Origin of the sequence: Corynebacterium sp. HMSC05D03, assembly GCF_001807205.1 — a bacterium.
In the GTDB taxonomy this organism is placed as follows: Bacteria; Actinomycetota; Actinomycetes; order Mycobacteriales; family Mycobacteriaceae; genus Corynebacterium; species Corynebacterium aurimucosum.
In genome coordinates this window covers 1-54502 of record NZ_KV788194.1, presented here as the reverse complement: position 1 = coordinate 54502, position 54502 = coordinate 1, and the positions used below count along the sequence as shown (strand labels likewise).

Annotated in this window: 57 protein-coding genes, 4 tRNA genes and 1 riboswitch; of the genes, 26 read left to right on the top strand and 35 right to left on the bottom strand. The window is 62.6% G+C overall.

Translation table 11 applies throughout. From position 1 onward, the window contains the following. Window positions 1-112 precede the first annotated feature (112 nt). From nusG to HMPREF3147_RS11950, 5 genes are all read right to left on the bottom strand, one after another. A complete protein-coding gene (gene nusG, locus HMPREF3147_RS11970; RefSeq protein ID WP_070448006.1) occupies window positions 113-1021 on the bottom strand; it encodes a transcription termination/antitermination protein NusG in 909 nt (302 codons plus the stop codon). 139 nt (window positions 1022-1160) lie between these two features. Beyond that, the gene (secE, locus tag HMPREF3147_RS11965) at window positions 1161-1487 is read right to left on the bottom strand and encodes a preprotein translocase subunit SecE (RefSeq protein WP_070448002.1); all 327 of its coding nucleotides are present in this window, start codon (window positions 1485-1487) and stop codon (window positions 1161-1163) included. Between the two features lie 25 nt (window positions 1488-1512). Continuing rightward, window positions 1513-1588 (bottom strand) — tRNA-Trp (locus tag HMPREF3147_RS11960). 127 nt (window positions 1589-1715) lie between these two features. Beyond that, window positions 1716-1787 (bottom strand) — tRNA-Met (locus HMPREF3147_RS11955). A gap of 34 nt (window positions 1788-1821) precedes the next feature. Then, window positions 1822-1897: transfer RNA gene (locus HMPREF3147_RS11950), tRNA-Thr, on the bottom strand. Between the two features lie 243 nt (window positions 1898-2140). Here HMPREF3147_RS11950 and HMPREF3147_RS11945 point away from each other — a divergent pair. Beyond that, on the top strand, window positions 2141-3262 hold the full coding sequence (locus HMPREF3147_RS11945) for a glutathione S-transferase C-terminal domain-containing protein (RefSeq protein WP_070448000.1): 1122 nt from the start codon (window positions 2141-2143) through the stop codon (window positions 3260-3262). Window positions 3263-3328: 66 nt separating this feature from the next. On the opposite strand, the gene HMPREF3147_RS11940 is transcribed toward HMPREF3147_RS11945, so the two are convergent. Together HMPREF3147_RS11940 and HMPREF3147_RS11935 are read right to left on the bottom strand one after the other, a co-directional pair. Next, window positions 3329-3411: transfer RNA gene (locus tag HMPREF3147_RS11940), tRNA-Tyr, on the bottom strand. 76 nt (window positions 3412-3487) lie between these two features. Further along, on the bottom strand, window positions 3488-4492 hold the full coding sequence (locus HMPREF3147_RS11935; RefSeq protein ID WP_070447998.1) for a polyprenyl synthetase family protein: 1005 nt from the start codon (window positions 4490-4492) through the stop codon (window positions 3488-3490). A gap of 93 nt (window positions 4493-4585) precedes the next feature. Between HMPREF3147_RS11935 and HMPREF3147_RS11930 the strand changes: the two genes are divergently transcribed. Further along, window positions 4586-5824, top strand: a complete 1239-nt coding sequence (locus HMPREF3147_RS11930) for a geranylgeranyl reductase family protein (RefSeq protein ID WP_070447996.1) — start codon at window positions 4586-4588, stop codon at window positions 5822-5824. Between the two features lie 5 nt (window positions 5825-5829). Here HMPREF3147_RS11930 and HMPREF3147_RS11925 read toward each other — a convergent pair whose 3' ends face one another. Genes HMPREF3147_RS11925 through HMPREF3147_RS11895 form a run of 7 tightly spaced genes read right to left on the bottom strand, consistent with a single transcriptional unit; the run spans window position 5830 to window position 13889 of the window. Further along, complete coding sequence (locus tag HMPREF3147_RS11925) at window positions 5830-6519, bottom strand: demethylmenaquinone methyltransferase (RefSeq protein WP_070447994.1); 690 nt, start codon at window positions 6517-6519, stop codon at window positions 5830-5832. Window positions 6520-6530: 11 nt separating this feature from the next. Further along, entirely contained in the window at window positions 6531-7730 is a 1200-nt protein-coding gene (locus HMPREF3147_RS11920; protein WP_070448041.1) for a glycosyltransferase family 4 protein, read from the bottom strand. Between the two features lie 8 nt (window positions 7731-7738). Continuing rightward, the gene (locus HMPREF3147_RS11915; RefSeq protein ID WP_070447993.1) at window positions 7739-8182 is read right to left on the bottom strand and encodes a DUF3592 domain-containing protein; all 444 of its coding nucleotides are present in this window, start codon (window positions 8180-8182) and stop codon (window positions 7739-7741) included. Next, the gene (gene menD, locus HMPREF3147_RS11910; protein ID WP_070447992.1) at window positions 8183-9874 is read right to left on the bottom strand and encodes a 2-succinyl-5-enolpyruvyl-6-hydroxy-3-cyclohexene-1-carboxylic-acid synthase; all 1692 of its coding nucleotides are present in this window, start codon (window positions 9872-9874) and stop codon (window positions 8183-8185) included. After that, window positions 9867-10469, bottom strand: a complete 603-nt coding sequence (locus HMPREF3147_RS11905) for a hypothetical protein (protein ID WP_070447990.1) — start codon at window positions 10467-10469, stop codon at window positions 9867-9869. The genes menD and HMPREF3147_RS11905 overlap by 8 nt, the downstream gene beginning before the upstream one ends. 10 nt (window positions 10470-10479) lie before the next feature. Further along, window positions 10480-12831 carry an ATP-binding cassette domain-containing protein gene (locus tag HMPREF3147_RS11900; protein ID WP_070447987.1) on the bottom strand — a complete coding sequence of 784 codons (2352 nt, stop codon included), beginning with the start codon at window positions 12829-12831 and terminating at the stop codon, window positions 10480-10482. Between the two features lie 47 nt (window positions 12832-12878). Beyond that, window positions 12879-13889, bottom strand: a complete 1011-nt coding sequence (locus HMPREF3147_RS11895) for an o-succinylbenzoate synthase (protein ID WP_070448039.1) — start codon at window positions 13887-13889, stop codon at window positions 12879-12881. 97 nt (window positions 13890-13986) lie between these two features. Between HMPREF3147_RS11895 and dcuC the strand changes: the two genes are divergently transcribed. The 6 genes from dcuC (at window position 13987) to menE (ending at window position 19359) form a co-directional block, all read left to right on the top strand. Continuing rightward, a complete protein-coding gene (dcuC, locus tag HMPREF3147_RS11890; protein WP_070447985.1) occupies window positions 13987-15396 on the top strand; it encodes a C4-dicarboxylate transporter DcuC in 1410 nt (469 codons plus the stop codon). Between the two features lie 63 nt (window positions 15397-15459). Beyond that, entirely contained in the window at window positions 15460-16062 is a 603-nt protein-coding gene (locus HMPREF3147_RS11885; protein WP_070447982.1) for a hypothetical protein, read from the top strand. Between the two features lie 161 nt (window positions 16063-16223). After that, window positions 16224-16685: a DIP1984 family protein gene (locus HMPREF3147_RS11880; RefSeq protein WP_010189741.1), complete on the top strand. Its 462-nt coding sequence runs from the start codon at window positions 16224-16226 to the stop codon at window positions 16683-16685. A gap of 345 nt (window positions 16686-17030) precedes the next feature. After that, window positions 17031-18011: a 1,4-dihydroxy-2-naphthoyl-CoA synthase gene (locus tag HMPREF3147_RS11875; RefSeq protein WP_070447980.1), complete on the top strand. Its 981-nt coding sequence runs from the start codon at window positions 17031-17033 to the stop codon at window positions 18009-18011. A 26-nt stretch (window positions 18012-18037) separates the two neighbouring features. Beyond that, window positions 18038-18199, top strand: coding sequence for a hypothetical protein (locus HMPREF3147_RS12885; RefSeq protein WP_010189743.1), 162 nt, complete (start codon window positions 18038-18040; stop codon window positions 18197-18199). A gap of 11 nt (window positions 18200-18210) precedes the next feature. After that, window positions 18211-19359, top strand: coding sequence for an o-succinylbenzoate--CoA ligase (menE, locus tag HMPREF3147_RS11870; protein WP_070447978.1), 1149 nt, complete (start codon window positions 18211-18213; stop codon window positions 19357-19359). Here the strand turns inward: menE and HMPREF3147_RS11865 are convergent. Then, window positions 19356-20045 carry a metal-dependent transcriptional regulator gene (locus HMPREF3147_RS11865; protein WP_070447976.1) on the bottom strand — a complete coding sequence of 230 codons (690 nt, stop codon included), beginning with the start codon at window positions 20043-20045 and terminating at the stop codon, window positions 19356-19358. The two genes, menE and HMPREF3147_RS11865, sit on opposite strands and share 4 nt — an antisense overlap. Window positions 20046-20152: 107 nt before the next feature. Here HMPREF3147_RS11865 and HMPREF3147_RS11860 point away from each other — a divergent pair, with 107 nt between their 5' ends. Genes HMPREF3147_RS11860 through HMPREF3147_RS11840 form a run of 5 tightly spaced genes read left to right on the top strand, consistent with a single transcriptional unit; the run spans window position 20153 to window position 24381 of the window. Further along, the gene (locus HMPREF3147_RS11860; protein WP_070447974.1) at window positions 20153-21079 is read left to right on the top strand and encodes a metal ABC transporter substrate-binding protein; all 927 of its coding nucleotides are present in this window, start codon (window positions 20153-20155) and stop codon (window positions 21077-21079) included. Beyond that, window positions 21079-21789 carry a metal ABC transporter ATP-binding protein gene (locus HMPREF3147_RS11855; protein WP_070447972.1) on the top strand — a complete coding sequence of 237 codons (711 nt, stop codon included), beginning with the start codon at window positions 21079-21081 and terminating at the stop codon, window positions 21787-21789. Before HMPREF3147_RS11860 ends, HMPREF3147_RS11855 begins: the two co-directional genes overlap by 1 nt. Beyond that, window positions 21786-22640, top strand: coding sequence for a metal ABC transporter permease (locus tag HMPREF3147_RS11850; RefSeq protein WP_070447970.1), 855 nt, complete (start codon window positions 21786-21788; stop codon window positions 22638-22640). The genes HMPREF3147_RS11855 and HMPREF3147_RS11850 overlap by 4 nt, the downstream gene beginning before the upstream one ends. Further along, a complete protein-coding gene (locus HMPREF3147_RS11845; RefSeq protein WP_070447968.1) occupies window positions 22637-23491 on the top strand; it encodes a metal ABC transporter permease in 855 nt (284 codons plus the stop codon). Before HMPREF3147_RS11850 ends, HMPREF3147_RS11845 begins: the two co-directional genes overlap by 4 nt. A 5-nt stretch (window positions 23492-23496) precedes the next feature. After that, the gene (locus HMPREF3147_RS11840; protein WP_070447966.1) at window positions 23497-24381 is read left to right on the top strand and encodes a 1,4-dihydroxy-2-naphthoate polyprenyltransferase; all 885 of its coding nucleotides are present in this window, start codon (window positions 23497-23499) and stop codon (window positions 24379-24381) included. An 8-nt stretch (window positions 24382-24389) separates the two neighbouring features. Here HMPREF3147_RS11840 and HMPREF3147_RS11835 read toward each other — a convergent pair whose 3' ends face one another. Beyond that, entirely contained in the window at window positions 24390-24731 is a 342-nt protein-coding gene (locus HMPREF3147_RS11835) for a DUF4229 domain-containing protein (protein WP_070447964.1), read from the bottom strand. Window positions 24732-24774: 43 nt separating this feature from the next. Here HMPREF3147_RS11835 and HMPREF3147_RS11830 point away from each other — a divergent pair, with 43 nt between their 5' ends. Next, a complete protein-coding gene (locus HMPREF3147_RS11830) occupies window positions 24775-25083 on the top strand; it encodes a hypothetical protein (protein ID WP_070447962.1) in 309 nt (102 codons plus the stop codon). On the opposite strand, the gene HMPREF3147_RS11825 is transcribed toward HMPREF3147_RS11830, so the two are convergent. The 7 genes from HMPREF3147_RS11825 to hemL all read right to left on the bottom strand — a co-directional run bounded on the left by HMPREF3147_RS11825 (window position 25080) and on the right by hemL (window position 31537). After that, window positions 25080-25337 carry a helix-turn-helix domain-containing protein gene (locus HMPREF3147_RS11825; RefSeq protein WP_070447960.1) on the bottom strand — a complete coding sequence of 86 codons (258 nt, stop codon included), beginning with the start codon at window positions 25335-25337 and terminating at the stop codon, window positions 25080-25082. The genes HMPREF3147_RS11830 and HMPREF3147_RS11825 overlap by 4 nt on opposite strands. After that, on the bottom strand, window positions 25338-26369 hold the full coding sequence (gene ccsB / locus HMPREF3147_RS11820) for a c-type cytochrome biogenesis protein CcsB (protein ID WP_070447958.1): 1032 nt from the start codon (window positions 26367-26369) through the stop codon (window positions 25338-25340). It abuts the gene before it with no gap. 141 nt (window positions 26370-26510) lie between these two features. Beyond that, window positions 26511-28142, bottom strand: coding sequence for a cytochrome c biogenesis protein ResB (locus HMPREF3147_RS11815; protein WP_070447956.1), 1632 nt, complete (start codon window positions 28140-28142; stop codon window positions 26511-26513). A gap of 12 nt (window positions 28143-28154) precedes the next feature. Next, the gene (locus tag HMPREF3147_RS11810) at window positions 28155-28940 is read right to left on the bottom strand and encodes a cytochrome c biogenesis CcdA family protein (protein WP_070448036.1); all 786 of its coding nucleotides are present in this window, start codon (window positions 28938-28940) and stop codon (window positions 28155-28157) included. A gap of 17 nt (window positions 28941-28957) precedes the next feature. Beyond that, window positions 28958-29563, bottom strand: coding sequence for a TlpA disulfide reductase family protein (locus tag HMPREF3147_RS11805; protein WP_070447954.1), 606 nt, complete (start codon window positions 29561-29563; stop codon window positions 28958-28960). Continuing rightward, window positions 29563-30171 carry a histidine phosphatase family protein gene (locus HMPREF3147_RS11800; RefSeq protein WP_070447951.1) on the bottom strand — a complete coding sequence of 203 codons (609 nt, stop codon included), beginning with the start codon at window positions 30169-30171 and terminating at the stop codon, window positions 29563-29565. Before HMPREF3147_RS11800 ends, HMPREF3147_RS11805 begins: the two co-directional genes overlap by 1 nt. A gap of 31 nt (window positions 30172-30202) precedes the next feature. Continuing rightward, the gene (gene hemL, locus HMPREF3147_RS11795) at window positions 30203-31537 is read right to left on the bottom strand and encodes a glutamate-1-semialdehyde 2,1-aminomutase (protein WP_070447949.1); all 1335 of its coding nucleotides are present in this window, start codon (window positions 31535-31537) and stop codon (window positions 30203-30205) included. A gap of 203 nt (window positions 31538-31740) precedes the next feature. Here hemL and HMPREF3147_RS11790 point away from each other — a divergent pair, with 203 nt between their 5' ends. From HMPREF3147_RS11790 to HMPREF3147_RS11775, 4 genes are all read left to right on the top strand, one after another. After that, the gene (locus HMPREF3147_RS11790; RefSeq protein ID WP_070447947.1) at window positions 31741-32220 is read left to right on the top strand and encodes a hypothetical protein; all 480 of its coding nucleotides are present in this window, start codon (window positions 31741-31743) and stop codon (window positions 32218-32220) included. 222 nt (window positions 32221-32442) lie between these two features. Further along, window positions 32443-34053 (top strand): permuted SH3 domain-containing protein, encoded by a 1611-nt coding sequence (locus HMPREF3147_RS11785; RefSeq protein WP_070447945.1) that lies wholly within the window; start codon window positions 32443-32445, stop codon window positions 34051-34053. Further along, window positions 34050-34724, top strand: coding sequence for an ABC transporter ATP-binding protein (locus HMPREF3147_RS11780; RefSeq protein ID WP_010189772.1), 675 nt, complete (start codon window positions 34050-34052; stop codon window positions 34722-34724). Before HMPREF3147_RS11785 ends, HMPREF3147_RS11780 begins: the two co-directional genes overlap by 4 nt. Continuing rightward, a complete protein-coding gene (locus HMPREF3147_RS11775) occupies window positions 34721-36016 on the top strand; it encodes an ABC transporter permease (RefSeq protein WP_070447943.1) in 1296 nt (431 codons plus the stop codon). The genes HMPREF3147_RS11780 and HMPREF3147_RS11775 overlap by 4 nt, the downstream gene beginning before the upstream one ends. 34 nt (window positions 36017-36050) lie before the next feature. Here HMPREF3147_RS11775 and HMPREF3147_RS11770 read toward each other — a convergent pair whose 3' ends face one another. Continuing rightward, a complete protein-coding gene (locus HMPREF3147_RS11770; protein ID WP_070447941.1) occupies window positions 36051-36365 on the bottom strand; it encodes a DMT family transporter in 315 nt (104 codons plus the stop codon). 11 nt (window positions 36366-36376) lie between these two features. Then, a riboswitch (guanidine-III (ykkC-III) riboswitch) is annotated at window positions 36377-36447 on the bottom strand. 25 nt (window positions 36448-36472) lie between these two features. Here HMPREF3147_RS11770 and HMPREF3147_RS11765 point away from each other — a divergent pair. After that, window positions 36473-37312 (top strand): NAD(P)-dependent oxidoreductase, encoded by an 840-nt coding sequence (locus HMPREF3147_RS11765; RefSeq protein WP_070447939.1) that lies wholly within the window; start codon window positions 36473-36475, stop codon window positions 37310-37312. A 10-nt stretch (window positions 37313-37322) separates the two neighbouring features. Here HMPREF3147_RS11765 and HMPREF3147_RS11760 read toward each other — a convergent pair whose 3' ends face one another. Then, entirely contained in the window at window positions 37323-37946 is a 624-nt protein-coding gene (locus HMPREF3147_RS11760) for a Fic/DOC family protein (RefSeq protein ID WP_070447937.1), read from the bottom strand. Window positions 37947-38332: 386 nt separating this feature from the next. Here HMPREF3147_RS11760 and HMPREF3147_RS11755 point away from each other — a divergent pair, with 386 nt between their 5' ends. From HMPREF3147_RS11755 to HMPREF3147_RS11735, 5 genes are all read left to right on the top strand, one after another. Further along, on the top strand, window positions 38333-38911 hold the full coding sequence (locus HMPREF3147_RS11755; RefSeq protein ID WP_070447935.1) for an ABC transporter ATP-binding protein: 579 nt from the start codon (window positions 38333-38335) through the stop codon (window positions 38909-38911). Next, complete coding sequence (locus HMPREF3147_RS11750; RefSeq protein WP_070447932.1) at window positions 38911-39927, top strand: ABC transporter permease; 1017 nt, start codon at window positions 38911-38913, stop codon at window positions 39925-39927. The genes HMPREF3147_RS11755 and HMPREF3147_RS11750 overlap by 1 nt, the downstream gene beginning before the upstream one ends. Before the next feature lie 84 nt (window positions 39928-40011). Beyond that, entirely contained in the window at window positions 40012-41523 is a 1512-nt protein-coding gene (locus tag HMPREF3147_RS11745) for an ABC-F family ATP-binding cassette domain-containing protein (protein ID WP_070447930.1), read from the top strand. A 68-nt stretch (window positions 41524-41591) separates the two neighbouring features. Continuing rightward, window positions 41592-41849 carry a type II toxin-antitoxin system Phd/YefM family antitoxin gene (locus HMPREF3147_RS11740; RefSeq protein ID WP_070447928.1) on the top strand — a complete coding sequence of 86 codons (258 nt, stop codon included), beginning with the start codon at window positions 41592-41594 and terminating at the stop codon, window positions 41847-41849. A gap of 5 nt (window positions 41850-41854) precedes the next feature. Next, the gene (locus HMPREF3147_RS11735) at window positions 41855-42109 is read left to right on the top strand and encodes a Txe/YoeB family addiction module toxin (RefSeq protein WP_070447926.1); all 255 of its coding nucleotides are present in this window, start codon (window positions 41855-41857) and stop codon (window positions 42107-42109) included. On the opposite strand, the gene HMPREF3147_RS11730 is transcribed toward HMPREF3147_RS11735, so the two are convergent. The 9 genes from HMPREF3147_RS11730 to HMPREF3147_RS11690 all read right to left on the bottom strand — a co-directional run bounded on the left by HMPREF3147_RS11730 (window position 42110) and on the right by HMPREF3147_RS11690 (window position 51312). Then, a complete protein-coding gene (locus tag HMPREF3147_RS11730) occupies window positions 42110-43492 on the bottom strand; it encodes a protoporphyrinogen oxidase (RefSeq protein ID WP_070447924.1) in 1383 nt (460 codons plus the stop codon). Beyond that, a complete protein-coding gene (gene hemE, locus HMPREF3147_RS11725; RefSeq protein WP_070447922.1) occupies window positions 43493-44533 on the bottom strand; it encodes a uroporphyrinogen decarboxylase in 1041 nt (346 codons plus the stop codon). A 38-nt stretch (window positions 44534-44571) separates the two neighbouring features. Next, on the bottom strand, window positions 44572-45069 hold the full coding sequence (locus tag HMPREF3147_RS11720; protein WP_070447920.1) for a tellurium resistance protein TerC: 498 nt from the start codon (window positions 45067-45069) through the stop codon (window positions 44572-44574). Beyond that, complete coding sequence (locus HMPREF3147_RS11715; RefSeq protein ID WP_070447918.1) at window positions 45066-45764, bottom strand: MFS transporter; 699 nt, start codon at window positions 45762-45764, stop codon at window positions 45066-45068. Before HMPREF3147_RS11715 ends, HMPREF3147_RS11720 begins: the two co-directional genes overlap by 4 nt. A gap of 10 nt (window positions 45765-45774) precedes the next feature. Further along, window positions 45775-46752 (bottom strand): porphobilinogen synthase, encoded by a 978-nt coding sequence (gene hemB / locus HMPREF3147_RS11710; RefSeq protein WP_070447917.1) that lies wholly within the window; start codon window positions 46750-46752, stop codon window positions 45775-45777. A gap of 85 nt (window positions 46753-46837) precedes the next feature. Then, window positions 46838-48520, bottom strand: a complete 1683-nt coding sequence (locus tag HMPREF3147_RS11705) for a bifunctional uroporphyrinogen-III C-methyltransferase/uroporphyrinogen-III synthase (protein WP_070447915.1) — start codon at window positions 48518-48520, stop codon at window positions 46838-46840. A 179-nt stretch (window positions 48521-48699) separates the two neighbouring features. Then, window positions 48700-49590 carry a hydroxymethylbilane synthase gene (hemC, locus tag HMPREF3147_RS11700; RefSeq protein WP_070447912.1) on the bottom strand — a complete coding sequence of 297 codons (891 nt, stop codon included), beginning with the start codon at window positions 49588-49590 and terminating at the stop codon, window positions 48700-48702. Beyond that, a complete protein-coding gene (locus HMPREF3147_RS11695; protein ID WP_070447910.1) occupies window positions 49591-50967 on the bottom strand; it encodes a glutamyl-tRNA reductase in 1377 nt (458 codons plus the stop codon). 105 nt (window positions 50968-51072) lie between these two features. Continuing rightward, on the bottom strand, window positions 51073-51312 hold the full coding sequence (locus HMPREF3147_RS11690) for a glutaredoxin family protein (RefSeq protein ID WP_070447908.1): 240 nt from the start codon (window positions 51310-51312) through the stop codon (window positions 51073-51075). Window positions 51313-51418: 106 nt separating this feature from the next. Between HMPREF3147_RS11690 and HMPREF3147_RS11685 the strand changes: the two genes are divergently transcribed. Then, window positions 51419-52435 (top strand): HAD-IB family hydrolase, encoded by a 1017-nt coding sequence (locus HMPREF3147_RS11685; RefSeq protein ID WP_070447905.1) that lies wholly within the window; start codon window positions 51419-51421, stop codon window positions 52433-52435. On the opposite strand, the gene HMPREF3147_RS11680 is transcribed toward HMPREF3147_RS11685, so the two are convergent. Next, window positions 52432-53010: an LURP-one-related/scramblase family protein gene (locus HMPREF3147_RS11680; RefSeq protein ID WP_070447903.1), complete on the bottom strand. Its 579-nt coding sequence runs from the start codon at window positions 53008-53010 to the stop codon at window positions 52432-52434. The genes HMPREF3147_RS11685 and HMPREF3147_RS11680 overlap by 4 nt on opposite strands. 196 nt (window positions 53011-53206) lie before the next feature. Between HMPREF3147_RS11680 and HMPREF3147_RS11675 the strand changes: the two genes are divergently transcribed. Then, window positions 53207-54427, top strand: coding sequence for an HNH endonuclease signature motif containing protein (locus HMPREF3147_RS11675; RefSeq protein WP_083276502.1), 1221 nt, complete (start codon window positions 53207-53209; stop codon window positions 54425-54427). The last annotated feature ends 75 nt before the right edge of the window (window positions 54428-54502 follow it).

Here is a 54502-nt window from a genome sequence, read left to right as displayed (position 1 = left end):
CCCGTCCGGATGCTCACGCATTGTGGGCCACCGGAGGATGAACGTTTCAAGATGCGCAAAAGCGCACGGCGTTCAAGTCTAGAACACCGTGCGCCCAGCTCAAAATCGCTTTTTAGGAGATGCGCTCGATCTCCGTCGGGGACAGCTCCACCGGGGTCTCGCGGCCGAAGATGGACACCAGGCCCTGCATCTTGCCGGTCTCTGGGTCGATCTCGGAGATGGTGGCGGAGACGGAAGCCAGCGGGCCAGACAGGATGGTGACGGCCTCGCCCACCTCGAAGTCGTGCGCGTAGGCCTTGGCGGCCTCCTTCTCCGGCATGGCCACAACCTGCTCGCCCTCGGAGTCTGCTGCGGAGTCCTCCGGAGAGACCGTCGGATCGTTCGGCATGAGGAACTTAGCAACGTCGCGGATCTTCACCGGGGTCGCGTTGCCCTCATTGCCCACGAAGGAGGTCACGCCCGGGGTATCGCGGACGACGGACCAGGCGGCGTCGTTAAGCTCCATGCGCACCAGCACGTAGCCCGGCAGCAGCTTGCGCTTGACTACCTTCTTCTTGCCGTCCTTCTTTTCAATGGCCTGCTCGACCGGCACAACGACTTCAAAGATGGAATCCTCCACCTCGAGTGTCTGGGCACGCATATCGAGGTTGGTCTTCACCTTGTTCTCATAACCGGAGTAGCACTGGATGATGTACCACTGGCCCGGCTGCTTCTTCAGCTCGCGGGTAAAGGCGCGCAGGCGGGACTTGTACTCGGCGTCTGCGGCAGCGGCGGCGTCTGCCTCAGCGCTTGCCGACACCTCCCCTGCACCCTCGCCTTCAGCCTCATCCGTGACGCCACCGAGAGCAGCCTCAGCGGCCTTGGTAGCAGCTTCCTTTTCGGCAGCTTCCTTCTCCTCAGCGGACAGTTCCTCCTGCGGCTGCTGGGATTCCTCAGTAGCCTCGACCGCTTCGGCGGCCTGTTCCTGGACGTTATCGATCATGGCCTGCTCGAGGGAGGTGCCAGTGTTTTCTTCGCTCATTGTCTGCTACTCCAAATTGGTGTTCATTCTTCCAGTCCCCCACCAGGGTACTCGGCGGGACTAGGGCAAAAAGTATCCCGCCGTTTCCCCTAGTCGAGCTAGCGGGAAGGCGGCGGGATGAAAGTATGAAATTAGTGTACTAAGGCGCGAGGATTGCTTCAACTCCGAGGCCGGTCAGCGTGTCCACGCCCCACACCAGAGCGGTGAGGACGATAAGAAAGGCGAAGGTCACCAGAACGTACTGAAGCATTTCCTTGCCGGTAGGCCACACGACCTTCTTCATCTCAGAGACGACTTCACCCGGGAAGGAGCCGACGGATCCGCCGAAAGAATCTTCCTTCTTATCCTCGACGCGCACGACGCGCTTGTCGGTGTAGGAATCAGTAGAGGTGGTCGCTGCGCCAGAGAGCTGACGCTTGCCGGTTGGGCGCGGAGCCCCGGTGCTCGGCTGCTTTTCCTCGCTCACGGCGATTCCCTCCTTGGAAGTGATGTGGCAGGGGCGACAGGACTCGAACCTGCAACCTACGGTTTTGGAGACCGTTGCGCTACCAATTGCGCCACGCCCCTCTGCGTGCCCTTTTGGGACAACGCACAACCCTACCAGAACGGTGATTCCCCATGGAAACCACGTGCCGTATAAGGCTGGGAGTCGGTAGTGAAAAAGCGCCCATATGCGGGCGCTTTTCTTTCCCGGTAGCGATGGCGAGAATTGAACTCGCGACACAGCGATTATGAGTCGCTTGCTCTACCACTGAGCTACACCGCCATATTCACTTTCTGAAAGCTTCCAGAAACATGAATGGAGCCCCCTGACAGAATCGAACTGTCGACCTTTTCCTTACCATGGAAACGCTCTGCCGACTGAGCTAAGGGGGCACAGCCTCTTAGAGTCACGGAGTTTCTTCCGCTGTGCTCTCGTTGAAGCCTTGAAAAGATTAACCCGAAACGCTTAAACAACACAAATCGCCAGTACGACAATGGTTTTTGCGCACTTTTCAGGCACCTAAACTCGCACACATCACCCTTGCACCACTCTCGCGGTAGACCCCCCTACTCCAGGCGCACCAAACCCAGCTATTGTTGACGTATCAAAGACTTTATGTGCTCTAGGGAGGACACATGAGCTCTGGTACCCAGAAGCAGACACCGAAGGACTGGGCCGGCGACGCCCAGAATGCCTCGACGGACGGCGAATTCAAGCGAGACACCAACTACATCGGCGACCGCATTCTTGCCTCGGTCACCGGTGACGAACCACAGCCTTCCGTGGCTGGTAGCGGCGAGGCCCTCGACTGGCCGGTGCAGCCCCACCGGTATCGCCTCATTGCTGCGCGCGCTTGCCCGTGGGCGCACCGCGCGGTCATCGTTCGGCGTTTGTTGGGACTGGAAAATGTCATCTCCTTAGGCCTGGCGGGCCCCACCCACGACAAGCGCTCCTGGACTTTCGACCTCGACCCCGACGGGCTCGACCCCGTCCTGCGCATCCCCCGGCTGCAGGATGCGTATTTCGCGCGCTTTCCTGCCTATCCGCGGGGCATCACGGTGCCAGCCATTGTGGAAGAGTCCAGCGGCAAGGTTGTCACCAACGACTTCAACTCCATGGTGCGGGACTTCCAGACAGAGTGGACCGACTTCCGACGAGAAGGCGCACCCAACCTGCTGCCGCCGTCCGAGCAACAGGAGGAGATGGAGGAAGTCAACAACGTCATCTTCAGGAAGCTCAACAACGGCGTGTATCGCGCGGGATTCTCCGCATCCCAGGAGGCTTATGAAGAGGCCTATGCGGATGTCTTCGAGGTCCTCGACTGGCTGGAGGAGCGGCTAGCCCACCGCCGCTTCATCATGGGTGAGCACATCACGGAGACCGATATCCGGGCATACACCACCTTGATCCGCTTTGACGTTGTCTACCACGGCCACTTCAAGACCAACCGGAATAAGATCAGCGAGATGCCGAACGTTTATGGCTACTTGCGCGAGCTATTCCAGCTCCCCGGTTTCGGCGATACCACCGACTTCACCGAGATCAAGCAGCACTACTACATCGTCCACCGCGAAATTAATCCCACCCAAGTCGTACCGGCCGGTCCCGACCTTAATGGCTTGGCACAGCCCCACGGCCGCGATCATCTGCAGGGTGCTCCCTTCGCTGAAGGCACCACCCTGCCGGGGCCGTTGCCTGAAACTGAGCGGTTGAAGAACCCCACGGATTTCCAGCGAGAGCTGTTCTCCTTGGATTAGACCCTGAGTCACCCGGAGATCGAAAAATCCCGCAGACTCATCATCGCGTCTGCGGGATTTATTCTGTGCCAGGTAGAAGATTCGAACTTCTGAAGGCGAAAGCCGGCGGATTTACAGTCCGCTCCCTTTGGCCGCTCGGGCAACCTGGCAGGCACTCTTGAGTGCGGTTATGTACTTTACTACGAACTCCCGCCTAACATGCAAATCGCCAGGCAGGAGGGGCTTTTAACCCACGCGCTGAACGGTGTAGTCCGCCAACTGGCGCAGTGCTTCACTAGCCGTGCATTCCGGCAGCAGGGAAAGCTGGTCCTCGACCACGCGCAGGTACGCGTTGACGTCGGCCAACGCCTTGTCACGGCCGCCCGACTGCCACAGCAGCTCGATGGCGCGTTGCACGGAAGCGTCATCCTCCAGCGGGCCTGTCAGCAGGGCGCGCAGCTCATCGCCGACCTCGCCTTCCTCCTCCAGGGCATAGAGCACCGGCAGGGTGAACACGCCCTCGCGCAGGTCCGTGCCCGGGGTCTTCCCGGATTCCTCGGAGTCGGAGAAGATGTCGATGACATCGTCGACGATCTGGAAAATCATGCCTACGGCCGCACCGATTTGGCGCAGCGCCTCGCACTGTTCTGGACCCGCACCCGCGTGGTAGGCACCCAGGTAGCCGGCGGAGGCAATCAGCACCGCGGTCTTTTCCCGGATCACCGCCGTGTAGTGCTCTACGGCGTTGGCTTCGCCAGCACCGATGGTTTCCCGCATCTGGCCGGTGACGAGCTCCTCGAAAGTCTCCGCGAAATGCTCCACCGTGTGGGTATCCAGCTGGCTCATCAGCCGCGAGGCGTGCGCGAGCAGTGCATCGCCCGCCAGAATCGCCACCGAGTTGGTCCACCGGAAGTTCGCGGAATCCACGCCGCGTCGGCGCTCCGCCTCATCCATGACATCGTCGTGGTAGAGCGTAGCCACGTGGACCATTTCCACCACGGTTGCTGCCTTCACCACCTCGGGGGATTGTGAACGTTCACCGAACTCGGAGGCCAACAACGCCATCATCGGGCGGAAACGCTTGCCACCAGCCAGGGACAGGTGGCGCACTTTGTCCTTGATGAAGTCCTGCCCGCGGTCAAGCTCCGTATTCAGCAGGTCCTCTACAGCAGCCATCCCGGCGTTGATACGCTCGGTGAGCTGCGCATCCCCCAAGTCCACGTGCTTGGCGTGAGTTTGGCCGTGTGACATTAAACGTGTTCCTTTAAGCTCAAAAATCCTAGTGTTTACTTACCGTAGCCCATGGCACGGCCCTCAACACACTTGTGGCCACTATCCCGTGCAATGATAGTCCCCATGTCGGAGCAGATCGATTCCACCCTTGTTGACGTCGCCATCGTAGGCGCCGGGCCCGCCGGCGCTGCCGCCGCTATCCACGCCGCACGCGCCGGCCACGAGACGCTGCTTGTCGACGCCTCCCCCTTCCCCCGCGACAAGACCTGCGGCGATGGTCTGACCCCACGTGCCATGCACCAGCTAGAGCTCCTTGGCATCGAAGTCAATGCTTCCTACCGCAACCGCGGGCTCAAGCTACACGGCTTCGGCGGCACCGTAACCGCTCCGTGGCCTAAGACCTACCCCTCTCACGAAGGCACAGCCCTGCCGCGCTATGAATTCGACGCGCTGCTGGTTGAGGCTGCGCAGGCAGCCGGCGCGCAACTGATAACCGGCGCGGCGACACAGCCGCAGCTGGACGGTAACCGGCTGGTCGAGTTCTCCGTCGGCAAGCGCCGCGTGCGCGCCCAGTGGGTCATCGTGGCCGACGGGGTGCGCTCAACATTTGGCAAACAGTTGGGCCGCACCTGGCACCGCGAGGAGGTCTATGGCATTGCTGCACGCGCTTATGCCGATTCACTGCGGGACGGCGAGGAATGGATGCACTCCCACGTTGAGCTCAAGGACCCCGAGGGCGTGGTGCAGCCGGGCTATGGCTGGATCTTTCCGCTGGGCCAGGGGGTCAATATCGGCTTGGGCGCGCTCTCTACGGCCGCCCGCCCGGCCCGCCTCAACACGAAGAAGGCGCTGGATTTCTACGCCGAACAGCAGCGTTCGGAGTGGGGTCTAGGCGAGCTGCGCAACGTCACCTCGGCGATGCTGCCGATGGGTGGTGCGGTGTCTGGAGTTGCCGGCGCCAATTGGATGCTCATCGGTGACGCTGCGGCCTGCGTTAATCCGCTCAACGGCGAGGGCATCGACTATGGCTTGGAAACGGCAGCACTCGCCTTGGAGATGCTCGGCACCAAGGACCTCACCTTGGCGTGGCCAGACCGGCTGCGCGCCGAGTATGGCGAGGCCTTCCTACTTGCCCGCACCGCCGCGCGCCTGCTGACCTACCCGCAGTTCCTGCCGCTGGCCGGCCCAGTGGCCATGCGCGGACCGGTGGGCCGCATGCTCATGCCGGCCGCAGCGCGTCTTATGGGCAACCTCATCACCGACGAGGACAAGGACCTCCTCGCCCGCGCCTGGCGGCTGGCCGGCGGGGCGGTCTCCACGCTGCGGCGCGATACACCTCTCTGGGCCTAAGGTGCCTAGGCGGGCTTAACTGCGGAGTGCAACGCCACGATGCCGAAGGTCAGGTTGCGCCACCCAGCTTGCTTCCAGCCATTGCGATTAATAGCGGCGGCCAGCTCATGCTGCTCCGGCCACGCACGGATGGACTCCGCGAGGTAGATATAGGCCTCCGGGTTGGAGGAGACGACCTTGGCAATCGGCGGTAACAGGCGGGTCAGATACTCCTTGTAGACGGTGCCAAAGACCGGGATGACCGGCTTGGAGAACTCCGCCACCGCTAGGCGCCCGCCGGGCTTGGTCACGCGCGCCATCTCCCGCAGGCCCAGCTCGAAGTCGTGGATATTGCGCAGACCGTAGGAAATGGTCACCGCGTCAAAAGTGTTATCCGCAAAGGGCAAGCGCATTCCATCGCCGGCCACCTTGGGCACATCGCGCTCCGCGCCAGCTGCAAGCATGCCGAGGGAAAAGTCACAGGCCACGCACCACGCGCCGGACTTGGACAGCTCTTCCGTCGAGACGGCCGTTCCGGCAGCCAAGTCAAGGACCTTCTCCCCCGGCTGCAGGTTGAGCCGCTCGCGGGTCAGCCGGCGCCAGCGCGCGTCCTGCCCAAAGGACAGCACCGTGTTGGTGATGTCGTATTTCTTGCCCACCGCGTCAAACATGCGCGCGACATCGAAGGGCTTCTTCTCCAGATCTGCCTTAGACACAAGCGCCTAGTTTAGGCGACGCGCGCTCCCAGAGCGCGAGCGGCCCAACGCGGCAGCTCCGGACGCTGGCCCAGAATGGTCAGCGGGACCTCACGGACATTCTCCAAAACCTCTTCGTAGTAGCCCAGCAGCTGCTCGCACAACGCCGGCCAAGTCTTGGAGGCAATCGACTTCCGGGCGTTCTCCCGCATCTCCTGGTGAATCTCCGGATTGAGAAGCGCGTCGACGGCATTCGGGAGATCCTCGACGAACGTGGGGACATCGAGAAGCAACCCGTTATAGCCCTCCTCAATGAGGTCCACCGGGCCGCCCGCGCGGGGGCCGATGGTGGGCACGCCTGAGGCCTGCGCTTCCTGGATGGCCTGGCAGAAAGTCTCGAACTCGCCGGCGTGCACGAAGACATCAAGGCTTGCATATGCGGCTGCGAGCTCCTCGCCACCCAGCGCCCCAGTGAAGACTGCACCTGGCAGCTGGGCCTCCAGCAGCGGACGCTCTGGGCCATCGCCAACAATGACGAGCTGAATATCCTCACGATCATTGAGCGCGGACAGGCGGTGCACGCCCTTTTCTGCGGCCAGCCGGCCCACAAAGCCGACGATCTTTTTCTTCCCCGTAGAGTCCCAGTTCCGGCGCAGCGCCGCCGAGCGCTTCGAGGGGTGGAAGCGCTCCGAGTCTACGCCGCGGCCCCAGTGGCGCACGTTCTTGATGTGGTGCTTCTCCAAGTCGCTGATGGTCAGTGAGGAGGGCGCGAGAGTCATTTGGCACGCGTTGTGGATGGTGCGCAGCCACTCCCACACCCCATAGGCCAGCGCGGAGGCATGGTACTTGGTGGCGAATCCCGCGACGTCCGTCTGGTACAGCGCCACTGCCGGAATGCGCAGCTGACGTGCGGAGAATGCGCCCGCAGCTCCGAGAACGAAGGGACTGGCCAAGTGAATGATGTCCGGCTTGAACTCGCGCAGCGCCTCGTCCACAGCGGAAGTGGGAACGCCGACCGGGAGCGAATCCACCAGTGGCACCCGCACGGTGGGCACGCGCACGATGGTGAACCCGAGGTAATCAGGGATCTCCTCCTGCCCATCCCGGGCACCAGGAGCGATGACGATGGCCTCGTGGCCGTGCTCGTGGAGGTATTCGAGGACACGCAGCACGGAGTTGGTCACTCCGTTGACGTTAGGCAAGAAGGATTCCGCGACGATGGCTACACGCATGCGCCCCATCATTCCTTTCCTGGGTGCTCAGCTGGTAAAGCACGTGCTAAATTCCGGTTAATTTTCCCGCTTGCCCACCAGCACGCACCGGCAATCAGGGTCGCCACAACTGCAGAGGACAGGGCTGGAATGATCGATAGCGTCCATTCTCGGCCTTCCACCTTGACTAGGTCCGGGTTGTTCTTGGCATAGAGCACCCAGACCTGCTGTCCCTCCCCCAGCCCGGTGGGATAAAGCAGGCCGGTGGGCGGGGTGTGATAGATACCCTCGGAGTCCTGGAAATCCACGAAGGTACGCAAGGTGCCGACATCCGTCACCGTGGCCAGGGCGCGCCCGGGGTTGGCGCCGATGGTGCGGTCATTGAGAAAAGGACCGATGACCATTCCCGCCATGCCCACGAGAGCTGCGGCGTACAGCACCAGGATCAGCTGGCGTACCCGGCGCCGCGGCATTTACTGACCTACCTTGGCATTCAAAGCTTCCTGCAGCGCGCGGCGCGAGGACCTCGTGGTATGCGCCTCCACCACGGTGATGCCGGTGGAGTATTCCTTGAGTTCTGCCAAAACGTCGAGCAGCTCCTGCGCCGAGCTCACCTCGCGGTGCTCAGCACCGCAGGCTTCCGCTAGCTTGGCCACGCCCACCCCATGCGGCGTTCCAAACGCCTTCTCGAAGGAGTCGCGCAGGGGCTCGCGGCCCTGTTCGAGCACCTCGAAGATGCCGCCGCCGTCGTCATTTGAGACGACGATGGTGAGGTTCTCCGGGCGCGGGTTGTCTTCGGGGAGGATGAGCGAAGTGGCGTCGTGGAGGAAGGTGACATCCCCCATGAGCGCCACGGTGCGCGGTGCGCGCGGGGCGTCGGCTTCGCGGGACTGGGTGGCCAGGGCGATACCGATAGCCTGCGCGATGGTGCCGTCGATGCCGGCGGCCCCGCGCGGCGAGTAGGTCTCCACACCGTCGAAGGGCAGGCCGATGAAGGACGCATCCCGCACCGCGTTGGAGGCGCCCAGGACGAGGGTATCTCCGACGGCGAGGGTGTCCCCCACCGCGGCGGCGACGTGGAGGCCGGTAAAGCCGATCTCGGGCTTGGTGGCATCCTCACCGGTGGTCTCCGCCAGAACCTCACGAACACCGTCGGCCGCCATCTGGGCCGCGCCTTCGCAGATCTTCATCCACTCTCGCGTGGGCTCGCCGCTGGTTTTGGCGGTGGTACCCAGCTGCGCGGACTCGCCACGGGGGTTGGTGAAATCTTCCGTGCGCGACAGACAGATGAGATCGATATCGGGATCACTCAGCAGTGCCAGGACACCGCGGTGCAGGGTGGGATGGCCCACGACGATGACCTGCTCCGCCTTGGTGTTGACCACGTAGTCGTTGGCGGAGACTTGGGCGCGGCGGAAGAGGTGGGCCGCGGCCGGGTGCACCGGGTGATAGGGCGCAGGTGCCGTGGGCTCGGCGATGGTGGGGACATCCTCCAGGCCTTCGACTTCCCAGGCCTCATCGCCGGCGATGACGAGCGTGTTGCGGCTGAGATCGACGGCCACCTCGCCGTGATTCGCCCACCGCGGGGTACGAGCGCGGTGCTGCGTGTAATCCGTCGGGCTACCGGGCAGCTCTTCGCCTACCAGCGGGGCATCGAGAGCCACGTTGATGTGCACCTGGCGGTCATTCAAAAAGCGCTCCGCGATAAGCGGGATATCACTCGTGCTCTCCACCTGGGTGGTCTCCGCATACACACCGAAGATGCCAGGCTGCTCAATGGTCTGGGAGGCCCCCGTGCCCACCAAGCGGGCCGGCCGGTCCGCGCTGATGACGGCCAGCGGGGTATGCGAGTAATGCGCCTCCACCATCGCGGGCAGGGCATTAGCCACCGCGGTGCCGGAGGTCATCACGATGCCGACGTGCCGGCGTTGGACGCGTGCCAAACCTAAAGCAGCGAAGGCGGCGGAGCGCTCATCCAGGCGGGTATGCACGCGAATATCGCTGCGCGCGAGAAGCGCCAAAGACAGCGGTGCGTTGCGCGAACCCGGGCAGATAACCACGTCGGTGAGGTGCCGCGAAAGCTGGGCCGCCAGTGCTTCGGCCAGCTGCATCGACTCCGGCTGCGCGGAGGCAGTGGGCTCGGTGTGAGATTCAGTATTAGGCATTGCCTGCACCACCCGTATCGAGCTCTTCCATGCCCGAATCGAATTGCTCGAAGAGGTCATTGATCAACCCTTCCAATTCGGCTCCCCCCTGGTCCACACGGTCCTGGACGTCCGGCGGCAGCTCCGTCGGCAGCTCCGTCGGAATATCGGTGGGGAGGTTATCCCGCGGCGAGCTCTTGGTGGTGGTCACCGTGGTGGGAACCTCGGTGGTCACGGTCTCGGTAACCGGCTCCGGGGCGGGTTTGTCAGCATCCGCTGCCGCACCGCGCCACAGGAAGAACAGCACGCCGGCGAAAACGACGGCGATAGCAGCGATGGCCGCGAAGACATAGGACAGGGCTCCCCCGCCCTTCTTCGGCTGCTCCACCTGGTAGCTGGACGGGACCGGGTCATATTGCGGCTGCTGATAGTTCTGGTCATAGCCCTGCTGATAGGGCTGACCATAGGCCTGCGTGTTTTGGGATCCGGGCTCCGGGAAGTGTTGTTGGGGACGCTGTGGCGGCTGCTGTTGGGGCGCGCCGAACTGGCGGGTTTCGTTCTCACCGGTGACGCGGCCGAACTGCCGCGTCTCGTTGTCGCCGTTGTTGTTGGTCATGGGATTTACCTTATCGTGCACCCGCGCCACTTAGCACCCGCCCGGTGGGCGTTAGTCCCGTGGAAACCTGACCCGGCGTGCCATCCGCCACAATCTTTCCGCCATCCGAACCAGACCCCGGGCCCATCTCAATAACCCGGTCAGCGCCGGCGATGAGGTGACGGTCATGATCTGCCACCACGACAGTATGGGAGGCCTCCACCAGCGAGTGCAGCTCAGCGATGAGCAGGTCGATATCGGCCGGGTGCAACCCGACGGTGGGCTCATCCAGCAGGTAGACGGTATGGCCCCGGCGCGAGTTGCGGGAGCGCTGCAGCTCCGTGGCAAGCTTGATGCGCTGCGCTTCACCGCCGGAAAGCTCCGGAGCGCCCTGGCCCAAGCGCAGGTAACCCAGACCGACCGCCTCCAAGGTTTGCAGCGCGTGGAGGATCGGCGCTTCATCTGCAAAGACCTCCAGGGCCTCTTCCACCGTAAGGTCGAGGATGTCCGCGATGGTCCTGTCCTTCCAGCGGATGGACAAGGTGTCATCGTTATAGCGCTGTCCCTGGCAATCCGGGCACTGGGTATAGGAGCCTGGAAGGAAGACCAGCTCGACTTCAATCTGGCCGGCACCGCCGCAGGTATGGCACTGGCCTTGCTTGACGTTGTAGGAAAAGCGCGAGACCGTCCATTTCTTCTTCTTGGCCTCCGGGGTGGCGGCGAAGAGCTTGCGCACGTTGTCGAAGAGGTTGGTGTACGTCGCCACCGTGGAGCGTGGGGTTCGGCCGATCGGCTTTTGGGTAATGGAGACCACGCGCTTGACCTGCTCCGGGCAGTCCGGGCCCGTGAGCGTGTCCTGAAGCGCGGCCAGCAACGTGGATTTGCCAGAACCCGAGAGCCCGGTAATCGCCGTGAACTGGCCCAGCCCGAAGTCCACGTCAAGGCCATCGGTGGTGTGCGAGTGCACCTGCCGCAGCGGGATTTCCCCGTGAGCCGGGCGCGCATCGGCCTTGGGCGTGGGGCGCGGGCGAGCCAAGGCACGCGCGGTGGGAGTATCGGCGGAGTCTGCTGCCTCTATGTAATCGGCGACAGGGCCCGAGTACACCACCTGGCCGCCGCGCTCACCGGCGAGCGGGCCGACATCTACGATCCAATCGGCCTGCTTGACCAGTTCCATGTCATGCTCCACCAGCAGCACCGAGTTGCCCTCCGCGATGAAGCGACGGCACATATCGAGCACCGCGCCCCTCTCCACCGGATGCAGGCCTGCAGAAGGCTCATCCAGAACATAGGTCACGCCATAGAGTCCGGAGCGCAGCTGCGCGGCCAGGCGCAGGCGCTGCACTTCACCGCCCGAGAGCGTCTCCGTCGGCCGGTCCAAACTGAGGTGCCCCAGGCCGAGTTCCAGGGCCGACTCGAAAGCCGGAAGGAGGGCCTTGAGGAGCAGGTCTTCGGCATCATTCGGCTGCGGCTTTTGGGCTTTGAGGAGTTCGAAGGCTTCGCTCAGCGGAAGGGCATTGAATTCGTCGATAGGCAGCCCGGCGTAGGTGACCTTGAGGGCCTTCGCCGTCAGCCGGCGCCCCTGACAGGTATCGCAGCGGCGGGTCTCCATGAAGCTCAAGACGCGGGCGCGCAGCGTATCCGACTTCGTCTCCGCATAGGTCTTGGTCAGGTAGCTGGCCACGGAGCGCCACGTGCCCTCATAGTTGCGCTGGATCTGATCCGCCCCGCGGCGCGGCTTGACAGTCACCACCGGGCGTTCCTCGGTGAAGAGGATCCACTCGCGGTCCTTCTTCGGCAGCTGCTCCCACGGCGAGTCCAGGTCATAGCCCAGCTCCTGGAGGATGTCGTGGAAGTTCTTGCCCGCCCAGGCTCCCGGCCACGCAGCAATCGCCCCATCCTCGATGCTTAAGGAGGGATCCGGCACCATGGAGGCCTCCGTCGGCTCTTGCACCACGCCGGTGCCCTGGCACTCCGGGCACATGCCCTCCGGGGTATTCGGGGAAAAGGAATCGGAGTACAGGCCCTCCGGGTTGTCACCGCAGCGCGAGTAGAGCAGGCGCACGGAATTGGACATGGCGGAAATCGTGCCCACGGTGGAGCGCGCACTGCTTGCCGACGCCGACTGCTGCAGCGCCACCGTCGGCGGCAGCCCCTCAATTCGGCCGACCTGAGGGTCCACCGCCGAGGCAATAAGACGGCGGGCAAAGGGTGCGACGGACTCCAGGTAGCGGCGCTGGCCTTCGCCATGAATGGTGCCGAAGGCAAGAGAGGACTTGCCGGAACCGGACACCCCGGTCACGGCCACGAGCTGGCCGCGCGGGAGGTCCACGTCCACGTTGCGAAGGTTGTGCAGGTGCGCGTCTCTCACGGAAATCGTCATGACCGCCAGCCTACGCCGACCTCCGGACACGGGCCGTGAGCTGCGCTTTAAAGGTGCGGCCAGCACTGGCGCACGCGCTCGAACCACCAATCGCGGCGCTCGCCCGGCGCGGCGAGCGCGCTGAGACGATCTGGATCGGGGGTAAGGGCTTCGGCGCGCAGGTGACCGTCGACAAGCTCGCGCGGCTCCGTCACATCCTCCAGGAACAGCGACCCCGTGGCCAGGCCTGCGGCGGCCGGGGTGACGTCGATATCCTCGTCGTCATAAATCTGCGGCAGCGCGGCCACAGCGGCCAAGCCCATGGAGATTCCCACCGAGGTATCCAGGGCGGAAGCCACCGTGATGTCCATGTGGCGCTCGCGCAGGTGGGAGGCTACCTCGAGCACCTTGCGCACCCCGCCCAACGGCGCGGGTTTGACCACGGCGACGTCTGCCGCCTGCAGTTCCGCCACGCGGTAAGGGTCGCTGGCCTTGCGGATGGATTCATCCGCCGCCACGCGCACGAAAATCCCGGCGCGCATGAGCTGGGTGCGCACCTCCTTGAGTTCCTCCACGGTCTTGCACGGCTGTTCCATGTAATCCAGCGGCATGAGCTCCTTTGCCGCGGTAACAGCTTCCTCAACGCTCCAGCCACAGTTGGCGTCGACGCGCAGCACCGGTACGCGGCCCTGGGCTTCGATGTGGGCGCGGACGGCGGCCACGCGGGCGATGTCCTCCTCCAGTGTCTGCCCCTTCTCCGCCACCTTGATCTTGAAGGTTCGGCAGCCGGGGTAACGTGCCATGACCTCGGGCACCTGCTCGGCGGGGACCGCGGGGATGGTGCCGTTGATCTCTACCCACTCGCGCACCGGCTCCGGGAAGCCCTCGTAGGCCGCCTCCAATCCGGCGGCCAGCCAGCGCGCGGATTCCTCCGCCCCATACTCCAGGAAGGGGGCGAACTCACCCCAGCCAGCGGGGCCGTCGATAAGCAATGCTTCCCGGGTGGTAATGCCGCGGAACTTCACGGCGAGCGGAAGGGATACCACGTGGGCGCGGTCGAGGACGTCATCAATATGCATGAGGTTCATCGTACATGTGGGGGCTTAGCACGACACCTGTCATAGCCGGTGTTACCTTATAACAGTAAGTGGATATAACCAGAAGAAGGATCCTCAGATGCTTTACCTTCTCATCGCACTGCTGGCCATCGCCGCAGTTGTCTACCTCATCTATAAGAAAGTCCACGCCGCGGCCTCCATCTTTGCCGTTGGCGTAATCCTGCTCATGCTCGCCGCCCTCACCGGGCGCGCGGACTTCCGCACCACCGAAATTGAAGCGACCGGCAATGCCTTCTACGATCAGCTGCTTGTCGTGGATGCACTATTCAAGGCTCGCTTCTCCGGCATCGGTATGGCGATTATGGTGCTCTTCGGCTTCGTGTCCTATATGCGGCACATTGGTGCTGATGCCAAGACGGTCGTGGTGCTGTCTTCACCGCTCAAGCGTTTCAAAGGTTCCTACTGGCTGGTTCCGGTGGGCTTCATCCTGGGCACGCTGCTCTCGCTGGTGATCCCCTCGGCCGCAGCGCTATCCCTATTGCTCGTGGCCACGCTCCTGCCGGCGCTCATCGCTGCGGGTCTGACACCGCTGACCGTGGGCGCCATCGTCGTGACCTCCTCCACCATCGTTCCCACCCCACTGGAGGCCGGCCTCATTCAGGGCGCCGATCTCACCAACATGACGCCGACGGAATTAGTCTACGGCGCCGTCGCCTACGCCACGGTTCCCACCCTGCTCATCACTGCTTTCGTCCACATGTGGTGGCAGCGCCGCTGCGATAAGGTGGACGCCCGCAAGGCCGAAAGCTCCGGTGAGGTCACCGCTGACTCGATGAATGATAAAGCCACTGAGGAAGCCATCGCCCGTGCCGCCTCCCTGCCGGGTTACTACTCCGTTCTTCCACTCATGCCGCTGCTGCTCATCATCGTCTCCGCCATCCTCAAGCGCCTGGATGTTATCCCCTTTGAGGGCGGCATCCTCCCGGTGACGGTGGTCTCCCTGTTCATCGCGATGATCATCGAGTCCATCCGCAAGCGCACCATCACGGGTGCCGTGGATTCCATCTCCAGCTTCTTCAAGGGCATGGGCGAGGGCGCTGCGGGCGTCGTGGCCCTGCTGGTCGCCGCCGCCGTCCTCGTGGAGGGCATCACGCAGATGGGTGTCATCGACATGCTTATCGACGCCGTCGAAGGCTCCTCCGGCGCCGCCGTCCTTATCGTCCTCGTCTTCGTCGCCGCCACCGCCGCGATGGCAGCACTCACCGGCTCCGGCACCGCGCCTTACTTCGCTTTCTCTGAGGTAGTACCCAACCTGGCCTCGCAGACCTCCATCCACGCCCCGCAGATGCTCACCGCCATCTGGGGTACCTCCAACCTCATGCGCCAGGTCTCCCCGGTCAACGCCGCGGTGCTCATTGTTGCCGGCGCCATCAAGGTCAACCCCATCCAGCTGGTCAAGCGCACCTCCGTGCCCATGATCGTGGCGACGGTGCTCAACACGCTGTTTGCGTTCATGTTTATTGGGTAGCACTCCCCGTCTATGGCCTCAGCGCCCCCTTAAACCACCATGCGGGGCGCTAGGCTACAACTCATGCGAAAATTCTCTACTCTCTCTTTTCTCGTTGCCGCCGGAATTGCATTGAGCGCCTGCGGCGATACTTCTGACTCCTCTACACCTGCTAGTGAGGCTTCTGCCGACAGCCAATTAACCTCCGTTGCGGCCTCAGTGACTGCCTCCCCCTCCGAGGCCGCCGAGGACAGCGGCCCCGCGCCGACTCTTAACGATGCCCCGAGCGACACCCCCGCCACGGACGACAACGCCAACCCCAACCCGGGCGGCCACAACATCAACGTCGGGCAAGTCGGCGGTGCATGCGGCTATACCAATCAAGGAGACAAGATCCACGCAGGAGAAAACACCTCCTGTGAGTTCGCCGCCGCTATGTTTGATGAGGCCATCAAGCACACCTTCACCTGGTCGCAGCGCAGCTCCACCGTGAATGGCTCCTACAACACCCACATTTCTGCAGCGAGCCCAGCGACCAAACAAACCTACGACCTGTATTGCGCCATGGGCTCTGACACTCGAACTTTCTACTGCGGCATCGACGGCGACAACTCTGTCTACGCCAGCTTTGAAGAGGCCAATAGCCAGACGTGGACCAACCGGCTTTCTACCGAAGGCCAGCCTTAGCGAGAAACCGAACATGACGTACACAACGATCAAATAAGGCCCCAGATCATCGAAGTTTTGGGGCACTATTTGTTAAAACCGTCACGACCGCACTGCGAAGCCTCCTGTCTGCCGTACAATTACCCAGACAATCAATCCCATTAAGGGTTAAAGGAGGAACCATGCTACTTGCTGAAGCCTTGGCCGAGCGCGCCCAGGCGCAGGAGCGCCTCAACTCGCTGAGTGACCGACTCGCGGCAACCGTCCGCATTCAGGAAGGCGATGAACCGGATGAGAACCCGACGGATCTCCTCCGTGAGCTCGAGGGCGTGACTAAGCGCATCGATGAGCTCGTCATCGCGATCAACGCTACGAACACGGCTACCGCGTTCGACGATGAGATCACGCTGATGGAGGCGCTGGCACTGCGTGATGGACTGCTGCGCAAGCGCCGCATCTACCAGGGATTGGCAGAGCGCGCGGGTGCGCGCCACGACCGCTACTCCCGCTCGGAGATCAAGTTCGTGGCCACCGTGCCCGTGCCGAAGTTGCGCGAGCGCGCCGATGATCTGGCCCGCCAGTACCGCGAGCTCGATACCCGCATCCAGCAGTTGAACTGGAATACGGAACTGATAACTAAATAGCGACTGCCGCTAGTTGTGCCGCACTCGTGCGGCACGTAGTCATGTCGCGCGCGTCAGGCGCGCGACGGTAGCCCACACTCTTCGCAGCGAGCGCAACCCTTACTGGGCAGGGAAGAGCCCAGTGCTTCTCAGGCGCCTTCGTAGCGCAAGAAGGCAGGGAGGTTCGATTCCGTCCCACTGTATGGTGTACCGCGCTGGTACGGAGTACACGTGCACATTGACGGGGATAATCCCGCAGTATTGTTTATTGTTTATCACCGCCGCGCTGGGCGGAGAGTATGGGTGAGGGTTTGGGAATGGGGACTATACTTCCGGCGCACCGCTTTCCAATTAAGCTGGTGTGCCATGAGCGAGCAGAAAAACTACAGCACCGATAATCCTTTCAAGCCGGAACTCTGGCGCCCCGTTGAGGGCTTTGAAGACCTGACGGATATCACCTATCACCGGCTCATCAGTGACGGTCCAAAGCCCCAGCGCAAGGACGGCATCGTCCGCATCGCCTTCGACCGCCCCGAGGTGCGCAATGCGTTTCGTCCGCACACGGTGGATGAGCTTTATCGCGCGCTGGACCACGCGCGTCGCACCCCGGATGTCGGCACGGTATTGCTGACCGGCAACGGGCCTTCCCAGAAGGACGGCGGCTGGGCGTTTTGCTCCGGCGGTGACCAACGCATCCGCGGCCGCTCCGGCTACCGCTATGCCACGGAGCACGCGCATGATGACGCGACTGCCGATGAGTCCACCGTGGACACCGCCCGCGAGAAGGTTGAGGGCGGCCGCCTGCACATCTTGGAGGTCCAGCGCCTCATCCGCACCATGCCCAAGGTGGTCATCGCCGTGGTTAACGGCTGGGCCGCCGGCGGCGGGCACTCCCTGCACGTGGTGTGCGATATGACCATTGCCTCCCGCCAGGAGGCCCGCTTCAAACAGACTGACGCCGACGTCGGCTCCTTCGATGCCGGCTATGGCTCGGCCTACCTGGCCAAGATGGTGGGCCAGAAGTACGCCCGCGAGATCTTCTTCTTAGGCCGCACCTATGACGCACAGCGCATGTATGAGATGGGTGCGGTCAACGAGGTAGTTGACCACGCCAATCTGGAGGACGCCGCCATCCAGATGGGGCGCGAAATCAACATGAAGTCCCCCACCGCCCAGCGCATGCTCAAGTTCGCCTTCAACCTCACCGATGACGGCCTCATGGGCCAGCAAGTCTTCGCTGGAGAAGCCACGCGCCTGGCCTACATGACAGACGAGGCCGTCGAAGGCAAGGAATCCTTCTTGGAAAAACGCGAGCCCAACTGGGATGACTTCCCGTACTACTACTAATCGTCATTCCTCGAGGAGAATCCACAGTGCTGTATTTCGCCATTGCCCTCGCGGCCATCGCGCTCATTGCCGTCATTGCGTCTCGAGTGTGGATGTTGCGCCGCATCCAGCAGGCGCAGAGGGATGGTGAGCGCCCCTTCGATCAGGAAGACGAGCTCATCAACCCTTACGAACACCGCGGGCGGTAACCTAGCTAACCGTGACCATCCTCTCTCCTCTGCCTGTCAATCCACATGACCCCGCCGCCATCCTCCCTGATCTGGAGGCGGCCATCGCAGGACAAGCCGCCTTCCTGCCCATTCCGGCGGAGGACTGCACCCGCGCGCAGCTCCTGCGCAACCACATGCGCGCAGGAGAACCTATTGATCCCTCCATCGCGCTGGTCGTGGCCACCTCCGGGTCCACGGGCACGCCGAAAGGCGCGCAACTCACGGCCGCCAACTTGGTCTCCAGCGCCGATGCCACGCACCGCGCTCTCGGCGGCACCGGTCAGTGGCTGCTAGCCATGCCCGCCGCCCATATCGCGGGAATCCAGGTATTAATCCGCTCGCTCGTCGCGGGTGTGGAGCCGCTCTGCCTTGACCTGTCGGAAGGTTTTTCCATCCCCAATTTCGCCCGCGCCGCGCACGAGCTGGCCGCCACCGGGGATCGCTCATACACGGGCCTGACCCCCATGCAGCTGGCCAAGGCCATGGATTCGCTAGAGGGAATCGAGGCCCTGCGCACCTTTGACGCCATCCTCGTCGGAGGTGCTGCCACCCACCCACAGTTGTTGGAGTCAGCGAAGAAGCTGCGCATCACCATCGTCACCACCTACGGTTCCTCGGAGACTTCCGGTGGCTGCGTCTACAACGGACAGCCACTGGATAGCGCTCGTGTTCGCCTCGGCGACGAGGGGCGCATTTACCTTGGCGGGCCCATGATTGCGCAGGGCTACCGAAACGTGGACTCAGATGCCTTCGTGGCCGATGAGTCCGGCACCTCGTGGTTTGCTACCTCCGACGCCGGCGCGCTTCACGACGGCCACCTCACCGTCACCGGGCGCCTCGACAACATCCTGAACACCGGCGGTTTGAAGCTCCACCCAGAGCAGCTCGAGCAGCACATCCTGCACGTGCCGGGAGTGGACGGCGTGTGCGTGGTCGGCATCCCCCACCCACGCTTGGGACAGATGATCGTCGCTGCCTATACCGGATGGGCGGATGTCGGCGATATCCTTGTGGCTCTCGACGATAGTGGCCTTCCCCGGTGGCACATCCCCAAGGACTTCAAGCGCCTAGCCGAGCTCCCCACCACCGGCCCCGGCAAGGTTGACCGCCTCGCCGTCACCCGGCTGTGGAGCGCCTAAACCTCCGCTTCGCTGATGCTGCGTACGGCGATACCGCGCGCAGCGGATTCCCCGATCGGGAAACTCGAACCGCCGTCTACGGCAACCTCGAGCACACCCGCGACCGAGGGGGCAACGACGGTCACTTCCACCCCCGGCCGCACTCCATATTTATCCAGGTAGCGCAAAAATTCGCCATCAGCGTCAGTGACCTGCTCCACGGTGACGGGGGTCTGTGCGGGGACGTCGATAAGCGTAATGCGCGAGACCGGCTCGGCAGTGCCATCCGGGGCAGGTATGGGATCACCATGCGGATCGCGGGCGGGGTTGCCCAGGAAAGAATCGAGACGTTCAACGAGCCTGTCGGACGTCGCGTGCTCTAGCATTTCCGCCTCATCGTGCACCTCATCCCAGGTATAGCCCAGAGTGCGCACGAGGAAGGTTTCCAGGAGTCGATGCCGACGCACCATTGCCACAGCCAGCCGCCGGCCTTCCTCAACAAGCCGAACACCGAAGTAGCGTTCGTGTTCCACCAGCCCCTTCGCGGCCAGGCGCTTGACCGCCTCCGAAGTAGTGGGCAGTTTCTGCCCCGCCGCTTTGGCTAGATCCCCGAGCGGCATCGCGGTATTAGCGCCCTCTTTCTCCTCATAGGTCCAGAGGATCTTGAGGTAGTCCTGGGTGCGTTCGGGCAGCTCACTGATGTGCATACCCCCATCGTAGTTCAGCCTATTGCTTCCAAAGGTTTCAGGACTTATGCTCTTTCAAGTTCACTCTATTGAACATCGACATTCACTTTTAATAAGAGAGGTTTCCCGTGAAGAAACTTATTGCGCTTCCCCTCGCTTCCCTCGTGGCTGCCACCGCGCTGACTGCCTGCACCAGCAGCGACTCCGCCGAAGCCCAGGACGACAATCTGACGATCTTCGCCACGACCGGTTACTTGGCTGATGCGGCCGCCAACATCGCCCCGGACGCCGACATCACCACCATGGTCGGCCCCGGCGGCGATCCACACACCTACCAGCCCACCACGCGCGATATTGAAAAGATGCAGGACGCCGACCTCGTCCTCTGGAATGGCCTTCACCTCGAGGCGCAAATGGTGGACCAGCTCTCCTCCCTCGGTGAGAAGCAGCTAGCTGTCGGCGAACAGCTCGATACTGCTGACCTCCTGCCGTGGCCCGAGCAAGGCGACAAGGGCGAAAAACTCTACGACCCGCACATCTGGAATAGCCCCGAGCTGTGGAGCCAGGTCGTCGATCACATCGGCACCAAACTCGGTGAAATCGACTCTGACAATGCCGAAGACTATGCCGCGGCCGCCGATGCATATGAAGACAAGATTGCAGCCGCGCACGACAAGGCCGCTAAGGAACTCGAAAACGCCTCCCCGCGCGTTCTCATCACCGGCCATGACGCTTTCAACTACTTCGGCAAGACCTTCGACTTTGAAGTCCAAGCCACCGACTTCGTCACCACCGAAGCCACCAAGTCCGCCACTGAGATCTCCGAGCTCGCGGATACCATCGCGGAGAAGAAGGTCCCCGTTATCTTCCAAGATAACCAGGCGAACCCACAGGCCATCACTTCTCTCAAGGAAGCCGTAGAATCCCGCAACTGGACAGTCACCATCTCGGATGAGGAGCTTTTTGCCGATACCCTCGGCCCGGAAGCCCCCACCGATACCTACCTCGGAGCCTTTGAGCACAATGCTAGCGCCGTGGCGAAAGCACTGAGCTAATGCTCCACGTTGAAAAACTCACCGCCGGCTATCCACGCACGCCGGTGCTTCACGACGCCACCTTCACCCTCACCCCCGCGACCATCACCGGACTGGTAGGCGCGAATGGGTCGGGAAAGTCCACTCTGGTCCGCACGCTGGTCGGGCTCCTTCCGCCACTAGCCTGCGGGTCGATGACCTTCGATGGCGTCGATCTTGCGCATTTTCGGCAGCGGCTCGGGTACATGCCACAACATGCGAATATCGACTGGAGTTACCCTGCCACCGCCTTCGACGTTGCCCTGATGGGCCGCACCGCCGGGCTGCGCTGGTGGCAGTGGCCCAGCCGCGCTGACAAAGACGCCGCCCACGCAGCACTTGCTCGCACCGGAATGCAGGCACACGCGCAACTGCCAATTTCCGCGCTATCTGGTGGGCAGCGCCAGCGCGTGTTGTTGGCGCGCACGCTCGTTAGCGATCCGGAATTCATCATCCTGGACGAGCCCTTCGCTGGTGTTGATGCCGCAAGTCAGCGCGCCATCATGGATGTACTCAAGGAACTGCGCGACAACGGCGTGACCATCCTGCTGGTGCACCACAACCTGGCGGAAGTCGCCGACTTTTGCGATGAGGTCCTCATGGTCGGCCACGGCCGGCTCATTGCTGCTGGCCCCACCGAACAGGTTCTCACAGAGTCCGCCATTGCCGATATGTTTTCCCTGCCATCATGAACCCACTCGAGCTTCTTCAGAACTACACCTATACCCAGGCACTCCTGGGTACCGTGCTGATCGGTGGCTGCGCCGGCGCGCTCGGCCCATTGGTATATGTTCGCCGCACCAGCCTGCTGGCCGATGCCATCTCGCATTCTTCCCTGCCCGGCCTGCTCACCGCCTTCCTCGTGGCCACCGCCATTGGCTGGGACGGGCGAAACGTCTGGCTCCTTGCTTGTGGAGCCCTGCTCACCGGAACGCTTGCGGTGGTCTGTATTCACCTCATCCCGCGGTTGACTCCCCTGGGGCAAACCACTGCGATGGCGGCCACGCTGACCACGTTTTTCTCGGTAGGCATGCTGCTCATGCAGTATATTTCCCGCCGACCATTGCCTGGCAAGGCCGGAATCCAGGATTATTTGCTGGGAAATGCCTCCACGCTCACTCGCGCGGATGTGCGCTCCACACTCATCATCGGTGGCTGCGTGCTGCTTTTTCTTTTCCTCATTCACACCCGGCAGGCCGCGGTCACCTTTGACTCAAGTTTTGCCCAGGTAGCCGGCATTCGCGCCTCGTTCCTCAACGCGGCTAGTTTCTTCGCCCTCACCGCCATCACGGTGCTCGGTGTCAAAGTCGTCGGCGTGGTACTCATGGTCGCCGTAGTCATCAGCCCTGCCGCCGCTGCCCGCCCCTGGACCACGCGCTTGCTACCTTTCATCGCGCTCTCCGGGTTCCTCGGCGCGGCGACCGCTGCTCTCGGCTGCTATGTCTCCATTGCGCATGGCCCGCTGCCCACCGGTCCGGTCATCGTCCTGGCTCAGGCAGCGCTCGTCACCATCAGCCTCCTCAGCAGAAAGCTCGCCTCATGACCCTCGCCGCCACCGCTTGTCTCCTTGCCGTCCTGACCGCCTTGGCCTGTGCTATCCCCGGCACCTTTGTTGTCCTCAAAGGCCAGGCCATGCTTATCGACGGCATCGGCCATGCCGTCCTCCCCGGGATTGCCATCGGCTACCTCTTTACCTCCGATCTGGATTCGCCCGTGCTGCTCGCTACCGCGGCTGCCGGCGCCTTGGTAGTAGCGCTGGGGACCGATGCGCTCCAGCGAAGCCCACTGGTGACTGCTGATTCCGCCCTCGGGTTGGTCTTTCCCGCCCTGTTTGCCGCCGGAGTCATCTTGATCTCCACGCACATGAGCCACGTGCACCTTGATGTCCACGCGGTTCTCGTCGGTGATCTCAACCTCGCGGCCTTCTCCAACCCTAACTATTGCTACATCATGGCCGCAGTGCTGGGTATCAATGCTCTCTTCCTCGCCCTTACACTGCCGCGTTTATCCGCCACGACTTTTGACGCCGATTTTTGTGCCGCACGCGGGGTGCCCACGCGCGTTCTTCACGTCATTTTTATGACCGTGGTTGCCTGCACTGCCACCGCCGCTTTTCACGCTGCCGGTGCCATGCTGGTCATCGCGCTCATGGTATTCCCGACGATGACCGCGCGACTGCTTACTCAGCGCGTGCCCACGCTGGTGTTGACTGCCTGTGGCGTTGCCGCGATCAGCGCAGTCGTTGGATTTTGGGTTGCCTATGTCCTCGACGCAGCTACCTCTGCCGCAATGACAGTCACCAATGCCGTCGTTTTCGTCGCGGTGCTCATTATCTACCGCCTTCGCCAACGCACCAGCTCATTGCCGCAGCGAACCACACCAGTGGCACAATAGTGAGCATGTCTGCCTTTTCCGCCACTCCTGCCGATTGGCTCCAGGGTGCTCGCCCGCATACCTGGGCCAATGCCTTTGCTCCCGTTATCGCTGGTACCGGCGCTGCCGCCGCGGCGCATGGTTTGCACTGGGGCCGGGCGTTGCTGGCACTCATCGTGGCCTGGGCACTCATCATCGGTGTGAACTACGCCAACGACTACTCCGATGGCATCCGCGGCACCGATGATGACCGCACCGGCCCCCAGCGCCTCACCGGCGGCGGGCTGGCCAAACCACAGCACGTCAAGTTCGCCGCCTTCGCTTGCTTCGGCGTGGCCGCCATCGCGGGAATTTCGCTCTCCCTGGCTGCCAACGCAGCTTGGTTCATCCTCGTCGGCGCCGTGTGTATCGCCGGCGCCTGGTTCTATACCGGTGGCAAGAACCCCTACGGCTACCGCGGGTTCGGAGAAATCGCCGTTTTCGTATTCTTCGGGCTCGTCGCCGTCCTGGGCACCGAGTACACGCAGGCCGGCCGCATCACGTGGACGGGCCTTGCCTTAGCCGTGGGTATCGGCGGTATGAGTGCGGCGGTAAACCTGGCCAATAACATCCGGGACATCCCCTCCGATAAGGCCACCGGCAAGATCACTTTGGCGGTGCGCCTAGGTGATAAAAAGTCCCGCACGCTATTCATGACACTCTTGCTGCTGCCGGTACTACTCACCATCGGCCTAGCCTTCGATTCCTGGGCCGCGCTCGCTTCGCTGCTCTACTTCCCCCTCGCGCTGGGTGCTATCCGCACCGTCAACCGCGGCGCACGCGGCCCGAAACTCATCCCAGTACTTGGCATGGCCGGCCGCGCAATGCTGGTGTGGGCGGTTATCAACGCTGTAGCGCTGGCTCTGGTTTAACCACCGATTTAGCGGCCGGCCAGCTCCTCTTGGACCCACTTCTTGTGGGCCTTGCGCTGCGCGGAGTACTCCGCCAGCGTCTGAGTGGCTTCCATGCGCCACATGGAGAAGATCAGCATGGACAGCGGCAGCGCCACAAACAACGCCAACAGGGCGGAGACCAACAGCGGAAAGGCCCCGAGTACCGCCATGGCCAGCAGCTGAATTACCGCGGTGAGCACAATGAACAGCACCACGCGGGCAGCCCCGTACTTCCACAAAGCGACGCGGGAGCGGCGCTTGAGCGCCGGGTCCGGCTGGGGCGGTTCGGGGTTCTGGGAAGTGTTGGTGGTGTTTTCTGTCTGACTCATAATTCTCACTTTTGCTTTGCGGGCATTCCGTAGAATACAACGCATGGGTCGATTGATACTACTACTCTTGTTTGTCCTCGCGGCGGTCCTCGTATGGAAGGCCTTTGGTCCGTCGAGTTGGAATAAGAAGGTGCAGCAGGCACAGCAGCCGCAGCGCCCCGCAATCAAGGGCCCAGACGATGACGAAGAGTTCCTGTGGAACCTAGAGAAGCAGCGCTTCAAAGAGCGCCGCGCCAGGGAGCGGGAGGCAGAGCGCCAAGAAGAAGAGCGCCGCCGGCGCTCACAGGGTTCACAAGGTTCCCAGAAACCCAAGGCCCCCGAGGACAAAGACAATAAAGCCGACGAAGCCTAAGCCTTCGGCTCGAAGGTCATCTCAAGGCCGAGGGCCTCAGCCACCGCAATCACCTTTTCCCAGCGCACGCCAGAGCCGCCGTGCTCGATGGTGTGCAGCGTGGAGCGCGAAATCCCGGCCTTCTCAGCCAGCGCCTGCTGCAAGATACCGAGTTCTCGGCGGCGCTGCGCAAAGCCCTCACCGAGAGCGATGAGCTGCGGGTTATCGCCCGCCGGCTTGCCCTGTTTGTGCCGCGGCTTAGGGGTCTCCGCCATTTAGTTCAGCCCCGCATAGGAGTGCAGGCCGGAGACAACCATGTTGATGAAGAACAGGTTGAAGATCATGAGCAGCATCGCCGCGATGTTGATATACGGCGCGGCCTTGCGGAAGGCCGGCGTCGCGCGGGCGTGCAGGTAGGCAGCGTAGAGGATCCAGGTGGCGAAGGAGACGGTCTCCTTCGGGTCCCAACCCCAGTAGCGGCCCCATGCGGACTCGGCCCAAATGGCGCCCAGCACAATACCCAGGCCCAGGGTCGGCAGCGCCACCACGCCCAAGCGATAAGCCAAGCGGTCCAGCTTCTTCGCCGAAGGAAGCGGGCGGGCAAGCGCACCGAAGAAACCAGACTCATTACCCTTCGGCTGGAATTCACGCAGCACGCTGAGCAGAGAGGCAATACCGGAGACCACGCCGATGGACGCGCCCAACGAGACCACGGTGACGTGAATCGGCAGCCAGTGGGACTGCAGTGCCGGAACCACCGGAGCGGATTCCGCATAAAGCTTGGTGGAGCCATAGAACATCAGCGCCAGAATCGGCGTGAGCAGCCACGGCCACAGGGTGCGCCACTCCTTGCGCTGCATGGCAATGGTCGCCACCACCATGGCGCCGGCGGTCACCATGAGCACGTACTCGTAAAGGTTGCCAAACGGGAAGCGCCCCGTTGCCAGACCGCGCAGCACAATGGCCGCCAAGTGTAAGGCGATACCCAACCACAGGAGCATCTGCGTCATGCCGCCGAGCTTGTCGGCGTTCTCCCGCTTCTTCGCCAGATCCGCATCTAGGTCAGCATCGGGACCAGCGCTGGCTGTCGGGGGGACGTCGCCAAGCACGGCACTGTCTGCCGAGGCCCCCACGCTGGCGAGTTCGCGCTGCTGCGCCACAGCACTCGTGCGGGAGCGCATAGCCTCGATGATGCTGTGCATCCGGCCGTAGTAGACCAGGGACAACACCAAGGCGAGAGCATAAACGACGAACGCGGTTTGCACCGCGATGTCGGAAAAGTTGGACAGATTTTGATCAACCTGCATGAGTGGGAAACCTTGCCTTCACAATCGTGCCTACACCGTGCTTCACGCACGAGGCTGCATGAGCGGAGAGATTTATGGTGCTCATAAGAGTACCTCCCTTTCCCAGCAGTATCCAACTTTTGACGGATACACTCCGCGCCTTTAGTCGGCGGAGTAGAGCTCGTCTTCCTCCACCTCATCGGGATCCGGCAACTCCAAGAGCTCGCGGTGAAGCTTATGGAATTCCTCAGACCAACCCGCGCGGTCGGTGCGGGCAAGACCGCCCATCTCGATGTCGGTGCCGCCGTTGGCGCCAGGTCGGATGCGCACCCACACGCGGCGGCGCTTGATCACCAGCGAGCCAACAAGCGAGACCAGCATGACCAGCGAGGACACCAAGACCCAGCTCTGGAAGGGGTCATAGGAAACCTGGTAGTTCGCAAACTCGGAGGCACCGTCGAAGGTAATCTTCGTGCCGTCGTCCAGCGTGACCGATTCACCTTGGTTCAGGTTGACGCGGTCGATCTTCTGCAGCTGGCCCGTGTGGACCAGGTTGGAATCCAGGGAGAAGAAGGACTGCGGGGTACCCGTGTCCAGGCCGGCATCGCCGCGGTAGATATCGATAGCCACGGCTGGGTCCAGCATCGCTGGGTAGGAGGATTGCAGCAGCTTGCCGTTCTCACCGGACCACTCAGCGGTCGGCGCAAAGAGGCCCTGGATGGCGATCTGGTTCTGACGGCGCTCAAACAGGTCCGGGTACATGCCCGCCGGCGGATCAAAACGCATCACTCCCGAGGACAGGAAGAACGTGGTGTCATTGGGCTGAAATTGGATGGTCTGCGTGCGCTTCTCGCCGTTGGGCCACTCCACCGTCATGGTCGGCGCAAAGCCGTGCCCTTGCAGGTAGACGCGGTTGCTATCAATGCGCAGCGGGTGGTTGACCTGCAGCTGGTAGTCCTCCCAGGTCTCCGGGTCCGTGAAGATATCGTCGCCCGCGGCATAGGACACGTTGGAGGTGAACATCTCCGCCTGACCATTGGGCAGGTAGTCCGCAGTGAAGTCGTGGGCCAGGAAGCAGAAGGGGTGCAGGCCGGTGCCGTCGAAAAGCGGGCCGGCGCGGAAGGAGTCATAGACGGAGGTCGAGGTGTTGCAGAACTCCGTGGATTGCGCCTGCTCTTGGGTCTGCCCCTGGGAGTTCTTTTCCGTGACCACGATGACCTGTCCCTCGTAGTGCACCAGGCGCCCGGCGGCCATGGTCAGCAGGATGGCCACGAGCGCAATGTGGAAGATGAGGTTGCACAGCTCGCGGGCATAGCCGCGCTCGGCGGAGAAAGACTGCGCACCCGCACGGTCCTTGTCTGGGGAGACCTCGGAGACTCGCCACTTCTTCAGCATGGTCTTGGTGGCAGCCGCGATCTCCTCCGGGGATTTCTCCGAATGCCCGGTGGCGTTCAGCGGCATCTTTTCCAGGTACTTCGGCGCGCGAGTCGGAGGGGTGCGGTAGGCCTTGTAATGATCCCAGGAGCGCGGGATGATGCAGCCCACCAAGGAAATCATGAGCAGGACGTAGATGGCTTGGAACCAGACGGAGGAGAAGACATCGAAAAGCTGCAGCTTGTCGTAGATCTCCGCGACCTTGCCGTTGGTCTCAATGAAGTCATTGACATTGGACTCATTGAGCGAGCGCTGCGGCAGAAGCGATCCGGGGATGGCGGCAATGGCCAGCAGGAAGAGCAGCGCCAGCGCGGTGCGCATGCTGGTCAGCCAGTGCCAGGCCTTGCGGATATATCTCACGAAAATTCTCCTTTACAGCAGCGTCGCGCCATAGGACACAGTCCACTGGCGGATGGCGTTGATGAAATCTCCCCAGAGCCCGGTCAGCAGCGCCAGGCCGACGAGAATCATGGCGATGCCGCCAATGATCTGGATGGCGCGGGAGTGTTTGCGCATCCAGGTCACGGTGCGCATGGCCTTAGCGGAGCCCAGCGCTACGAGTAGGAAAGGCAGGCCCAGGCCCAGGCAGTAGCCAATGATGAGGATGGTGCCGCGCAGCGCGGTGGTTCCCTCGGTGCCGACGGAGACTGACATGATGGCAGCCAGCGTGGGGCCCAAGCACGGGGTCCAGCCCAGGGCGAAAACCCCGCCGAGCAGCGGCGCGCCCAGCCACGTGGTCCAGCGCCGCGGCGCCATGCGCGTGTCCTTCTGCAGTACCGGCACCACGCCCATGAACACCACGCCCATGAGGATGGTGATGATGCCACCGGCGCGCATGAGGGTGTCCGCGTTGAGTGTGAGCGCCGAAATGGCGCCGAAAACCGACACGGTGGCCAGTACAAACACGACGGTAAAGCCCAGCACGAAGAGTGCGGCGGCACCAACGACGGCCCAACGCCGGCGCTTGCCGACGCCCACCCCCAGCTCCTCGTCATAACTCACCTCACCGCCGACCACGGAGGCGAGGTAAGAGATGTAGCCCGGAACCAGTGGAACCACACAGGGCGAGGCGAAGGAGACCAACCCGGCTACAGCGGCGGCGAGCACTCCGATAAGGAGCGGGCCGGACACGGCAGCATCGGCAAAGCTTTGTCCCATACCGTCAGCGGCAAGGATCACTGTTCTTTCTCCAGTTCGTCGACGACCTCGAGGACATCCTTCTCCGTGATCTCGGTCAGGAAGACCGCGGCGGGGCGGTGCTGCTTATCCAGCACGATGGTGGTGGGCACCACGGAGGTGGGCACGCCGCCGAGAGCCGCGGCCGTCTTGAAGGGCGGATCGTAGATGGAGGGGTACTCCAGGCCGTTATCGGCCATAAAGTCCCGGGAAATCTCCGGGTTGAAGTCCTTGACGTTGATGCCGAGAACGGTGCCGACCTTGCGCTTCTGTAACTCCGCGTGGATGGCCTGGAGGTCATCCGATTCGGAGCGGCACGGCGCGCACCACTGACCCCAGGAGTTGAGGACCACGATCTGGTCCTGAAAATCCGAAAGCTTGATCGTCGTGGACTCATCCCGCAGGTCCTCGCCGGAGAAATCCTTGAGTGGCTTGCGGTCTTCCTCCGCATAGCGGATGGTGGTCTGCCCGCCGGGCGAGATGAACTCGAAGGTGCCGCCGGAAGCCACGGCGTTCTGCGCGTTTTCCTCGCTTTGCGCACAGCCAGCCAAGGCAAACACAGCAAGGACACCGGCCGCGGCGGCGCGGATAGTTCTGCGTCCCATTAGATGTCCTGCGCCGGTTCGGAGTAGAAGATATCGATGATCTCGCGGTCACGGTAGACCAGCGAAGTCACCGAAGCCAGCGCGCACGTGCGGTCCCACGGCGCGTGGGCCAGGCGCTTGCCCAGCACGGTGCGCTGCACCATGACGATGGGTAGCTGGTGGGAAACCACGATGGCCTCGTGTCCCTCAGCCTTGGAACGAGCGCGCTCGGCGGCATCCATCATGCGCGCGGCGATTTCCTCGAAAGGCTCGCCCCACGAGGGCTCGAGTGGGTTGACCATGAGCGGCCAGCGCTGCGGGTTCCACAGCTGCGAATTCCAGCCCTTGGTGCGCAGGCCCTCGAAGCGGTTGCCGGACTCGATGACGCCCTTGTCGACGTCCACCTCCAAGCCCGTCACCTGCGCAATCGGCAGCGCGGTTTCCTGCGCGCGCTGCAGCGGCGAGGCCGCCAAGTAGGTCACGTCATGGCCTTCGAAGGCTTTCGCTGTGCGGGCGGCCATCGAGTGCCCACGGGAGGACAAGTGATAGCCCGGGATGCGCCCGTAGAGGATTTTATCCGGGTTATAAACCTCGCCGTGGCGGACGAAGTGGACGATGGTGGTGGACATATACCTGTGTCTATCCCCTCAAATGGTTGGTTTACTGCGGGCGCTGCGCGCTGGCGGCGGCCTGGGCGGCAGGCTTGAGAGCTGCCTCGATTACCTCAAAATCATTGTCCGTGAGCGCATCAGACACAAACCAGGTCTCGAAGGCTGACGGCGGGACATACACGCCGCCTTCCAGCAGTGCGTGGAAGAAGGGTGCGAAGCGCCAGGTATCGGCGGCCTGCATATCGGCGAAGTTGCGGCCCTGGCCCTCGGCGAAGCGGATGGAGAACATCGTCTCCGCACGCTGGATGTGGTGTTCCACGCCGGCGGCGCTCAGTGCCTCGGTGATGAGGCCGGTCAGGCGGTCCGCGTTATCCTGCAGGCGCGGGTATAGCTCTTCGTTGGCAAGCTCCAGGGAAGCCAGACCAGAGGCCATCGCTACCGGGTTACCGGACAGCGTGCCTGCCTGGTAGACGGGGCCCGACGGTGCCAGCGAAGCCATCACGTCGGCGCGGCCGCCGAAGGCGGCTGCCGGCAGGCCACCGGAGACCACCTTGCCGAAGGTCACCAGGTCACCCGCTACCCCATCGACGCCGAACCAGCCCTTGTAGGAGGTGCGGAAGCCGGTCATGACCTCGTCGAGGATGAGCAGGGCGCCGTCGGCATGCGCGATCTCCTTGAGCGCTGCGTTGAAGCCCTCTTGCGGGGCCACGGTGCCCATGTTGCCCGCTGCGGCCTCGGCGATGATGCAGGCGATCTCCCGCGGGTGCGCGGCGAAGGCCTCGCGGACGGCGTCGAGGTCGTTATAGGGGACGACGATGGTGTCCGCGGCCGAAGCGCCGGTCACGCCCGGGGAATCCGGCAGCGCGAAGGTGGCCACGCCGGAGCCAGCCGACGCCAACAGCGCATCCACGTGGCCGTGGTAGCAGCCTTCAAATTTCAGGACCTTGGCGCGGCCGGTGAAACCGCGGGCCAGGCGCACGGCGGACATGGTGGCCTCGGTACCGGAATTGACCAGGCGTACCTGCTCCACGGCGGTGCGCTTGACAATGTGCTCCGCCAGCAGCGTCTCGCCCTCGGTGGGTGCGCCGAAGGAGAGGCCATCGGCAGCCGCCTTCTGCACTGCCTCCACGATGGCCGGGTGGGCATTGCCGTGGATCATCGGGCCATAAGAGCTGACCAGGTCGACGTACTCATTGCCGTCGATATCCCAGAGGCGTGAACCCTGACCGCGAGCGATAACGAGGGCTTGACCGCCCACGGAACCGAAGGCACGAACCGGGGAATTCACGCCACCCGGGGTGACCTTGGTGGCGCGCTCGAACCACTCGGCGGACTGGGACGTATTCTGCTGATTTCGCTGGCTGGAGTTAGGCATAGCCCACATTGTATCGGTTTTAGCCCTATACAAAAGTTTGAGTCCCCTCGTGTCCCACGGTCTTTCCTCCACAGCCTTAAGAACGGCCCTGCACGCTCGCGCTGCACGCCTGCCACTGCAGCGCTATGCTGGCAGCACACTGTTGATTCTGCCTTTCCTTCTTTAAGCGCTGGGGTGCGCTGTGGAGAGGCACTAGCTTAAGGGGGATTCCCATGGCATCGCGCCGTTTTCTTGTCATTCTTGCCTGCCTTCCGCTTTCTGCCTGTGCTGCTACGCAGGCAGAAACCGCTCCGCGAATCGAACCCAGTCCCATCACCTCGGCCCAACCGACGTCCTGGGAGCCGGATGCGGTCCCCCAGCCGGTCAACCGCTTCGGCGACACCACCTCCATTGCTCCCGCCCCAGCCGAACCAGAACCGGTAACCGAGGCACCAGCGCCCATGCCCACGACCATCGAGGCCCCAGCACCACAGGTAGAAACCGTCACCGTCCGCGCGCCAGCGCCCGCACCTGCACCAGCTCCACGCCCGGCCCCACCGCAACGGCCCAATCCCAAACTTCAACTGCCCGAGCCTCCGCAGATCCCCACCTCTATACCGATCCCTCCGGAAGTCCAGAACGGCCTCGACCACATACCGACGCTTCCCCTGCTGCCGCGCGCGGAGGATATCCGCATCGATGTGCCCTTCTAAAAGGCAGATGCCAAGTACGTTTCGATCAAATAGTGACAGAGAACCTCCGTTTTCGGGCCCTTATTTGATCGAAACGTCACCAGCCCTCATGGCCCCACACCAACTAAGGGTAGACCCTGATCTACCTCCTATATTCCCCCACTGCGCATGACAGGAAGCATGCCCGAGAGTTAATCTGAACCCGCTTTTCAATGACGGTCTAAATCTGACAGTAAGGGATTCATGAACAAGAAAGCTCTCGGCATCACCGCTGGCGCTATCGCTGCGGTTCTCCTCGCAGGCGGTGGTGGAATGTACGCACTGACCAGCGGCTCCTCCGATATTCAGCTCACCGCAACCGATGTCACGACAACCGCCAAAGAAGACCTCATCAGTTCCGTCTCCGCCACCGGCACCGTTTCTGCCGAGCGCGAACTCTCGCTGACCACCTCGCTGACCGGCCCCATCCAGTCCTTGGACGCGAAGGTGGGTGACCGCGTCGAGGCCCAGCAGCTCCTCGGCCGCATGGACACCACCGAGACCGAGCGTGAGCTCGAGGCCCAGCGCACCTCCCAGGAGGCAGGAAAGCTGGAGGCCGTCCACCAGATCGAGGACGCCCAACTCCAGCTGCGCCAGCTTCAGGATTCCCTCGACCAAGGCCTCAACCCCGAGGTCAACAGCGCCCAATCCGCCGTGAACTCGGCGCAGACCGAATACGCCGAAGCGCAGCGCAAGCTCGATGATGCCCTCGCCACCAAGGGCGACCGCCCCGAAGTTGCCGAAGCCCGCGCGGCCGTCGAACAAGCACGCTCCGGCGTGCGCGATGCGGAGTCCAAGTCTTTCCAGTCCGCACTGGCCTCCATCGGCACCGCCACCGAGGACCCCTCCGGAATCAACACCGCCAGCGCTTTCTTGAGCTATCTGGACTCCGATGAGGCCGTGCAGGACTCTGAACGTCAGCTCAAGCAGTCCGAGGAATCCTATGGCCGCGTCCTCCGCGGCATCGACCGCGAGCTGGGCGAACAACAGCGCGCCACCGCCGCCTCCTACCAAGCGGTTGCCGATGCCGAGCGCGCACTGCAAGCCAGCAACCTGGCCATCGAACAGCAGATTTCCTCCCAGTCCCAGGCGGTGAACCACGCGGTGGAGACGGCGGCGTCGGCAAGCGCGAATAACGCCAAGGAAAACGGGCCGTTAGAGTACCGACTTTCCCAGGCCGACCTGCGCTCCCCGTTGGCGGGCGTTGTCACCGCCGTTAATGGCCAAGCCGGCATGCCCGCCGAAGGCCCCATCCTCACCGTGGCGGATGATTCCTCCCTGCTGGTGAAATCCACGGTCAAGGAGGGCGATATCGCCCGCATCAAGGTCGGCGATGAAGTCTCCTTCACCTCGCCATCCAGCCCTGGCAAGGAGTACAAAGGCAAGGTCACCTTCATCTCCCCCACCGCTGAGCAGCCCGACGCCGAGGCTGGTGCAGGCGGCGGCTCCGGCAAGCCAACTGGCTCCTCCAAGCCCGAATTCCCCGTACACATCCGCGTCGATGGCAACCGCGAAGGCCTGCGCCTCGGTTCCACCACGAAGGTGAAGATCATTACGAAGAAGGATAAGGACGCCATCACCGTGCCGCTCTCCGCCATCTATGAAGAAGGCGGCAAGAAGAAGGTCCTCGTCATCGACAATGGCACGATCCAGGCCCGCGAGGTGAAGATCGCCAGCGAATCTGATTTCTCCGCCGCCATCTCCTCCGGCCTCAAGGAGGGCGAGACCGTCATCAGCCAGGCGGATACGCACAAGGACATGGTCGGCATGTCCGCCTCCGTCGATGGCTCCGATGATGCGGAAGAGAACGCATGAGCCGCCTCATTGAGATGCGGGGAATCGTCAAACGCTTCAACGAGGGCCTCGACAGCGAGCTGACCGTCATCCCGGGCCTCGACTTCAGCGTGGAGGAGGGCGAGTTCGTGGCCGTCGTGGGCCAGTCCGGCTCCGGCAAGTCCACGCTCATGAACATCATCGGCCTCCTCGACCGCCCCACCGCTGGCGAGTACCAGCTGGCTGGCGTGGATGCGCTGGCGCTTGGCGACGACAAACTAGCCTCCTTCCGCGGCCAAAAAATCGGTTTCATCTTCCAGAATTTCAACCTGATCGGCCGCATGTCCGCGCTGAAGAACGTGGAGATGCCCATGGTCTATGCGGGCGTTTCGGCTCACGAGCGCACCCAGCGTGCGGAAGAGCTTCTGGAGATGGTCGGCATGTCCGACCGCATGAACCACCTCCCCAATGAGCTCTCCGGTGGTCAGAAGCAGCGCGTGGCGGTGGCACGCGCCTTGGCCAACCAGCCGGAGATTCTCCTAGCGGACGAGCCCACCGGCGCGCTGGATTCGCAGACCGGCCGCATGGTCATGGACCTCTTCCACGAACTGCACCGCACGCATGGAAAGACCATTTTGTTCATTACCCACAACCCGGAATTGGCTGATGAGTGCAGCCGCACCGTCACGATGAAGGACGGTGTGCTGTCATGAATTTTGCTGAATCCACCAAGATGGCGCTGACCAGCCTGCGCACCAACAAGATGCGCTCGGCGCTGACGCTCTTGGGCGTCATCATCGGCATCGCCGCGGTCATCGCCATCGTCACGCTCGGCCACTCCTTGCAGGCTTCCGTGCAGAAAGACTTGGACAAGGTCGGCGCCAATAACTTCACCGTCCAGGTCAAGGAGCGCCCTGAGGAGGGCGAAGAGGAAGAAGCCGATGATCCCTTCATGGGCGGCGGCTTTGTCGAGGACGAGTCCTCGATGCTCACCCCGGACATGCTGGACCGCGCCAAGGAGGTCTTGGGAGATCAGATCGCCGGCATCAATATCGGCGAATACAGCTCCTATTCCGGCACCCTCGTGGTCGAGGGCGAATCCGGGGAGGAGACGGCCAACCTCCTCGTCCGCCCGACCAACCCGGACTATGTCTCCGGCTCCTCCTATTCCATCGTGGCCGGGCGTTTCCTCAGCGAAGACGATATCGATTCCAGCCGGGCAGTGGCCATGCTGGATAAGGAAACAGCCACCAAGCTTTTCGGCGCCCCTGAAGACGCCATTGGCCAATACGTGAGCTTTGAAAGCCAGGAGGCTTCCCCGATCGAGCTCGCCGTCATCGGTGTTTTTGAGGAACCGCAAACCGGACCTCTGGTGGGCGGTGGCCCCAGCCAAACCGCCTTCGTTCCTTACCCGCTGGAGGCCGAGTTCTCCGATTCCCCGGGTGCTGGCACCGCGTTCAGCGAGGTCACCGTTCGCGGCAACCCGGACTTGGATAAGGCCGCGGTGGCCAGCAACCTGCAGCGCGTCTTCGATAGCTACTACGAGGACAACCCTGACTACATGGTGAAGGTATCTGACTTCAGCGATGACCTCGCGTCCCTGAACCAGATCTTCACCACGATGAGCTTGGTTCTCGCGGCTATCGGCGGCATCTCGCTGCTCGTCGGCGGCATCGGCGTGATGAACATTATGCTCATCACCGTCACGGAGCGCACCCGTGAGATTGGCATCCGCAAAGCGCTTGGCGCACGCCGCCGTGATATCCGCATCCAGTTCATCACGGAGGCCATCGTGGTCTGCCTCATCGGCGGTCTCATCGGCATCGCCATCGGCACCGCAGCCGGCATGGCGGGTGCGGCCGCCATCGGCTCACTCGTAGCGCCGCCGCTGTGGGCGGTCATCCTCTCGCTGCTCTTCTCGCTAGCTATTGGCCTTTTCTTCGGCTACTACCCCGCGGGCAAAGCCGCGAAGCTGGACCCGATTGAGGCGCTGCGTTACGAATAAGGAGTCGCGTCGTCGTGTGAAACGACGACGCCTCCTAGTGCACCACCTTTAGGCCCACGATCCCACCAATAATCATGGCGAGGAACAGCACCTTCCACACCGTGGCCGCCTCGTGCCCGGCGGCGAAGGAGTAAATGACGGTGACCACCGCGCCCACGCCGGCCCACACCGCGTAGGCCGTGCCCACGGGGATGGACTTCATGGCCCAGCCCAACCCGCCCATGGAAATGGCGCAGGCAACGAAAAAGATCACCGAGGGCCACAGGCGGCTAAAGCCCTCCGACTTATCCAGCGCCGCCGCCCACACAGCCTCGAAGGCGCCGGAGAAAATCAACACGAACCACGACATGGCCAGCCCTTTCTGGCCGTCTTGTCGCGTCACCGGGTACGGCTCCCTCGTCCGGGGCTCGCATAAATCGCGGCGAGCCTGCCCACAATAATGGCACACTGGGCGGCATGAAGATTGCATTCCTTGGTACTGGCCGCATGGGCACCGAGCTCGCCCGACACCTCCTCAAGAACCATGAGCTCACCGTTTGGAACCGCACCGCCGAGCGCGCGCAGCCGCTGGTCGATGCCGGCGCTACCCTCGCCGATTCCCCCACCGCCGCCGTGGAAGGCGCAGAGGTCATCATTACCTCGCTCTTTGGCCCCGATGACATCCGTGAGCAGATCATCGAGACCAACCTCATCCCGGTCGGCGTGACCTGGATCGATACCACGACCGTCTCCCCCGATGCCGCTCGCGAATTCGCCGCCGCGGTCGACTCTTATGTCCACGCGCCGGTCGTCGGTTCGCTGGGCCCGGCGCGCGAAGGCAAGCTCGGCGTTTACGTGGGCACGCCTGACGACGAGCGCCGCGAGCTCGCCATGACCATCGCCGAGTCCTGGGCCGATGAGAACAAGCTCATCGGCGTGGAGTCCGCCGCCACCGCGGCGATTGGCAAGCTCCTGGCCAACCTAGCACTTGCCGTTACCGCAGAAGGCGTGCTGGAAGCACTCCACCTCGGCGAGTCCGAAGGCCTCGATTCCGAGGTCATCCTCGAGATGCTCGACATCACCGGCCTGGCCTTCATGAAGAACATGAAGGGCCCGTTCATCACCGGCGAGCGCAACACCACTCCGGGTGACTTCACCGTGGATGCCCTGTGCAAGGACGCCAAGCTCATGGAGATGACCGCCAACAAGCCACTTCCTGCAGTGGCCGCCGCCATCGAGCGCTTTGAGGAGCAGCAGGCCATGGGCCACGGCGACCAGGACTTCTCTTCCATCTTCGTCTTCCGCAACAAGGGCTAGGCCCGAGCGTTTAGACGCCCCGCTTTACGACGAGCCCGCGCAGCACCTCCTCCAGCTGCGCGTTATCCCCCGTGCCCTGGCTGTGGAAGCGCGCTGCAATAAACTCCGCGCGCACGCGGCTATCACTCGCTAGCCGCTCCACATCGAGTTGGTATCCTGCTGCCGTAACCAGCGCGTCAAAGAACACCGTCTGTGTGCGGGTGTTGCCTTCTCTAAAGCTGTGCACCACATTGAGCTCGCCCCACAGCTCCGCCAGCTTGGCTACGAAATCATCAAACCCTAGACCACGCAGAAAATTGTCCTTCGCAAGCCCCGCAAACAGCTTCTCTGCTGCCTTCGTCATTTCCGGTCCCGCCGGGTAGTAGGCATGCCCAGCCTTAATCATGAACTGGTCTGTAGGGGCAGTTCGCTCTTCACCCGCCCATTCATACACATCCTGAAAAAGATGTCGATGTATGGCCTTGAAATGCGCATAATCAAAAGCACCTTCCACAGGTGCCGAGTCCAACTCGGTCATCCGAAGAAATACAAGCTTTTCTTCCAAGATCCGTAGTTCTTCTGCGTCATCTAACCCCAAGCGATTCTTCAGAACCTTGGTCCCTGGAATGAAATAGTTCTCCCAGCCCCCGCTCATGTTTCTCCCCCGCGCTCTACTTCAGCGAAGCACGCCGTACACGAGCGATTGCTTCGTCGGCAGATAGTGTCCCTGCGGCTATCTCGCGGCCTAGCTGGCGCACGTACTCATCAGTCACATCGTGGCCTGCTAAACGTAACGCAGCATCACTCAACGCTAACGGATCACGGCCGCTACTACTGCTGCTTTCAATTTGAATAGACTCCGACATTGCTGCCCTCCCGAGTGTTCAACTACATTTTCTCTCATTTTAGCAGCTCATAACACCAATCCCAAGGGCGTTTCCCATCACTAGGACAACGTTCAGGGCGTGCATTTTGCTAAACTTCATCAATAAGTTTTAACTATTGTCTAGCCGCCCAATGTAAGGAGATCGCCGCCCAGCAATGCTTTCCATCGACGCCGATTATGGGCATTCCACGCCCCTTGGACACCTTGAAAAGAACTTCGCCCCAGGCCGCATCTATGGCCTCGCTGGGCCCAACGGTTCCGGTAAATCCACGTTGCTGGCCACGCTCGGCGGAGAACTTGCCCCTCTCGATGGATCAGTGGAGTGGGACGGACATCCTATCGGCACGAAGGAACAGCCGGGTGCTGTGATTACGGTGGCCGAGCCGGTTTTCCTCCCCGACCTCACCGTGGGCGAGCACCTGGACTTGATAGGAAAGGCGACAGGGGTGGACGTCGCCAAGCTCTGCGAACTCTGGGCGCTTGAGCCTCTCCTCCCTCACCCTGCCTCGCGCCTGTCCTCAGGCCAGCGCCAGCGCGTGTTCCTGGCCGCACAGCTGTACCAGCCGGCGCGCGCAGTGCTTATCGACGAGCCCGAGCGTCACCTCGACGCTACCTGGACCGAGTTCCTCGCAAGCGAATTGCGCTACCTAGCTGACGAGGAGAATCGCTGCATTGTCGTGGCCTCGCATTCCGACACGATCACCCAAGCCTGCGACGAGGTGGTGCAGCTGTGATGCGCACGCTGTCCCGGCTAGGTGATGGCATTTGGTATCTCATCCTCGCCGGCATCGTCATCGGCTTCGGTTATACAGTCTGGCAAGAAGTCGGCGCAGTCCTGCCTATCATCCCGGCCCGCATCGCGCTAACTAGCGTCGCCCCGATTGCCGGCATCGTGGGACTGCTCGCTCTCATCGTGTTCGCCGAGACGCTTTATCCCCTACGCGCGTTATCCAGGGAGCGTTGGGTGTACGTTGATCGCCCGCGCGGTCGGCTCCGTGGTACGGACTGGATCACGTGGGCGCAGCTGATCGGCTTCGGGGTGTTGGGTCTCGGCATCTGCGTGTCCACCGGGCTATCCCCGTGGTTCGCGCTGGTAGTCCCGGCCCTACGTTTCGTCGTGGGGTGGCGGTCGTTCACGTTGGCTTCGCTACTCAGCGCTGGGCGCACGCGCCTGGTCGGCGGTTCTGGCCTAAGCCTTCTCGATTCGGAGGTCACCTCTGATGCCATTGCGAGCCAATCCGCCTGGATTCCTCGTCGCGCCCATGCGCCATCGACGTTAGTGAGTCTCTTCTTCCGTCGTTTGGGACGACGGTGGTACATCGGCGTCGGTGCGCTCGCGGCCCTCGGCCTGACGTTGGGGCTCGCCCCACAGCTCGGGGCGCTGGCTATCGTCGGCTTCATGTCCGCGTGGAGCATCGTCGGCGCGGCGGTTGGGCGCGCCGCCTCCTTTGGCCGCGTCAACGACGATGCATGGCCCGACTGGGGCCTTCCCCTTATAGCTTCTGTGGGCACGGCACTCTTTGGTGCCGGAGCCCTCCTCTTGGTGTGGAAACTCTCCGCCATCGCAATGGCGCTCATCATCGCCGGTCTTAGCTGGGCGTCGTTTAAGCGTTCCCGCCCGGCACGGGTAGACAGCATGTCCATGCTGGATAGCGGCGGCTTCGGCGTCTCCTTCTCCCCCGAGGTACTGCACTACATTGCCCGCGGCACCCTCGGTCTTGGCGTGGCGGCCCTTGCGCTGGGGTATTAGCCGGGGCTAGTCTTTCGGGCATGAAGATTTTTTCCTAATTCGACGTCACTCTTTAACGCGACTTACTCGAAGGTGGATTTCTTCATGCCTATTTCTTTTTCTCATCTCACCGTCGTTTGGCCCGACGGTACCCCCTGTTTCACGGATCTCACCGGCTCGTTTTCCTCCCACTTCACGGGCTTGGTGGGAGAGAATGGCTCTGGAAAATCAACGTTGGCCAAGGTTCTTGCTGGCCTCGTTGCCCCGACTTCGGGAACGGTATCCGAGGGCTCAGTCAGCTATGTCGACCAGGATTTAGGACTCCACACGTCTGACAGCATCGCCGATGTCTTTGGCGCAACAGAGATCCTCAGCGCCATTGCCCGCATTGAGGCTGGCGAATACTCGGAAGAGCTCGCCACCACTGTTGGTGAGCAGTGGGATTTGGCAGAGCGCATCGAAGCGGCTCTCGACGCCGCAGGTATCCCCTTCCCCTTGGAGCGCACTATCGGGACTTTGTCTGGCGGTGAAGCAGTGACCGTGGCGCTGACCGCAGCCTTCTTCCGCAAGCCCGACTTCCTGATCCTCGACGAGCCCACCAATAACCTGGACTCCGAATCACGCCAGCGCCTGCTCGAGCTCATTCGCACCGCACCGATGCCGGTTCTCGTCGTCTCACACGACCGCGAGCTCCTCGAGCACGCGGAAAGCATTGCGGAGCTCTACCACGGAACAATTCGCGAGTTCGAAGGAAACTACTCCTCTTACCGCGCAACGATTGACGCCGAGCAGGATTCCGCGCAGGCCAAGGTCAGGGAAACTAAGGCCGAGCACCGCAAACAAATCCGCGAGCGCGCCGCCATGCAGACCCGGCTTGCCCGCGATGCCCGACGCGGCAAGAACTTCGCCGCTTCAAAGCGCAAGCCCGGCATGGCTATGGGCAATGACAAAAATCGTTCCGAGCGCTCAGCCGCTGGGCGTTCTCAACAGGCCAACGATGCAGTGGCTGCCGCCCAGTCGGCGCACGACAAGGCACAGCGCGCGCTTCGCGACGACACCCATGTCCACATCGATCTCCCCGGCACTGAGCTGCCCGCGGGCACCCGCGTGCTGGTGAGCGATCTGCTCAGCATCACCGGCCCCGAGCGCGTTCGCCTCGCCGGCCCCAACGGCAGCGGCAAGACCACCTTCCTCAACCGCATCGCCCGCGGCGACGTCGAGTACGCGCTGCCCTGCGGATACATCCGCCAACGCATCGTCTTGCCTGAAGAGAAATCGGTGTTCGACATCGTGCGGGAGGCCAACCCCGGCGCCGACCCGCAGTTCTTGCGCGACCAGCTGGCCCAGATGCTCTTTATCAACGACAAGATCCACCAGCCCGTGGGACAACTCTCTGGTGGCGAGCGCTTCCGCGTCGAAATCGCCCGCGTCCTGCTCAGCGATCCGGCCCCGCGCTTTCTGCTTCTCGACGAGCCGACGAACAACCTCGACATCCCCACCACCGACTGGCTGGTTGAGGTGCTCACCAACTACCGCGGAGCATTCATCCTGGTCAGCCACGATGAGCACGTGTGCGAGCGGCTCAACCTGACGCGCACCGTTCACGTGGCCCCATAAACTGAAACTTCTCTAGCGCCCATCCTCTTTTCGTTGTACAGTTTCTTGTACAAGAAGGGAGATCGCTTATGAAGACCATGTCTTACTCGGAATCGAGAGCACGGTACGCCGAAGTATTGCAGTCTGTTGTAGATGACCGTGAGGAAGTCATCATCACTCGCAATGGTCATGAGTCTGCAGTCATCGTTTCCTTAGATGACTACAACTCTCTTCGCGAAACTGCTTACCTTCTGCGTTCCCCTCGCAATGCCCAGCGCCTACTTGACTCCATTGAGAGCCTCAATACGGGGAAAGCAACGGAACACGAGCTCATTGAGGAAGATTAAGCTCCATGATTCTTTCGTGGACAGAGGAAGCATGGGAGGACTACCTCTGGTGGCAGTCTCACGACAAGAAGATCCTCAAGAGAATCAATAACCTCATTAAGGACATTGCGCGAAACGGCAACGAAGGAATAGGAAAACCCGAACCTCTCAAATTCGAGTTGTCCGGGTTCTGGTCTCGGCGAATTACCGAAGAGCACCGACTGATCTATCGCATGAAGGATGCGACCATCGAGATTGCTGGGTGCAGATACCACTACTAGCTAGCTGACGAGTGCCTGCGCGGCAGCGCGGGCGCCGGCGATGACGGCGGGCACGCCGACGCCATCGGCCCAGGCGCCAGCGGTGGCGATACCGGGGACGTCGGCAAGCGCGGCACGCACGGCAGCAACGGTGGCCAGGTGCTTTTCATCATAGCGGGGGATGCCGCCGAACCAGCGCTGCGTGTAGATCTCTTCCACACCGGCGGCGCGGCCGTCGAAACCGGTGATCCTCTGCAGGTCATCGAGTGCAAAGTCCACCAGGTCATCCTCTTCCGCACGCACGAGGGCATCATCGCCGAAGCGGCCAAAGGAGGCGCGCACGAGGAAACCCTCGCGCTCGTTCAGGTGTGGCCACTTATTGGAGGACAGCGTAAAAGCCTTGGCGCGCAGGTCAGGCTCGTCGGAGGCGACGAGGATGCCGGTGGCCTCCGGAAGGGAGTTGCCCTCCGGATCCGTGGCGGAGGCGAAGTTGAAGCCGACGACCACAGAGGAGGCCAGCTGGACGGTGGACAGCTCCTGGGCGGCCTCCGGAGCCACGGCCTTGAGCAGGCGCGCAGTCGTAGGTGCCGGGGTGGCAAAGAGCACGCGGTCGAAGGGGCCGATATCCCCCGGCACGCCCTTGACCTCGAAGGCATCGCCCTTGCGCGTCACACCAGAAACAAAGGTGTCCAGGTGGATCTGCGCGCCGGACTTTTCAGCCAGGGCCTCGTAGAGCTCGGCGTAGCCGCCCTTGAAGGTGCCAAAGACGGAGCCTTCGGCCGGGCTGCGGCCGGACTCGATCTGCTTGATCGCGGCCGACAGCGTGACGGGTCCTTCCTTGGCCAGCGAGTCCAACGTGGCCGCCAGGTAGGGAACCGTGGCGCGCAGGCCCAGATCATCGGCCGAGCAGGAGTAAACGCCACCCAGCAGCGCGGAGACCACGTGGTCCACCACATCATCACCGTACTGCTGGCGCACGAGCTGACCCACGGAGACATCCCCGCCAATTTCCCACTCGAAGGGCTGCTCGTTGGTGATGCGCTCGTTGGTCGCAGCAGAGAAGAAATCCTGCGGCTCAGAAGGAATGCCCATGACTCCGCCCTGCGGCAGGAAGTGCAGCTCGCCGCCGGTGTACACGCGTGGGCGCAGCTCCGGATTGGGCTCCACGAAGGAATCCTGCAGTCCGAGCTCCGTGAAGAAGTCCACGGCGTCTTGGCGGCGGCGGATGAAGGCCTCCGCACCCATGTCGGTCGGCCCGCCGTTAAACGGCACTGTGTGCAGTTTGCCGCCGATGCGATCGGCTGCTTCGAAAACGAAGATGTCGTGGGTGCCCTTCGTGTTCTGCTTGAGTTCCCATGCCGCGGTGAGGCCCGCTAGGCCCGCACCGATGATCGCGATCTTCATTTAGCCCTCCTCGTGGATGATGGCGACGGCGCGCGTAATGGCCTCCGCCTCCGTGGTCGGCAGCACGCCGTGGCCAAGGTTCCAGATGTGCCCCTTCATGTCGCCGCGCTCAGTTGCGCGGTCGACTTCAGCCTTGATGGCGCGTACTTCCTTGCGCACCGCGTCCTCGCCAGCGAACAGCAGAGCCGGGTCGAGGTTGCCCTGGAGAATGTCCGCGTTGACGCGGGCCGCGGCGGCATCCATACTCACGCGGTAGTCCACGCCCATGACCTCAGAGCCAGCCTCCGACATCGCGCCGAGCAGCTCGCCGGTCCCCACGCCAAAGTGGATGCGCGGCACGCGGCCTTCAGCGACCTTGAGGATCTGCTCCGAATAAGGCAGCACGAACTCGCGGTAATCGCGCTCGTTGAGGTAGCCCGCCCAGGAATCGAAGAGCTGCATGGCGTCGATGCCGGCATCCAGCTGGAGCTCGAGGAAGGAGATGATCGTCGGGGTGAGGCGCTGCATGAGGCGGTGCCAAGTATCCGGATCGGAATGCATCAGAGCCTTGGTGCGCTCGTGATTCTTCGAGGGGCCACCCTCAATGAGGTAGCTGGCCAAAGTGAAGGGCGCGCCGACGAAGCCGATGAGGGCCTGCTTGTCGGTGAGCTCGCTCAGGATGATCTCAATGCCCTGGCGTACCTCGGGCACATCAACGTCGAGGATAGGCAGCTTGGCCACGTCCTCCTTGGTGCGCACGGGTGCATCCATGACGGGGCCACGGCCGGGGACGATCTCCACACCGACGCCCGCGGCCTTGAGCGGGACAACGATATCGCTGAACAGGATGGCGCCATCAACGTCGTGGCGGCGCACCGGCTGCAGGGTAATCTCCGCCAGGAGCTCCGGCATGAAACAGGAATCCAGCATGCTGATTCCCTCGCGCACCTTGCGGTACTCCGGCAAAGAGCGCCCCGCCTGACGCATGAACCAGACGGGCGGGCGGGAGGGCGTGTGGCCAGTAGCGGCAGCAATCAGCGGCGCATCAGACAGTCGAGACATACCGTCCATTATGAATCAAAAGTTGGAGTAGGCGCCAATCAGGAGTTTTGGGCGCGGCAGGCCTTGATGAAAGCCGTCGAATCCGGGTGAAAGAGGAAGTAGATGGCCACCATGAGCGCCATCGGGATAAGCAACAAGAGCAGCCCGCCCACGCCCGCGATCAGCGCCGCAATGCTGACGAACATGATGTAAGCAGACACCGCGGTAATGATGCGACGCGCCCATATCGAGCCACTCGCCAGCTGCGCGGAGCACGCCGCAATGACGACGGCACCCACCACGTTGGAGATGGCCGTGAAACGTGTGTTGAAGCGGATATAGTCCACCTGCTCTGGGCTGAGCTGGGTGTTCGTCACCGATGTATAGGAGCCGAAGAGGCCCACCATCCCGGCGGTGAGCATGACGATTGCGGCGATGACACAGACCCAGTAGGCAATGCGCAGCTGGGAAGGCCAAGTGGAAAAGTCCTGCTCGCCCTGCTTCTTAGGGCGGCGTGGGCGACGGTTATAGTCCGCGGGGCCGGGGCGCTCGCTCATCGCTTGCCGTCCTTGCTGTCCTCTTTCTCCCTGTCCTTGCTTTTCTTCTCGCGCTCCTCCAGGTTTTCCTGGCGGCGCTGCTCCTCCATCTCCTTGCGCATCTGGCGCAGCTGCTCCATTTCGCCGGTGTATTCAAGTACCTCTTCCTTGGTGGAGAACATCAAGCCCATCACGGCCGCCACGCCGACGAGGATCTGCACGGCACCATCAAGCAGGAAGAGCCAATCCGGCGCGCTCGCCCCGGCGGGGCTGCTGATGAAGACGATGAGCACGCGGAGGCCAAAGTAGAGGGAGAAGGCAAACCACAGGCGCCGGCCAGTACCGGCTGCCTTGGAGTTCTTGTGTATAAAGCCCAGCATGATGCCCAACAGCACCACGATGGCGAGTGAAATCAGCGAGCTGAAGGCCACCGAGCCATAGCCCACGAGCTGTACGAGGGCATCGCTGACGTCCTGCCCGGACTTCTCCGCTGCGGACTCCGCCGTAGTGCGGGCCTGGGCAAAGAGCTCTTCCCTATTCAGCAGGGTCAGCACGATACTCAAGACCAGGTGCACCACCTCGAGCACCAAGGCAACGGTCCACACCTTGAGCATGAGGGAGACGGCTTCGGTGCGCTTGGTCTGCTCCTTATCCGGCTCCGTATCCTGCTTCGCCGGCTTGTGTGCCGACGGCGTAGTGTTCGGGCTGAACGTCACGATTCTCCTTTTACTTGAGCAAGCGGGCGGCGTCCGTGGCGAAGTAGGTCAGGATCTGATCCGCGCCCGCACGCTTGAACGCGGTCAAGGACTCCAGCATAACGGCCTCACCATCGATCCACCCGTTCTGGGAAGCGGCCTGAATCATCGCGTACTCGCCGGAGACCTGGTAGACAGCTACCGGCACGGAGGAGCGCTCGACAGCACCGGCCAGCACATCGAGGTACGGCAGGCCAGGCTTAACCATGACGATGTCCGCGCCTTCCTCGATGTCCAGGTCTACCTCCAGCATGGACTCGCGGAAATTGCGCGGGTCCTGCTGGTAGGTACGGCGGTCGCCCTCCAGGGAGGAACCCACGGCATCGCGGAAGGGGCCGAAGAAGGCCGAGGCGTACTTGGCCGAGTAGGCCATGATCGCAACATCCTCGTGGCCGGCCTCATCGAGAGCCTCACGGATGGCGGCAATCTGTCCATCCATCATGCCGGAGGGGCTGACCATGTGCGCACCAGCGCGGGCCTGGGAGCGGGCCATATCCTGGTAAAGCGCCACGGTTTCATCGTTGAGCACGCGGCCCTGGTCATCGACCACGCCGCAGTGGCCGTGGGAGGTGAACTCATCGAGGCAGGTATCCGCCATGACAATGAGGTCATCGCCGAATTCCTGGCGCAGCTCCGCAATCGCCACGTTGAGGATGCCCTGTGGGTCCCAGGCCACGGAGCCGGTCGCGTCCTTGTCTTCCTCACGCGGCACGCCGAAGAGGTCAACGCAGGTCACGCCCGTATCGAGAGCCTCGTGCGCGGCACGCTTGAGGGAATCCAGGCTGTGCTGCTGCACGCCCGGCATGGAGGGGATATCACGGGGTTCATTCAGACCATCCACCACGAACATCGGGAGGATGAGGTCGGAGGGGCGCAGCGACGTTTCCGCAACCAAATCCCGAAAAGCCGGGTTCTGACGTAGGCGGCGGGGGCGGCGAGCAATGCTCATGAGTAAAAACTCTCCTTTGAGCTACGAGAAAATTGAACTACCTTCCCGACTCTAGTCGCCCCTTACCTACCCGCCCAGAAGCGGTCTACGCCGTCTTCTTGCGCGAGCGGCGCTTCTTGCGCGGAGCTGGCAGGTTGCCGGCAGCACGCAGGGCGGCGACGTGGTCAGCGAGGGCGTCGACAAGCATCGGCACATCCGCGACCTCCGGGACCACGTCCACGCGCAGGCCCACCTCCTCAGCCGCCGCCTTGGTGGAGGGGCCAATGCAGGCGATGATGGTGCGGGCATGCGGCTTGCCCGCAATGCCGACGAGGTTGCGCACCGTCGACGGCGAGGTAAAGGCAACGGCGTCGAAGCCGCCAGTCTTGATCATGTCGCGGATCTCCGCGGCCGGCGGGGCCGCACGGACGGTGCGGTAGGCCACGACATCATCGACTTCCCAGCCCAAGTCCAGCAGGCCAGTCACCAGCGCCTCGCCGGCGATATCGGCGCGCGGCAGCAGTACACGCCCCACGGCGTCGATATCCTCAACGTAGTTGGGGAAGACCTCCACGAGGCCCTCGGCGTTCTGCTTCGTCGCCGGCGGCAAAAGCTCCGGGACCATGCCTTTGGCGCGAATAGCATCGGCGGTCTTCTGCCCCACCGCAGCCAGGTGCACGCCGGCGAAGTCGCGAGCATCGAGGCCGAGCTCCGCGATCTTCTTCCACACCGCGCTCACCGCATTGACGGAGGTGAACACGACCCACTTGTAGCGGCCCTCGACAATACCCTTGATGGCGCGATCCATCTGCGCCGGGTTGCGCGGCGGCTCCACGGAAATAGTGGGCACCGACTGCGGGATGGCGCCGTGGCCAGCCAGTCGGGCGCTCATCGCTGCGGCCTGCTCCTTCGTGCGCGGCACCAGCACGCGCCAACCATAGAGCGAACGGTTCTCCCACCAGGAATACTTCGAGCGATCATCAAAGCTGCGCCCCAGCGTGACCACGAGCTCGCCCGGCAGCTCAGCGTCAAGCTTGCCGAGTGTTCCCAGCGTGGTCTCGTGCGTGCGCTGCAGGCGCGTGGTGCCGTGGACGGTGACGTATGCTTCCGTCTCCGCGGGCATCCCGCGCTCCACCAGCTCGGCGGAAATAACCGGCAGGTCATCTGCCGTAGCCTGCAAAACCAGCGGCTGCGTCGCGGTGGCCAGCGCATCCCAGTCCGCGCCTTCCGTGATGTCGGCCTCAGTATAGGTCGCACCGAGAGCAATGCCTGCGAAGGAGGGAACCGTCGAAGGCAGAGACATACCCGGGACCACCTGGAATTCCATGCCCGCATTGGCCACGGCGGTGATCTCCGCCTTGATGGACTCACGGTTGAGCGGGTTACCGGTAACCAGACGGATCACGTCGTGCCCCTCGGCGCGCTCGAGCGCGTTACGCAGTTGCTTGACGACGTCCCCCTCGACCTCCTCAAAGACCGCTGCCGTCGGCGGTGCCGGGCGCGGCGGTTTGCGGCGTGCGCCCGCTTCCTTGGCGGCGGCGCAGATGCGCTCGTACTCTTCCTCGGCGGCGTCGAGAAGCTCCTGCGGAACCGGCACCTGCTGCGCCACCATGTCACGCACGCCCTGCGAGACCCCCGGGTCGGTAACGACGTTGGCGGTCGTCTCCAGAACCTCGCGGGCGCGAACGGTCAGCAGGTCGGGATTACCTGGTCCGGCACCGACGAAGACGACTTTGCCCAGATCAGACTTACCCAGCTCAGGCTGGGTATCCGGAACGGCATTGCTCATAAGGTTCTTTTCTAGTTTGTGGATTCCGAGTGCCCCGGCGCCACCGCTGTGGCAGGCGCGGGAGTGGAGACAAGAAAGCCCCTCACTCGCGAGTTAAGGGGGCCTAAATCATTGCTCTCAATGATCGTGTGCTAGATACACACTAAAGGAAAAGGCCCCAAAGCAAAAATTACGTGCGGTTATTCCGCTGCCAGCACGTCCGCAGCACCCTGAGCGAAGAGCTCCTTGGAGATTGCACGTCCCAATTCTTCTGCCTCGCTTGCCGAGCCCTGGGCCTGAGCGATGAGCTGACGGGAGCCGTCGAGGGCGAAGACGCCGCCGCGAACGACCAGCTGCTCGCCTTCCCAGTGGGAAGTGGCAGCGACCGGCGCGGTGCAACCAGCCTCCAGTTGGGAGAGCACGGTGCGCTCGGCGCGGGTGGCGGCGGTGGCGGGGGCGTCGGCAAGCAGAGCAATGGCCTTCGCTGCCTCAGTCCCCTTGACGGCCTCAATAGCCAACGCGCCCTGCGCGGGTGCGGGCATGAAGACCTCCGGATCGAAAACCTCGGTGGCGCGATCGGCATAGCCCGCGCGCACGAGGCCAGCGTAGGCCAGGAGGACGGCGTCGAGCTCGCCGCTGGTGACCTTGCCCATGCGGGTATCGATGTTGCCGCGCAGCGGACGAATATCCAGGTCCGGGCGCATAGCGCGCAGCTGACTGATGCGCCGCGGCGCGGAGGTACCCACACGTGCGCCCTCCGGCAGCTCCTTAAGGGTCAGACCATCGCGGGCGATGAGCGCCTCACGGACGTCCTGGCGCTGCGGCACCACGAGGTCGAAACGCTCGTCGGCAGCCGTGGGAAGGTCCTTGAAGGAGTGCACTGCGATCTCACACTCGCCGCGGTCGACGGCCTCACGCAGGGCCTGCGTAAACACACCCACGCCGATGCGCTCCACAGGAGCCATGTTGACGTCACCCTGCGTGGTAACGATGTGCAGCTCGGCCTCATAGCCTTCCTGCTGCAACCACTCCTGCACGTGGCCCGACTGAGTAGTGGCTAAGAGGGATCCTCGGGTACCGATCTTCAACATCTATGCGTCCTTTTCTTCCTTAGTACTTTCCGCGGCTTCCATCTGCGCGGCATCCGGCAGATCTGCCATGTCTACTGCTACGCCGCTGCCCTCCAAGTGGAGTCCAAAGAGTTCCTGCAACGCGGTCTCATGGCTTACGGTGCCAGAGTTAGCTGCGAGCTGCTTCGCACGAACCGTGGGCTCGTGGAGCAGCTTATCCGCAACGCGCTTGAGCGCGCGATTGATATCTCCCATCTGGCGCTCGTCCAACTCGGGGTGCTTCTGCTCCATCCGCGCTACCTCGCACTGGACCAGGTTTGCTGCGCGCTTGCGCAGGGCTGATACGGCCGGGACGACGTCGCGGACGCGCTGCTCGGAAGCATAGGCTTCCAGTTCTTCACTGACGATGCGCCGCGCCTGCGCGTGCGGGCTGGTACCCGCTGCCAGATCGGTATCGGCCGCCTGCAGCGAGTTATTGAGACGTTCGATATTGACCAGGTCGACTCCCTCAGCTTCTGCCACGGCGTCATCAATATCGCGTGGCAGAGACAGGTCCACGAGCATGAGTTCGCGGTCGGCCACGTGATAGCGCTCGACGTCGGCCGCCGTAATAGTGAAGTCCTGGGCTCCGGTGGCAGAGATCGCCACGTCCACATCGCGCAGGGCTTGGGCGCGTTCCGAGTATTCAATAACGTCTGCGTACACGCCCGCCTCATGGGCGTGCTGCGCCACGCGCTCAGCGCGGGCAATGGTGCGGTTCGCAATAATCAGGTGCGCACCCAGGCGCCCCGCGTGCGTTGCCGCCAGCGAGGCCATTGCACCTGCACCCAAGATGAGAACGCGCTTGCCCGCGAGATCTTCCCTGCCCATGCGGCTCAGCGCCTGATCAAAAGCAAAGGAGACCATGGAGGAGCCCGCCTCATCGATCTCAGTTTCGGAATGCACCCGCTTGCCGGTACGCAGCGCGGACTGTGCCAGCGCGTGGATGCGCGGGCCGACGGTTCCTTGCTCCGAAGCAAACTGGTAGGCGGTGCGCACCTGGCCGATGATCTGCTGCTCACCCACCACCATCGAGTCCAAGCCGGAGGCCACCATCATGAGGTGCTCGGCGGCGGCGTCGGCATAGCGCACATAAAGATAGGAGCGCAGCTTCTCCTCCTCCACCCCGGAGACTTCAGCGAGGTTGCGCACGACATCCTGGACGCCCGTGTGGAAAGAGCTCGTGACGGTATAAACCTCGAGGCGGTTACAGGTGGAGATAATCATCGCCTCGGTCAACGAGCCTGCCGATACCATGGCCCGGCAGGTGTCATTCTGCACGGTCTCGTCCATGCTCAGCTTTTCCAGCAGCGCCACCGGCGCCGACTGATGCGACATGCCCACGACGAGCACACTCATGCACTACCCTCCAGTTTTGCATCATCCCTTTGGATGACATAGATCATCCAAAAGACTACTAGTTTTCAGCTCGTTTCCGAAACTCGCGGGAGTCCCCGAGGAAAGCTACTCCACCAACGCCTGCGCTAGCTCCTCATTGTCCACTTCCCAGCAAGAGAACTCCTCGCCATCAATCACCACAACGGGGACGCGATCACCATATTCCATGGCCAGCTCCGCATCCTCATCGACGTTGCGCACTTTAAGCTCTGCCCCAGCCTGCCGGACCACCGGGGTAATCTGCTCCAGAACGCGCGCGCAGGAGCCGCACGTGGTACGCACCATCAGCTCGACGACGTGAGACATTAAGAACTCCTCGATAGGACGTAGAACGGTTCGCGGTTTACTATGGACACGTTAGTCTTCCCGCCTTATGAAAGCTGAACGCGTGCCTCTCCCGCTCCCTCCTGGTATGCCCGATTCTCCCCGTGAGTTCCTTGCCAATTGGACCGCAAGCAGGGGAAACTTGCGTAATTTCCTGGAGCAGCAGGCCTTCGCACCGCTGGGCGAAGAGCACCAGAGGGCGGCCGGTGAGGCGTCGGCAGCCGCGGCGGTAGAGCACCTCTTCGGCATCGACCTGGATGCTTTTTCTTCTGGTGTGGATTCCGTCCAGGGGTCCTTCGAATCCGCCGGCGCGCGCTCCATCACTGAGCCCGACCCAGACATCCCCCAGGACGCCGGCGCTGCCGCCTTCTTCGACGTGGACAACACCTTGGTCCAAGGGTCCTCGCTCGTGTCTTTTGCCTTGGGCCTCGCGCGGCGTCGCTACTTCAAGCTCTCAGAGATCCTGCCCATCGCCTGGAAGCAGCTAAAATTCCGGATTTCCGGTTCGGAGAACGCAGCCGACGTGGCCGCGGGGCGCGTGCAAGCGCTCGAGTTTGTCAAAGGCCGCTCGGTGGAGGAGATGGTGGCTTTGTGCGAGAGCATCGTGGACCAATCCATGGCCCGCAAGGCCTACCCGGGCACGAAGCAGCTGGCGCAAATGCACCTCGACGCTGGCCAGCAGGTATGGCTGGTCACGGCCACCCCCGTGCAGCTGGCGCAGATTCTGGCGCAGCGTTTCGGTTTCACGGGCGCGCTCGGCACCGTGGCGGAGGTCAAAGATGGCCGCTTCACCGGCCGCCTCGTGGGCGATATCCTCCACGGGCCGGGTAAGAAGCACGCCGTGGCGGCGCTCGCCACACTGGAGAACCTCGATCTTGAGCGCTGTACCGCCTACTCCGACAGCGCCAACGATGTCCCGATGCTTTCCATGGTGGGAACCCCCGTGGCCATTAATCCGGATTCCAAGCTGCGCGATATTGCAGAGGAAAAAGGCTGGCTCATCCGCGACTACCGCTCCGTGCGCAAGGCCGTGCGCGCTTATGGCCTCCCCGCGCTAGCCACCGCGCTCTTCTCCTATGGCAGCTGGCGCTTCGTGCGCCGCTAACTGCTGCTCTGTGCCTTGGTGCGCAGCATGTCCATGCACATGACCGCACCAATCAGCCCGGCATGCTGTTGCGGGTCAAGCCCCGGCGCAATGCTGAGGCGGTACGTATTCTTCCCAGCGAGGAACCGGCCCACGCCCGCCCACTCATTGCGAACTTCCGCTAGAGGCTGGCCTTGGCTAGTAATCGTGATATTCCAATCCCAGACATCGCCTTCAATCTCGATCTCCGGGAAGCCCTCCATTTCCAAGCTCAGGCGCGTCTTCAGGAGGGAGAATTTTTTAGTTACGACCGCCATGGGCTTCTCGACGCCCGGCAGGTACACCTCATAGGTATCCCGCACGAAGTTCGGCGGATCCTTAATCACCATGAGCGGCTGCTGCGGATTGCCCTGTTCATTAGTGAAGGCGACTTCGAGGCTGCGGGAGGAGTTGAAGAACATGTCCTTCAGGCTCGTCGACTGCAGAATCGTCCCGACGGGCACGCCTTGTTCATCGGCGATCAGGAATTCATCCTGCATGAAGGACTTGGTCTGTGAGATAACCAGGCTGTCAAGGGTGAGGAGTCTAGGCAACATAGTTCGCCATTTTACGTACGTGATGGGCTCCTGTGGGGCCAGAAGGATGACACTCCCCACGTGGTATTGACAGCAAATACACGCTCTATAACCTTCATCCAGATACCACCATATTTGCTGGTCAGGATAGATGTCCGGGGCATGTTTTATAGTACTTTTAGAACATATAACCGAGATTCTAACCCCGGGGGACACCGTGAATACCGCTACCCAAACCGCCTACTTTTCCCATATGAATCCTGATTGCGCCCTCGCTGTGGAGCGCAGCGCCGCCCGCCGCGCAGACTACCGCTCGTGGGTAGCTGCCATGCCAGACCTCGATGAGGATTTTGATGTCGCGTGCCAGAGGCTCGTCGCCAAGCTTGGTGTCGGCGACTATACCGTGAGCGAATGCTGCCTGGCCGTGCACCGGCTCACGGAGCTCCCGCAGGTCAAGGCGTTACAGGACAGCCAGTTCCTGCTGGATATGAAGGCCCTCATCACCATTGACCGCACCCTGACAAAGCTGGGCGCGTTGCCGCCAGAAACGCTCGCGCTTATCGACGATGCCCTGATCACCTTCTTCACCCCCACCTCCCCGAATCAGGTCTTTCCCACCCCGGCGCAGATTGGGCGCAAACTGCGCGATATTTGCAAGAGTATTGACAAGACTTTTAGCTTTCGCAATTCCCCGCAGAAAGATACGTATACCTTCACCGATACTGGCCAGCGCGGCATCCTTGAGCTCAATACCGATAGCGCCACGGGCATGATTCTGGATAGCTACATCAAACAAGCGGCAAAGGAGAACGGACTCTCACAGGCTGATGCCCTGAAAAAGCTCATCGCCGGTAGTATCTCGCCGCCGGCGACTGTCATTCTGCACACCTACCAAGCCAGCGATATCGATGACGCCCCCACCTTCGTCCAAGGCCATGGGTGGACGTCACAGGACATGCCTGTCACGCGCACGCGCGACCTCTCCTCGCAGCCACCGGAATCGCGCAGCTACATCGCCTCGGAGCTCATCCGCACATACGTGGAAGGCCGGGATGGCACCTGCCGCGCTCCGGGGTGCAACCGGCCGGCCTACCTGTGCCAGATGGACCACCGCGTCAACTACGCCGACGGCGGCGCCACGCACCCACGCAACCTGGCCAGTTTGTGCCAGCACCACCACAATATGAAGACTGATGGGCGCGCGCACTACATCATGGACCCGCACACCGGGGACATCGTGTGGCTCTACGAAGACGGGACCTGGGCTATGACGGAGCCGACTGGCCCGCTGGCACAGAAGACGAAGCGTTGGGCACAAACGGTGGCTCAAAAGATTTCGGCCACCCGCGAGCGCGCCCAGCAAGAAGCTAAGGAAGCACAGGCCGCTGCCGAGGAACCCCGTACCCCGACCTCCCCGCAGGAGGACATTCCGTTCTAAGCGGCTCCCGTCGTCTGAAACGACGGCGCAGTCATCCGAAACGGCTTAAGGGACATTTCGTGTGGATAAACCGAT

Bases quoted from the DNA above. Each gene is read 5' to 3' on its own strand.
- HMPREF3147_RS11885 (WP_070447982.1), top strand. From the start codon at position 15,460: ATGCGAAAATTCTCTACTCTCTCTTTTCTCGTTGCCGCCGGAATTGCA.
- HMPREF3147_RS11705 (WP_070447915.1), bottom strand. From the start codon at position 48,520: ATGAGCAATGCCGTTCCGGATACCCAGCCTGAGCTGGGTAAGTCTGAT.
- hemC (WP_070447912.1), bottom strand. From the start codon at position 49,590: ATGTTGAAGATCGGTACCCGAGGATCCCTCTTAGCCACTACTCAGTCG.
- HMPREF3147_RS11850 (WP_070447970.1), top strand. From the start codon at position 21,786: ATGAACCCACTCGAGCTTCTTCAGAACTACACCTATACCCAGGCACTC.
- HMPREF3147_RS11735 (WP_070447926.1), top strand. From the start codon at position 41,855: ATGATTCTTTCGTGGACAGAGGAAGCATGGGAGGACTACCTCTGGTGG.
- HMPREF3147_RS11780 (WP_010189772.1), top strand. From the start codon at position 34,050: ATGAGCCGCCTCATTGAGATGCGGGGAATCGTCAAACGCTTCAACGAG.
- ccsB (WP_070447958.1), bottom strand. From the start codon at position 26,369: ATGCAGGTTGATCAAAATCTGTCCAACTTTTCCGACATCGCGGTGCAA.
- HMPREF3147_RS11695 (WP_070447910.1), bottom strand. From the start codon at position 50,967: ATGAGTGTGCTCGTCGTGGGCATGTCGCATCAGTCGGCGCCGGTGGCG.
- HMPREF3147_RS11855 (WP_070447972.1), top strand. From the start codon at position 21,079: ATGCTCCACGTTGAAAAACTCACCGCCGGCTATCCACGCACGCCGGTG.
- HMPREF3147_RS11755 (WP_070447935.1), top strand. From the start codon at position 38,333: ATGCTTTCCATCGACGCCGATTATGGGCATTCCACGCCCCTTGGACAC.
- HMPREF3147_RS11730 (WP_070447924.1), bottom strand. From the start codon at position 43,492: ATGAAGATCGCGATCATCGGTGCGGGCCTAGCGGGCCTCACCGCGGCA.
- HMPREF3147_RS11835 (WP_070447964.1), bottom strand. From the start codon at position 24,731: ATGAGTCAGACAGAAAACACCACCAACACTTCCCAGAACCCCGAACCG.
- HMPREF3147_RS11880 (WP_010189741.1), top strand. From the start codon at position 16,224: ATGCTACTTGCTGAAGCCTTGGCCGAGCGCGCCCAGGCGCAGGAGCGC.
- HMPREF3147_RS11915 (WP_070447993.1), bottom strand. From the start codon at position 8,182: ATGCCGCGGCGCCGGGTACGCCAGCTGATCCTGGTGCTGTACGCCGCA.
- HMPREF3147_RS11690 (WP_070447908.1), bottom strand. From the start codon at position 51,312: ATGTCTCACGTCGTCGAGCTGATGGTGCGTACCACGTGCGGCTCCTGC.
- HMPREF3147_RS11905 (WP_070447990.1), bottom strand. From the start codon at position 10,469: ATGACCAACAACAACGGCGACAACGAGACGCGGCAGTTCGGCCGCGTC.
- HMPREF3147_RS11895 (WP_070448039.1), bottom strand. From the start codon at position 13,889: ATGCATATTGATGACGTCCTCGACCGCGCCCACGTGGTATCCCTTCCG.
- HMPREF3147_RS11775 (WP_070447943.1), top strand. From the start codon at position 34,721: ATGAATTTTGCTGAATCCACCAAGATGGCGCTGACCAGCCTGCGCACC.
- HMPREF3147_RS11900 (WP_070447987.1), bottom strand. From the start codon at position 12,831: ATGACGATTTCCGTGAGAGACGCGCACCTGCACAACCTTCGCAACGTG.
- hemL (WP_070447949.1), bottom strand. From the start codon at position 31,537: ATGTGGGCTATGCCTAACTCCAGCCAGCGAAATCAGCAGAATACGTCC.
- HMPREF3147_RS11935 (WP_070447998.1), bottom strand. From the start codon at position 4,492: ATGTCACACGGCCAAACTCACGCCAAGCACGTGGACTTGGGGGATGCG.
- HMPREF3147_RS11840 (WP_070447966.1), top strand. From the start codon at position 23,497: ATGTCTGCCTTTTCCGCCACTCCTGCCGATTGGCTCCAGGGTGCTCGC.
- HMPREF3147_RS11920 (WP_070448041.1), bottom strand. From the start codon at position 7,730: ATGCGTGTAGCCATCGTCGCGGAATCCTTCTTGCCTAACGTCAACGGA.
- nusG (WP_070448006.1), bottom strand. From the start codon at position 1,021: ATGAGCGAAGAAAACACTGGCACCTCCCTCGAGCAGGCCATGATCGAT.
- menD (WP_070447992.1), bottom strand. From the start codon at position 9,874: ATGCCTAATACTGAATCTCACACCGAGCCCACTGCCTCCGCGCAGCCG.
- HMPREF3147_RS11720 (WP_070447920.1), bottom strand. From the start codon at position 45,069: ATGAGCGAGCGCCCCGGCCCCGCGGACTATAACCGTCGCCCACGCCGC.
- HMPREF3147_RS11745 (WP_070447930.1), top strand. From the start codon at position 40,012: ATGCCTATTTCTTTTTCTCATCTCACCGTCGTTTGGCCCGACGGTACC.
- HMPREF3147_RS11945 (WP_070448000.1), top strand. From the start codon at position 2,141: ATGAGCTCTGGTACCCAGAAGCAGACACCGAAGGACTGGGCCGGCGAC.
- HMPREF3147_RS11875 (WP_070447980.1), top strand. From the start codon at position 17,031: ATGAGCGAGCAGAAAAACTACAGCACCGATAATCCTTTCAAGCCGGAA.
- HMPREF3147_RS11750 (WP_070447932.1), top strand. From the start codon at position 38,911: ATGCGCACGCTGTCCCGGCTAGGTGATGGCATTTGGTATCTCATCCTC.
- HMPREF3147_RS11825 (WP_070447960.1), bottom strand. From the start codon at position 25,337: ATGGCGGAGACCCCTAAGCCGCGGCACAAACAGGGCAAGCCGGCGGGC.
- HMPREF3147_RS11680 (WP_070447903.1), bottom strand. From the start codon at position 53,010: ATGTTGCCTAGACTCCTCACCCTTGACAGCCTGGTTATCTCACAGACC.
- HMPREF3147_RS11770 (WP_070447941.1), bottom strand. From the start codon at position 36,365: ATGTCGTGGTTCGTGTTGATTTTCTCCGGCGCCTTCGAGGCTGTGTGG.
- hemE (WP_070447922.1), bottom strand. From the start codon at position 44,533: ATGTCTCGACTGTCTGATGCGCCGCTGATTGCTGCCGCTACTGGCCAC.
- HMPREF3147_RS11685 (WP_070447905.1), top strand. From the start codon at position 51,419: ATGCCCGATTCTCCCCGTGAGTTCCTTGCCAATTGGACCGCAAGCAGG.
- HMPREF3147_RS11830 (WP_070447962.1), top strand. From the start codon at position 24,775: ATGGGTCGATTGATACTACTACTCTTGTTTGTCCTCGCGGCGGTCCTC.
- HMPREF3147_RS11865 (WP_070447976.1), bottom strand. From the start codon at position 20,045: ATGCACATCAGTGAGCTGCCCGAACGCACCCAGGACTACCTCAAGATC.
- HMPREF3147_RS11760 (WP_070447937.1), bottom strand. From the start codon at position 37,946: ATGAGCGGGGGCTGGGAGAACTATTTCATTCCAGGGACCAAGGTTCTG.
- HMPREF3147_RS11810 (WP_070448036.1), bottom strand. From the start codon at position 28,940: ATGGGACAAAGCTTTGCCGATGCTGCCGTGTCCGGCCCGCTCCTTATC.
- HMPREF3147_RS11790 (WP_070447947.1), top strand. From the start codon at position 31,741: ATGGCATCGCGCCGTTTTCTTGTCATTCTTGCCTGCCTTCCGCTTTCT.
- HMPREF3147_RS11845 (WP_070447968.1), top strand. From the start codon at position 22,637: ATGACCCTCGCCGCCACCGCTTGTCTCCTTGCCGTCCTGACCGCCTTG.
- HMPREF3147_RS11805 (WP_070447954.1), bottom strand. From the start codon at position 29,563: ATGGGACGCAGAACTATCCGCGCCGCCGCGGCCGGTGTCCTTGCTGTG.
- HMPREF3147_RS11765 (WP_070447939.1), top strand. From the start codon at position 36,473: ATGAAGATTGCATTCCTTGGTACTGGCCGCATGGGCACCGAGCTCGCC.
- HMPREF3147_RS11800 (WP_070447951.1), bottom strand. From the start codon at position 30,171: ATGTCCACCACCATCGTCCACTTCGTCCGCCACGGCGAGGTTTATAAC.
- HMPREF3147_RS11785 (WP_070447945.1), top strand. From the start codon at position 32,443: ATGAACAAGAAAGCTCTCGGCATCACCGCTGGCGCTATCGCTGCGGTT.
- HMPREF3147_RS11740 (WP_070447928.1), top strand. From the start codon at position 41,592: ATGAAGACCATGTCTTACTCGGAATCGAGAGCACGGTACGCCGAAGTA.
- hemB (WP_070447917.1), bottom strand. From the start codon at position 46,752: ATGAGCATTGCTCGCCGCCCCCGCCGCCTACGTCAGAACCCGGCTTTT.
- HMPREF3147_RS11930 (WP_070447996.1), top strand. From the start codon at position 4,586: ATGATAGTCCCCATGTCGGAGCAGATCGATTCCACCCTTGTTGACGTC.
- dcuC (WP_070447985.1), top strand. From the start codon at position 13,987: ATGCTTTACCTTCTCATCGCACTGCTGGCCATCGCCGCAGTTGTCTAC.